The sequence below is a fragment of the Microcoleus sp. T3_A4 genome (genome assembly GCF_036700465.1).
Classification (GTDB): domain Bacteria; phylum Cyanobacteriota; class Cyanobacteriia; order Cyanobacteriales; family Microcoleaceae; genus Microcoleus.
The window spans coordinates 57672-114427 of the sequence record NZ_JAUBOY010000024.1 but is presented as its reverse complement, the minus strand read 5'-3'; the positions used below and the strand labels follow the sequence as shown (position 1 = coordinate 114427).

Genomic DNA, 56756 nt, shown 5'->3' with positions numbered 1-56756 from the left:
TTTCGGCTCCGAGTTAACAATTTTTCTTAATTTTACATCATCTTGCATTTGTCTCACATTTATTTGAAATTACTATAAGTGTGATGGTGGCGGCAGCAATAATGCTAATCATTATATCTTTAAACAAGATCTACAAAAGTTAGTAGATCAAATCGGAATTGAGCTCAAAATTGCTCATTATCATCCCTATAGCTCTAAATTATAATTCCATTAAACATCGACTCTTCCCTCATATTACCAAACCTGAGCCAGGAGTATTTTTTACAAGTCTAGATTTAGTCAAGAGTCTCATGGAAAAAACTCACACTAACTAACGATGGTCTATCTGTAGTTGTAAATGTGGCAGATAAAATCTATAAAATTGGTCGAGAGGTGACTGATGATTTCAAACTCAATATGAAAATTGCTTTTGATGAATATTTACCCAGATGGAATTCTCGAGCCGTACCTCAACTCAATCATCAATCAAGTTATTAATTTTTTATTTCTTAGCAAAACATGAACGCAACCTGAAAAAAAAGCAGCAAAAACTAGCCCGAAAGGAGAAAAGAAGCAAGTCTAGAAATAAAGCCAGGAAACTGGTTGCTAGGGTTCACGAACGAATTAGCAATGTCCGTCAAGACTACTTACATAAGCTACCCTTGAAAGCTTGTTGACGATCACCAAGTCATCGTAGTCGAAAGTCTCAACACAAAGGGCATGGTTCGTAAGCACAAACTAGAAGAGAGCAATTTCTGATCTAGGTTGGAGGATGTTTGTCAATTTCTTGCAGTACAAACTAGACCGTGAAGGTAAAGTGTTGGTAGAGATTGACCGATGCTTCCTTAGCTCGAAACTCTGTTCAAACTGCCACTATCAGGTGAGTGAAATGCCATTAGATGTTAGGGCATGGACTTGTCCTAGTTGTGGTACCCATCACGATAGAGATGGCAACGCTTCAGCAAATATTAGAGCAGAAGGACTCAGAATGCTATCAGTCTTGGGAAGCAGGACTGCTGAGTAGAGGAGGGGATGTGAGTCCGAGACGGGGACGCAAGTCTAAGTTGACGCAATCCCCGTTGAAGTCAGAAGCTCACGCTGTACCTTTATGTCAGCGCTGGGTAGTTCACGAAAACAGGACGCTCTCCGTTCTATGTGAAAATCATAAAGATCTTGTAAAGACACCGCAAATACTTAGTAATGTTTGACTGTCTGTGGCAATATTTAAGTAGAATTACGTAATCAATAAGTCGGACAGCGGCAGGCTGGCAAATTCAGTAACTCCCTGCTCTGTTGCCGGAGTGGTAAACTTTTGCCAGTCTAGTAGAAAAAGGGTTGCTATGAATCAGCAAATATCAGCTCAATCGCAAAAGCTTTTACTCCAAATTGGCAGAAATATTCGTCGAACATTGGATCTCAATACTATCTGGCAGCAAACAGTTAACAGTCTGGGAGAAACACTAGGCGTCAGCCGCTGTATCCTTTGTCCCTATGAAAGTTCTAGCCTGCAAGTCAAAGTAGCTGCTGAATACTGCCAAGAACCATTTTTACCCATGCTGGGAATGGAAATCTCGCTCACAGCAGCACCTCATTTCCTTCAAGCTCTAGCCACCCTCGAACCGGTGGTAGTAGAGTCCTTTGCAGCCAATGACTCTTTTGGGCCGCAGTCGCTGCTAGTGGTGGCTACCGCTTACCAAGAGCAACCTAACGGCATAATTAGCTTGCATCAGTGCAAAAGTCGATCGTCGGGAAAGGGTAAGACCGATCAACCTTGGACTCAATCCCAGATCGAATTCGCACAAGAACTTGCCGAGCAAGTAGGAAGTGCGATCGCCCTTGCTACCCTCTACCAAGAGCGCACCAAGCGAGTACAAGGACTATCCCAGCTCAAAAAGCAATTTTTGTTGAAGGCGTCCCACGAGCTCCGCACTCCCCTAAATCACATCATCGGCTATCTACAACTAACCATAGACGACCAAGCTGACGATCCCATAGAGGAGAGAGATTTTATCCAAGAAGCTCACCGTTCAGCTATTCATCTTTCTCAGGTAATTTCCAATATCTTAGATTACATTGAGTTAAGTGAAGCTTGCCAAACTCACGCAGAGTTAGCCACTTTCAGGAGTCAGGAAAAATCGGGGCATCAGTAAACCTTCTAGTGGCGTATTTAACAAATCTAATATTTACGTTTCCACAAGTTTTACCAGGAAAAACCGGACACTTTATCGATAGATTCCCTCACTAAATTCGATAGCTGGTTCATCAATTATTTTTAGGGAATTATAGTTTTACACAGTACAGCATAGCAACTACTACACGTAGTAAGCTGTCGAGCATTTAAATTACATATTGTCTGTTCCCCGTTTCCCATTTCCTGTTCCCTTTCACCAAATCCTCACACCCTATTTAAATGCACAACAGCTTAGCGCGGTGTATTTATCATATTATGTCCGCTCGAACGACTCACATCAAATAGGTTATTTGACCGGAAAGGATATTGCAAGCATAAGATTACACTTTTGCACTTTTAATGCTTTTAACTTGTGCTTGATAGAATTACCCGCCGCCCTTTTTTTTCGGAGTTTTTGGAGGGCTGACATAGCGCGCCCAAAAAGGTTCCTCCATATCTTTCATCGCTGCTAGTTTTTGGCGCTCTTCCTCTATGCGCTTGCGTTCTGAAAGATTAGAAAATATGTTGATACTGCCGACAGTCTGGCCGCCCGCATCTCGCACACGTGCGGCCCAAAGCCAAACATCGATCGAACTACCATCTTTTTTCAACAAAGATATTTCCAAACCGTTTTGCGGTTTGCCATTAGACGCAGACTTTAGCAGCGCGTAAAAATCTTGCTTTTGGCCTTCAGGAATATTCGGTAAAGGTTTCCCTAAAACCTCAGCCGCAGTCCAGCCAAAAAGTTGTTCGGCGGCGCGGTTCCAAACAACGGTATTCCCGTCATTGCTGGTACAGTTAATTGCCAGCGGCGCCGATGCTATCTGGGCTTGCAAAACTTGGTTAACGAGTTGCAGTTTCAATTCTACTTGCTTGCGATCGGTAATTTCCTGACAAGCACCCCACAAACGGACAACCCGTTCAGCAGTTTTGTCCCACACCACTTGCCAGTAGTCCCGCACCCAGCGCACCTCGCCTTTTTGATTAATAATGCGATACTCATTAGCTCCAGTGCGGCTGAAAGTACAGCCTTCTAACTGTTTAATTAACATTTCCCTGTCGTCGGGATGAACGAGTTCCGAGTTCCACCAACCAAACGATTCTAATTCTTCAGGAACGCAACCGGTGCAGCGCTCAAAAGCTTCTGTCGCCCACTCGCAGGCGAACTTGCCGTCGGGCTGCCCCTTAAAAGAATAGGCAAAATCCGAAGTAATTTGCGACATAACTCTGTAGTGGAGTTCCGACTCTCGGACTGCAATTTCCGCTTGCTTTCGTTCCCCTATTTCCCGCGAATTAATTATAATTCCCTGCACGCTAGAATCGTAAAGCAAACTGTTACCTATCGACTCCATGTAGATCCAAGAACCGTCAGCATGGCGTTTCCGATATTCAATTGTCCCCCCAATTCCGGGAGCTTCTAACAACTTACCAAAATACGTCTGCCAAGCCAGCAAATCGTCTGGATGGATTAACTCGCCGTGAAATTTGCCAATTCTTTCTTCGGGATTGTAACCCAAAAGCCGCTGTAGAGATCCGCTGTGGTATCGAACTCGTCCGTCGGAGCCAATAATGCTAATTAGATCCGGAGAATTACGCAGCATAGCTTGCAGTTTGGCTTCACTTTTAGTTAATGCTTGATTGTCCCTGCGATGCTGGCTGATTTGTTTTTCCAACTGCTCCCGTAACTGTCTAATTTGCCCTACTTGCTGGGCTACAGTGCGTTCCAATAGGCGATTATTTTTTTCAAGGTCAACCAGCTTTGCGGCGTTATTTGTGGCGCTTTCAAACAAGCGACTGCCTGCCATTTCTTGTAGAGAATTTGATAAATCTTCCAAAATTTTTGTAAAAATTGCCTGTTGGGGGTGTGGCAATTCCCTAGCTTGTTCCTGCAATGTTTCTAAGTGTTTGTAGACAGTTTCTAGCATTTTATTAAGGGGGGAATCTAATAGTTGCCTGCGGGTGCAACCCCTAAAAAGCGGACACAAGTTTTTTCAACATAACCCATAACTAAGACTGGTGTCTGGCGATCGACCAATCGCGCTCTCAATAACCAGGCATTTTGGGACTTTCTCTTCAAATCATAGCAACCGATAGAGAAAGTAAATTCTTGTTGCGCCCTAATTGCCAGCCCAGCCGCACCCCCAAGAAGTGCTCGCCAGGAGTGCGGGTAACTCCCCTACCCAGTGAATGTAGGGCTTCTCGCGGTTAAGCTAAACTAGATGGGTGTCAAGAGAAAGAGGGATTTATGACAGAGCAAGCCAACGCTCGCGATTTGTTTCGCGCTGCTTACGAACACCGCTATACCTGGGATGCCAATTTTCCCGGTTACAGTGCCGATATTGAACTCAAACAGGGCGACGAAGTATATACGGGTCATGTTTCCATCAAACCCGACATGAGCGTGGAAGTCAGTGGCATTGAAGATGAGGAAGTGCAGCAAAGCGTCTACACCCAAATGCGCGATATTGTCACCCACCGCAAACGCTCGACATTTGAAAAATCTCACGGCAAAAATAGCTTCACCCTGGGCGAGAAAGACAGCACCGACGCTGTGGACATCTTGGTGCAAGGCGACTCAATGGGATCGAATTATAAAATCCGAGGTCTCTCAATTTGTCAAGTCAGCCGGGTGATGGGCCGCATGGCTTTCGTAATTGACACGCACAAAAGCTTAGAGACACCCGAAGGTTCTTTGGCCAGCCACTACGATGCCGTTTTCCGCAACCCTCAAACCGACGAAATCATCAAAGAACTCGAATTTGAAGATACCTTTGACAAGATAGGCGACTATTATGTCATGACCAAGCAAGTAGTTCGAGCCAAAGAAAAAGGTCAATTGACAACAACCGAGTTCAACTACTCCAATGTCAAACTGCTAGAACCAGCAGTAGTGTAGCGCGATCAAAAACCCGATTTCTTAAATAAAACGGGTTTTTTTGATTAACGTATCAGAATCAACTTGATTTGGCGGCAAGTAACGCTACGATCGAACGAGAGAGCGAATTCAGATCGAGCATCAGCGTGACAGAAACCGGGTTTACGGCAGCCAGCTCATCTGAGTACGCAAGTCTTTTTTCAAGAAACCCGGTTTCTTAAATCTCGCGCGGTTGAGAATGCTGTCCTTGAGTCAAATCGAACTTTCATCAACTGCAATAAATCATCACAGAGGCGAAATATGACACTAGCACTAACCAGAGATAACGTCGAAACAGTTCTCGATGAAATGCGCCCCTACCTGATATCCGACGGTGGCAACGTCGAACTCGTAGAAATTGACGGCCCCGTGGTACACCTGAGACTGCAAGGAGCTTGTGGCTCTTGTCCGAGTTCTACAATGACTCTGAGAATGGGCATTGAACGTCGCCTGCGCGAGGCTATCCCAGAAATTGCTGAAGTCGAACAGGTAATGTAATTAGTCAGTTGGCAATTGGTAGTTGGCAATTGGTAGTTGGCAGTTGACGGTTGACGGTTGACGGTTGACGGTTGACAGTTGCCAATTACCCGTTGACTGTTGCCAATTACCCAATTTAATTGCCAATTACCAATTACCCAATTTAATTACCAATTACCAATTACCAATTACCAATTACCAATTACCAATTACCAATTACTAAATGCAATGTCTCACCCCCTTTATGTAGCCTTCATTTGGCACCAACACCAACCGCTCTATAAATCCAGAGTATCAGCTAGCGCAGGAGCCGCCCAGTACCGACTGCCTTGGGTGCGCTTGCACGGAGTCAAAGACTACTTGGATTTAGTGCTAATGCTGGCAAAATATCCCAAACTGCATCAAACCGTAAACTTGGTTCCATCCTTGATTTTGCAGATAGAAGACTGCATCGCAGACAAAGCATTAGACCCTTACTTGACGGTGACATTAAAGTCAGCAGAAATTTTAACCCTCCCAGAACAAGAGTTCATTTTAGAACACTTTTTTGACGCCAATTACCACACTCTGATTCAGCCGCACCCCCGCTACGCTCAACTCTACACTCAGCGGCAGGAAAAAGGCATTCAGTGGTGTTTGGAAAACTGGAAATTGCAGGATTTTAGCGACTTGCTGGCTTGGCACAATTTAGCTTGGATTGACCCGCTGTTTTGGGACGACCCCGATATTGCAGGGTGGCTAAAACAAGGACAAAATTTTAGTTTGGTAGACAGAAAAAACATCTACTCAAAACAAAAAGAAATCCTCGCTCGCATCATTCCCCAGCACCGTAAAATGCAAGCTGAGGGACAGTTGGAAGTCTCCACAACCCCCTACACGCACCCGATTTTACCGCTGCTTGCCGACACTAATGGCGGCCGCATAGCTATTCCCAACATGACGCTGCCACAACACCGGTTTCAGTGGGCAGAAGATATTCCCCGACACCTGAGAAAAGCCTGGGAAATGTATGAAGACCGGTTTGATTGCCAACCGCGCGGTTTGTGGCCGTCGGAACAAGCAGTTAGCCCGGAAATTTTGCCCTACATTGCCAAACAAGGCTTTAAATGGATAGTCTCGGACGAAGCAGTATTGGGGTGGACAATTAAACACTTTTTCCACCGCGACGCGACAGGGAATGTCTACGAACCAGAATTCTTATATCGCCCTTACCGTTTAGAAACTCCTGACGGCGATTTAGCCATAGTATTTAGAGACCACAGATTGTCCGACTTGATTGGGTTTACTTACGGTTCGATGGAACCGGAAAAAGCAGCATCAGATTTAGTGGGACACTTAGAAGCGATCGGCAGAACTCTCAAACACCGACAACCCGACGGTCAAACCGCTTTAGAAAATCCCTGGTTAGTGACGATCGCCCTAGACGGCGAAAATTGCTGGGAATTCTATCCCCAAGACGGTAAACCGTTCTTAGAATCCCTCTATCAAACTCTCAGCGACAATCCAGATATCAAATTAGTCACAGTCTCGGAATTTCTCGACAAATTCCCAGCAACCGAAACAATTCCCGCAGCCCAACTGCACACTGGTTCCTGGGTAGACGGTTCCCTCACAACTTGGATCGGCGATCCCGCGAAAAATCGCGCTTGGGACTTGTTAGGGCCTGCGAGACAAATGCTGGCAAACCATCCAGAGGCCACAGAAGAAAACAACCCAGAAGCTTGGGAAGCGCTTTACGCTGCCGAAGGTTCCGACTGGTTCTGGTGGTTTGGCGAAGGCCACACGTCGAACCAAGATGCTATGTTCGACCAGCTATTTCGGGAACACGTAGCGGGAATTTACGAAGCTCTCGGCGAGCCCGTACCCCCAGAAGTGCGACGGCAAGTAGAGGTGCACGAGGTTCAAGGCGACCACCTGCCGCTGAGCTTTATTCACCCGGTGATTGACGGTATCGGCAACGAACAGGATTGGGACAAAGCCGGCCGGATTGAAGTTGGGGGAGCAAGGGGTACGATGCACCGGAGTTCGGCAATTCAGCGCCTTTGGTACGGGGTTGACCACTTGAATTTTTACATTCGTGCCGACTTCAAGGTAGGGGTGCGGCCGGGAATTGATTGCCCGCAGCAGTTAAATTTGTTCTGGTTTTATCCCGATCGCACGATGAACAACAGTCTGATTCCGCTGTTGGGTTTGCCTGACGAAGCACCGCTAAACTATAGATACCACCATCAGTTAGAGATTAATTTGCTGACGAAATCGATTTGGTTTCAGGAAGCAGAAGATGGGGATGAGTGGCAGCCCCGCATTAGCCGCGCCCAAGTGGGAGTGGATAAATGTTTGGAGGTAGCAGTGCCCTGGGCGGATTTGCAGATTATGCCCGACTGGCAGGTGAGGCTGATTGCGGTTTTATCGGAAGGGAGTCGTTACTCTAGCTGTATGCCGTTCGATTCTTTGATTCCGATCGGAATGCCGTAAAAAGTCATTAGTCATTAGTCCTTAGTCATTAGGGTGTAGGGGCGGGTTTCACGAGCAAAGTAGAACTGCTAACCCAAATACATATAAACCCGCCCCCGCCAACAGTCATTCAACAGTCATTAGTCATTAGCCCTTGTTTGAAGGAACAAACAATTAAATAATTATCAATTATTATTGAATAGGGGCTTCTACTCTGGCTGCCTAATGCCTTCATCATTCGGATCGCGTCCGGTCGATCTAGCGCTATAAAACTTGTGGGTAGTGAGGGCTTCAATCCTCATAAAAAATAGGACTTTAGCCCTCACTACTAACGAATACTTAATTTACCGCACATCATATCATTAGGCATGGGCAAATTAACAAACTCATGAGCCGCATTTTACTATTGGTCGATCGCCACCAACAACTTAATTTGCCGATCGCCCACCTCAACACCGAGCATGAGGTGATCGTACTCGATCGCGCTTTAGATCCCAACTCCGAATTTCCCATTCCCCCAATCGCTTTTGACTTGTGCATTCTCGACGAGGCAAATTTCGATCGCATCGGGCCGCTGGTAGAAGCATTAAAAACTGCCGCCGAACCGATATTTTTACCGTTCTTGCTGGTTAGTAAATCCCAAACGCCTGCTCTTGCTGAGCAGCCATTTTCGCAGCAGATCAAACAACTCGAACGCAGAATAGACGAGGTGATAGTAAGTCCTGTCGAACCCACCCAACTGCACTTGCGGGTAGAGAATTTGTTGGCCCGCAGGCGACTGTCGGTAGAACTCCACAGACTTCAAGAAGTAATTAAAGAACGGAATTTTACAGAAAGTTTGTTAAAGGACTCGCTGCAAACGGCAAACGAAAACCTGCAACGGGAAATCGCCAAGCGGGCGGAGGTAGAAACTGCACTGCGAGAAAACTCCTATCTCAACTCGCTGATCAATGCCATGCCAGATATTGTGTGCTTCAAAGATGGCGAGGGCAGGTGGCTGGAGGCAAATCAAGCGATTTTGGAAGTGTTCGACCTAGAAAAAATAGACTACCGCGGTCTCAAAGATTCTCAACTAGGAGAACTCAGCAGTTTTTACCGCGAGGCCCTACAGGCGTGCGAGGTCAGCGATAGAGAAGCGTGGGAAAAAGGCGAGCTTTCTAGGGGAGAAGAAGTGATTCTCCGCTCAAACGGTACTGTGAAAATCTACGACGTGATTAAAGTACCCGTATTTCACCCCGACGGGAGACGCAAAAGTATAGTGATTTTGGGTCGCGACATTACCGAACACAAGCAAACTAGAGACGAACTCGTGCGCTTGGCGTCGATTGTTGAGTCTTCAGACGACGGCATCGTCGGCAAAACCCTCGCGGGGACAATTCAGAGCTGGAACTCAGGAGCAGAGAAGATTTACGGCTACTGTGCTGCGGAAATCAAGGGCCAGTCGATCGAGATTTTAGCCATACCCGAACGACCCAAGGAAATGCCTCAAATATTGGAAAATATTAGGGCGGGAGCCAGCATCGACCATTACGAAACCGTACACTTGCGGAAAGATGGTCAACAGATAGATGTCTCCCTGACGATTTCTCCGATTAAAGACGCCACTGGAGCGGTAACGGGGGTTTCGACAATCTCTCGCGACATCAGCGACAGCAAGCGAGTCGAAAAAGCCTTTGAACAACTCCGTCACCAAACAGAAATGATTTTGTTCTCCGCAGGAGAAGGAATTTGCGGGTTGAACAAAGAGGGAAAAGTAACTTTTGTCAATCCTGCGGCGGTGAGAATGGCTGGGTGTGAATCGAAGCAATTGATTGATCGACCACTCTATGAAAGCTTACACCGTGCACAGGAAGAATGCTCAAGGGCCATCAAGCAACTGTCACCTGCAACAAACATCAATTCAGGCTCTGAACTTGTCCCACACTGCGCCGCACAGCAGGCGGGCAAACTGCTGCCGAACCGGGTAAGTTCTCAAATTTTAGCCACCTTGGAAGACGGAGAGGCGCGGCGCGTCACCGATGAGATTTTTTGGCGGCGAGACGGCAGCAGTTTTCCGGTTGAGTACGTTGTCGCTCCGATGCGAGAAGAAGGCGAAATTATTGGAGCTGTGGTGAATTTTAAAGATATCACGGAGCGGCTTGCCGTCGAGCGCATGAAAGATGAATTTATCTCTGTTGTCAGCCACGAACTGCGGACGCCCATGACCTCAATTCACGGCGCCCTCGGCCTCCTCAACAGCGGTCTGCTGGACGCTTACCCCCAGAAAGCTAAGCGGATGCTGGAGATTGCTGTCACTAATACTGACCGCTTGGTGCGGTTGGTCAACGACATCCTGGATTTAGAGCGGATGGAGTCGAGTTACAGCACTGTCATCAAACAAACTTGCAATGTGGCTGAGCTGATGTTGCAGGCGGCTGACGAGATGCAGGGAATGGCTCAGCAGGCGGGAGTTACTCTGTCGGTGAAGCCTGTGGGGGCGCAATTGCAAGCTGTTCCCGATCGGCTAATTCAAGCCTTGACAAATTTACTCAGTAATGCTATAAAATTTTCTCCCTCCGGCGCTACGGTTTGGCTGAGTGGGGAGTTGACCCACAATCTGGATGTGGCAGAAAAAGCAGCGCACAAGTTGGTGTCGTCTCCGTCTTTGTTATCTCCTGAGCCTGCCGCCGCGCCTCCGCATTTGCCAGTTCCGAGCTCGTGGTACATCGTGATTGCTGTGAAAGACCAAGGGCGGGGTATTCCGCCAGACAAGCTGGAGATGGTTTTTGAACGCTTTCAACAAGTTGATGCTTCTGATTCTCGCCAGAAGGGAGGTACTGGTTTGGGGCTGGCTATTTGTCGCAGTATCGTGCAGCAGCACGGGGGGCGGATGTGGGTGGAGAGCTTTGTGGGGGAGGGCAGCACTTTTTTCTTAAGTCTGCCACTTCTGACGGAGGGGCTGGCAACTGAAAGTTAATTTCTACGCAGGTGTACCCAAAGTTACTGATTTTGTGCAGATTGTTCGATCGAGTCATCGATAAACAATCTCAGCCTTTTCTGCAGTTTGGGGACTGGGGGCAAAAAGCACAATTTGAGGTCGAAAAGCGGCTATTTTTGGGTGGGATATTGTACAGCAACTGCGCCAGACGGTTAGGACGATCTTAGTTGAAACCCTGGCTGTCGATGGCAACTTAGGCCTTCCTTGTTCCTTCTTCCTTCAACATTTGCTATACAGTTTTGAAAATTTACTGTACAGTCCGATCGGGTAAGATAATTTGCTTTACAAAATATTCACATTTCGCCTCTAATCTATGATCAGTTCTCATTCATAAAAAAATGTTAATTTTGACTGCCAAGCGCATCTTGGTTATTGACGATGCGGAAGATATTCGGGAAGTAGCTCAAGTCAGTCTTGAACTGGTGGGGGGCTGGGAAGTCCTAACAGCGAGTTCGGGTCGCGAGGGTGTTGCTAAGGCTCTTGCCGAACAGCCTGATGCTATTCTATTGGACGTGATGATGCCCGACCAAGACGGGCCTACTACTTTTTTACAGTTACAAGCTAATAATGCTACGCAGCACATTCCGGTAATTTTATTAACGGCTAAGGCTCTGGCTGGGGACAGGCGGATGTTCGCGGATTTGGGGGTGGTGAGCGTGATTGCTAAGCCTTTTGAACCGATGTTTTTGGCCGCTCAGGTCGCTGAGGCTTTGGGCTGGGAGCAAGAATAGATCGATCGCGCGCATTGAATTGTGCAGCTTTTCAAGCAGTAGTTTTGCAGGCAAAGAGAGTTAAAAAAACTTGGTTTCTTTGGTATGGTTCATTAGATCCAATCGGGGCGATCGGACAGGATATATGTAGCGACTTAGGCGCCGTACCTTTCGTCCTGTCAGCTTAAGACTAAAAACCTCAGTGGGGTATCAGTTTCAACCCTGTTGGTATTGGGGTGAAGTTGATACCAATTAGGGATGCCTAAATCCCTATGGGTAGTGAGTTCATTTAACCGAATTCGGCCTCAGCCATGAGAACAGTATTCCTACTGATGTATCGGGAAAATATAAGCTAGCAGGATTATTTTACTTTTTGTAACAACTCACTCGTCTTCATAAGTTCTTCAGGTTTTAGTTTTATGTTTAAGCAGAACGTCAGGGATCGCTCCTGACTGTTGGCAGACACATTGGGAGAAGACGACTATGCCCTCAGCTTACATTTTGCTACTAATAGTTTCTCTGGCAGCAGTCTGGGTTTACTGGCAAACCTCTCAAGATATTTTTGTTCTTGTGGCTTGGGCCGGGCTCGGTTGTTTTATTTGGGGTTTCTCTTGGGCTCCTTGGAGCGTTCAGCTTTTGATTGTGGTGTTACTGTTGGGCCTCCAAAAGTGCTACTTGCGCGACACTCAAAGCTGTGAGTGAAAAAGATTTTTTATTTTTGTGCCTGGAATTGAGAAGTGCAGGCATTCGTGAATCTCTCTAATGATTGGGTTATCGCTCCATATCTTCAAAAAAGGTTTAAAATATCATGAATAGTTGCCCTTGTTGCTCCTCTCAATTGCTCCGCCACGCTCGCCACAATCGCGTTTATTGGTTCTGCTCGCACTGCTGGCAGGAAATGCCGGATCTGTCGGAGATGATTTTACGTAGTAACAGCGCCCGCACTCACAAACGCGACGGTTTGGTGAAGGTTGCGAATTTGACTCCTAAATTGAGGATTTTGGATTCCGTAGGAATTGCTTAGTTTGCTGGAGTTAGTCTGGCGATAAATATTGAGACAGAAAAGATTTTTGTTTGTGCCCTCTGTGGGATTTTTGGATAAAAAATGCAAAAGCCCCTTCGGTGTGAAGTGAAGGGGACTTATTAGCGGGGGGGCTTTTGCACTTGTGATGGGGTCGATCGCCTGAATTTCAGCTATTGTATGCAGTTAAGCTGATTACATCAAACCGATTTGAGAGAGAATGCCTTGACCGGTGAGGAATTCGGTAGCTAAGCCGATAACGAAGCCCAACATTGCCAAACGGCCGTTCCAGGTTTCAGCAAACTCAGTGAAGCCAACTTTTGCGTTTTTGTTTTCCATGACCAGAAACCTCGTTTAATTTCAACCTTATGTAACTAAACTTAACACAGCAGTACAAAGTTTGCAACATATTTTTACATTGACTGTTCAAATGCCGGAGATCAGCGGGATGATCCCGCAGGGAGAGGGGCTCGCGGGGGGAGAGATTGACATCGAGCTTCGCTGTCTGCTAGGCTTGAGCGAAATCATTGGGTCATCAAAATTCCAGTGCCAAGCGTGGGCTGCTGTCTCACCTATCGTATATGTATATTTTTTTACATATATGCTTCAATATGGGATTAGTAAATAACATTGCTAAGTATTTATCTAAATATCTATTGCAGTTGTCTATTAATCTCATATAGATGTATACATACTAAGAATATTTACATATACGGTAGATGAGACATCAGCTCACACCTAGCGTCACCTGAAAAGTGTTTGCTTAGTGTGAGTTGTTCTCATTTATGAATTTTCCGACAGCAAATTATCCATATAAGATAAGTAAATTAGAAGTAGCATTAATCCCTACTTTTAAATCTTATTTGTTTGGGAATATTCATCTCTTGCCAATCCCTAAGCAACATTCCTTATGTGCTGGATAACTGATGTTTCAATGCTGTTGTAAACAACAAGCAAAAGGAAACCGAAATGAATCCAAAGCAGAAGCATAACAAGAAGCACAAACTGATCGATGATTATGGTCAGAACTGTTGGTGGTGCGGTAAATGTCTCCCAAAAAATCAACTGACTATCGAACATTTGCGCCCCAAAAGTCGCGGTGGATCTGACTGTATAGAAAACCTACGACTTGCTTGTCTTTCATGCAACCAGTCTCGCGGAAACAGTCTCTACCCTCCCAACTGGGTAAAGGGTAATTGTTTATAGGTAACATCTTAGTTTACAAACCCGGTTTCTTTAAAAAACCGGGTTTTCCGAAAAATTCAGAACCTTTAATGTAGCAACAAGAAAGAAAATTCTGAAAAAACAACACATGGCTATTAGCAATCGCGAACGAGTTGACAGAGCTTTAAACCTCTTATGTCAGGGATTGTATCCTTATCTTAAACAGGAAATGCAGGGAGTTTACAGCAATAGCTGGGAAAAAGAGGCTAAGTCCTGCTTACCTAAGCATAAACCATTGAAACAAAAATCAGCAGAGAGTATTCTGAGTGAAGATGTTGCGATGCTGCTGTTAGTCATGTCAAAGCAGTGGGATAAAGTTTTCAACGAAAAGCTAAATTCTACAGGAAACGGCCTGGTAACTGAACTTATCCAAGTCCGCAACGATTGGGCACACCAAGTCCCATTTTCCACCGCTAACACCTATCGCGCCCTGGATAGTATTGCCCGACTACTAAAAGCTGTCTCCGCACCACAAGCCGATATTAAAGAAGTAGAAAAGCAACAGCAAGAAGTCCTGCAACTCCTGTCTCAAGAACAAACTCGTCAAGAAAATCGCCATTTTTCTGCTGAAGAAGACCGCATTAGAGAAAGATTGAGCGATTTACTAAAACGGCTACCTTTTCAGGAAGCCGATCTGCTAAATCAGGCACTCACTCACCGCTCTTACCTTTACGAAAATCCTAAAGCAGTCAGCAAAGACAACGAGCTATTAGAATTTCTAGGCGATGCCTTGCTGACTTTTCTAAGTGGCCAATATCTCTACCGCCACTACTCAAATAAAAATGAAGGCGATCTAACTCGCCTGCGTTCCTCGTTGGTGGAAGACAAGCAATTGGCAAAGTTTGCTGTCGCCTTGGATATCGGCCAGTGGATGCTGCTAGGCAGGGGTGAAGCAACAAGTGGAGGTACTGCTAAAGAGTCGTTGCTCAGCAATACTTTTGAAGCAATTATCGGCGCATATTTTCTCGATTCTGGCATTGAGGCAGTCCGCGATTTTGTAGAACCGCTATTTACGCCAGTAGTGGAAGAACTTATTTCTTCTGGGCCAGAACCGAACTCTAACATTCTTGGAGACCCAAAAAATCGGTTTCAGGAATGGGTACAGCAGAATATCGGGCCAATTACCCCTCAATACATCACAATCAACGAGGCAGGGCCAGATCACGCTAAAGAATTTACTGTTGAAGTGCGCGTAAATAGTAAGGTGTACGGTCAAGGAAGTGGTCGCAGTAAAAAAGAAGCTGAAAAACGTGCGGCTGAAGACGCACTTAAAAAACTCAGGCTAATATAGAAACGTTTTCCATGCTATTAATTTCCCAGCAAGTCCAGACATCAAAATGTACAAACTTCCAAAATTTAAAGATGAATCGCTCTTGCAACGCGCTTTAACCCACCGTTCCTATGTTAACGAACACCCCGAAGCAGGCGAACATAACGAGCGACTAGAATTCCTCGGCGACGCCCTCCTAGGTTATCTAGTTGGCGAAATCTTGTACAAGCACTATGAAGATTTTAGCGAAGCTCAATTAACTCGCTTGCGTTCTGGATTAGTCGATCAGGATCAGCTAGCCAAGTTTGCTGAGCAACTAGGTATAGGCAAGTTAATGCGCCTGGGAAAAGGGGCAGAACAAGATAAAGGTCGCCAAAATCCCTCTTTGCTTTGCGATACTTTTGAAGCGATTATTGGTGCGTACTATCTCGACTCAACCATTACACCTGTCCGCGCCTTTGTTAAAAAGCTGTTTATTCCAGTTGCTGATAGTATGGTTTACCCTCAGTCCGATGCTGGGCAGAAAAACCTTGTAGACTCTAAAAATCGATTTCAGGAGTGGGCTCTGGCAAAATTCGGTCAAAACCCTGAATATTCAATCATTGATGAGGAAGGCCCGGATCATGCCAAAGAGTTCACTGCTGAAGTGTATGTCAGCGGTAAAATGTACGGTGTTGGCAGGGGTCGTCGCAAACAAGATGCTGAGAAAAATGCGGCAGAAGATGCGCTAGCAAAGCTGAAAAAACCCGGACTGATCTAAACTTGAAAACGCGGGTAAAAACTACTAGCTTTTTTCTGCGATTCGGGCGTTGGCTAAGCCATTGAAGACGATCGCCCGAATTGATTGCCAGAGCGCACAATCGGCTATAATCAAGACTTGTGCAAGTGTTACCGCCGTCGATTGAGGGTTGCAATGACAGAAATTCGTTAACGAGTACCCCAGTGTCGATCGTAATTTTGAGAAATATCAGAGCAATTCATGTCTACTCAAAACCCGACTACCCTAACTGTTGAAGAAGCACAGCAAATCCTCAAAGATTTCACTTGTCTGGATATGCAATCTGTAGCATCGCCGCTGGAAAAACAGGCACTCCGTCAAGCAATTTTGCTGGTAGCAAGTTTGTCGGATTATCAAATGTTGGGAGTGTGCGCTTCTTCTACGGATGAGGGTTTTTTAGCTTTAGAATCTTATTTGAAAGCTTTGGGATATCAAGCTGTTTTAGATCCCAATGCTGTCTCGACCTTTGCTGGTTCGGTTTATATTAAGTTCAATACTTTGAAGGGTTCGTATTATGTTGACGGCTATCCCGGAACTTACCGGGGCGTTTTGATTTCGTGTCAATCTGCCTCAGAAGATGGAGTTACTGGCACTTACGGTCATTTACCTCTCGATTTATTTATTGATTAATTGGGCATTGGGCATTGGGCATTGGAACCAAAAACTAACAAATAACAACTGTCAACAGTCAACTGTCACCAGTCAACTGTCAACAGTCAACTTACCCATTACCAATTAACCCTTGCCAACGATCAATTCTGGTTCTTGTTCCGGTGCGATTCCTTCAGGAGGCAATCCCAAAATATCGCTGTACAAGTTGACGTATTTCCGGGCCGAAATATCCCAGCTAAAATCTTCTCTCATGCCACGCTGTTGCAGTTCTCTCCACTTATCTTTGTAGCGGAAACCTTCCCAAGTTCTAATCATGCAGGTGAACAAATCGAGGGGTTCGTAGCGATCGAAACAGTAACCGGTACCAGTATTGTCGATCGGGTTGTTGTGGGAAACGGTATCGACTAAACCGCCGGTGCGGCGAACCATTGGCACGCACCCGTAGCGGAGGGCGAGCATTTGACTGATGCCGCAGGGCTCGAAACGGCTGGGCATCAGGAAGCTGTCGCAGCCTGCGTAAACGCGCCGGGAGAGGGCCTCGTTATAAAGTAGTTGGGTGGACATCCGACCGGGATAGCGGGCTGTCATTTGCCAGAGTTGGGTTTCGTAGTAGCGATCGCCCGTTCCGAGTACAATAAATTGAGCGTCCGTATAGGCCATGAACAGATCGAGCATTTGAATTATCAAATCCAATCCCTTCTGTTCTACCAGCCGCGTCACCATGCCAATCAAAAAGGCATTTTTATTTACTTCCAAGCCGACTTCTTCTTGCAGCGCAATTTTATTAGCGGGGCGCTTTTCAATAGTATCAACACTAAATTGTTGATGGAGGTACTTGTCAGTTGCTGGGTTGTAAGATTCTGTATCAATTCCGTTCAAAATGCCCGATACTTTACCGCCGAGGTAAGACAGCAAACCTTCCAAAGTTTCCCCATAAGCTGGGGTTTTGATTTGCTCCGCGTAAGTCGGTGAAACTGTATTTACTCGATCGGCAAACTGTACTGCGGCAGCCATTGTATTGTGACCTTGCATATACCAAGGACACCAAGTCATCTGCTCCAAACGCCAGCGCCACGGCCCTTGATAAGCTAAATTGTGAATAGTAAAAACCGTGCTGATATCGGGGTCTTGGCTCATCCAAACAGGTATCATCCCCGTATGCCAGTCGTGACAGTGAATAATTTGGGGCTTCCAGTGATTCCAGGCAAATTCAGCCGCAGCATTGGCAAAGAAAGTGAACCTCCAATCTTCATCTAAACCGCCGTAAACGCGGCGCGGCAAGAAAGATGGATGTTGCATTAAGTATAAAGGTACATCGGTTCCCGGCAAAACAGTTTCAAACACCGAGAAGCTTTGGAACATGGCAGACCCATCCCAAACAGGTTTTTTGGGAACGTCCATTTTGTCGGGGACGAAACCGTAGTAGGGCATGAAGATGCGGACATCGTGGCCCATGCGCCGCAGAAATTTCGGCAAAGCGCCGACGACATCGCCCATACCGCCGACTTTGGCGAGGGGTGATGCTTCGGCGGATACAAATAAAATACGCATTATTTTTTTGTGTTCCTTGAGATTGTTAGTCTAGAGTGAAATACCTAGCACTGACCTTCGGTCCGCGTGTAGGCTTCGTGTATCATCTGCCGTTGCTCTGTTAGGTATCTCATTACTGAGATTCGTCACTGAAGACGATCCGAGTCTGACACTGCATCTCTAGCTTTGCAGCCTTTATCCCTTCGTAGGGAACCCACGCAGAAGTCCTGTTTCCCAAGACCAAAAACTGTTTTCGTACAACAAACATGGTTTATATTTTACGGTAGGGCATTACCTTGCCAACCAGCGGTCTGTTTTTTCCCCCTTTCTCTCGCAGTTATCCTTGGTAAGCATACTACTGCTACTGTGACCTGTTGTTTGCAGTGGAGTGGGTGGGTCGCAACCACTTATATCTTACAAGTTTTTTTGCTAGAGAAACAGTAAATTGTCGCTCTTTTTCATCTACCTTGCTTGGCTTATATCCCAACGCCCAATTGAGTACAATTACAGCGTGGGACTTACGCCAATTGAGTTAAGGAAATAGCGATCGCCTTTTCCATCCCCTCTGATAAAAAGGGCGATCGCCCGAATCACATATTACGGAAACTCCCGACTAATTCTGAGAATTGTCCTCAAAAGTCTCCTCAAATCCCGCTAGAAAATCATCCAAAGCTTCCGAGGCTATCGCCAAATTAATACTGTCGGCATCTTCCAATCCCCAGGTATTCACACCAACCACTTGACCAGCCATATTAATCAACGGGCCGCCAGAATTTCCCGGATTAATCGCCGCATCAGTTTGCAACACCTTCACCTCAGCAACATCATCTTCATCGTCGCCTTCCTCATATTCCTCTGGTTCGCGAATTGCACTCACAATACCTTGAGTTACAGTTGAAGCAAACTGCCCTAAAGGATTGCCCACAGCAATTACTCTATCTCCCACTTTCACATCAAAAGACAACTCTAGGGGAGGATATTCTTGGGGAGAGTCCACTTGTTCCCCTGTGTTCGGGTCGAAGGTAAAATCGCTAATTAAGAGTAATGCTAAATCTTCTTCAGCATTACCAGTAAACACCACCTCGGCCAATCTCAATTTTCCGTCGTGAGTTTCGACTAAAACCTGTTCGATTTCATCTTCTTCATAGAAGTAATCTTGATCGGCAATATCCTCTACAACGTGATAGTTCGTGACAATTATGTCCGGCGATACAAAGAACCCGCTTCCTGAAGAAATCTCTTCTTCTGTATCCCAATCCATGACGTAAATTGAAACTAAGGACGGCAAGACTTGCTCGACTACATCCGAAAAACTTCCGGCTTGAGTTTTGAACTCTTTCAATTGCTTCTGCAAAGCTTGTTGGTCTGCTTGCATTTTGCTATATAGTTGCTGAACCTTTTTCAATTCCAGCTTTAATTGAATTTCTCTAGCGCTCATATTGGGCCTTTACCTGAAATAAATTGCTGATTAATTTTGGATGTGTGGTTGTAGATTTTGGATGGGGATGTTAAGAATTATAGGACTTACGAAAAAAAACCGGTTTTTACCATAAATCTTGGGCTATACAGCGAGACTTACATCAGAAACCGGGTTGCTTAACACCCGTGCGGAGCGTCCTAAATTAGTCAGATATTTTTGAAATCTATCGCACAAGTCCTACCTAAAATCCCATCAAAAATCTACAATCAGACTGCTACTCTACCTGTGAAAGCCAAAGCAAACCGCCTGTTATTTTTATTTTACAAAAGGCGATATATTGCGTCTCAAAGCATTTACAAAGAGATGCGGATCGGTTTTATGAACCACGTTGAACTTCGACAAATATTTCCTCCAAAATTGCACTAGCACCCTGTTGGCGCAGTCGGTGAGCGAGGTCAATTCCCAGCATCTCAGCAGTATCGGCGGCGCCGGAAACAGTATCTTTGACGAATCGCTGGCCGTCGAGACTCGATACCATTCCGGTTAAGGTTAATTGACCGTTTTCTATTTTGGTATTGACGCCGATCGGCACTTGACAGCCGCCTTCTAATTCCCGCAGAAATGCGCGTTCAGCATAACATCTTTGGGCGGTTTCCGAGTGTTCGAGAGCTTTAATCACTGCCATAATTTCGGTGTCTCCGGCGCGGCATTCGATGCCCAAAGCACCTTGTCCGACGGCGTGAAGGGAGATTTCAGCAGGGATAATTTGGTGGATGCGATCGCCCATTCCCAATCTTTCGAGGCCGGCAACTGCTAAAATAATCGCGTCGTAACCGCCCTCATCTAATTTAGCGAGTCTAGTATTGAGATTGCCGCGAATATCTTTAAATTCAAAATGAGGGAAATGATGCCGAAGTTGAGCCAGCCGCCGCAGGGAAGAAGTGCCAATTACTGAACCTTCTGGGAGGGTGTCAAGTTGCTTGTCTTTGTGCTTGGAGTGAACTACCAGGGCGTCAGCGGGATTTTCCCGTTCGGTGACGCATCCTAAAATTAAACCTTCGGGCAAATTGGTAGGCAAATCTTTGAGGGAATGAACGGCAAAGTCCGTTTCATTGTTAATCATCCCCGTTTCTAATTCTTTGGTGAAAAGTCCTTTATCGCCAATTTTAGCGAGGGCGACATCAAGAATTATGTCCCCTTGGGTGGACATGGTGTGGACTTCAAAAGTGTGTTGCGGGAAGTGTTTCTGTAGCTGTTCTTGCACCCAGTGGGTTTGCACGAGAGCGAGTTGGCTTTTGCGGGAACCGATGCGAACGGTTCGGGAAGGGGCAGATGTGGTTGGGGACATAAGATCGATCGGAGGATAGCTTGAAATCAGCCAATATATTCACCTGATCTAGCGTACCGCAGGTGGGGACTTTAATTGCTGGTTGGGATAATTCGGGCGATCAAATAGAAATACCAGATTTTGACCGCCTGTTTGAACAAAGGATGCAACGGCAGGCAAGCTCCAAACCTTTACATAATAAGCCCTTGCCAATCTAAAATCTAAAATCGTATGACTGCCAGTAGCAGTGAGTCTTGATGATGTTTCCCCTCCAGCAGTGGGCGTCGCTGGCACGGGGGCGATCGACATTCCGAAGCAAAGGCTGCCGGCGATGTACGATTTACCTAGGGTCGAGCCGGATGAACCTGGTTGACATGAGGAGTTAGCTTAGCTGCAGCGAGAAAGAATTAGCTCAAAGGTTGCGAGATTTGGGGAGAGAAATGTAGTTGTGAGGGGAAAAGGTCGATCGTATTTATTTTTACCAGCTTCCTTGACAAAAGGGCGATTCCCTAACCTTGGGGAACGCCTGCGGGAAGATAGCTTCGCTGGCGCGTACCTTTTCCATTTCTAACCAAAATTTAACGCTGTCCTGCTTGAAGTGCAGAATTTGCTATCTGGACAACTTCTTGCTGCCGTGCGTTTTTCCTTGTGACTCGGTACAGAACCCCCAGCCTTTGCCACTCAACAAAAGCAGTGCAGTAAGCACCGCAATTATTGAAATAAATCCCCCTGAATCCGCCCGCCAATTCAACGCTTCTGTAAGTATCCTGCGGCAATCGCGAAGGAGGCGAAAACGGTTCATTTCTTTTAGCTTCGATTGTGCCGAAATAACAAGCTCCCGCACGGCATCCTTTGCCTAAATACATTCCCACAATGTAACCGTTGGCACCGGCTTGCACATCAAAATCAAGTTGCTGAATGTCAGATAAAGGAAGTCTACTCGGAAGAAAAACAGGCACTCGCGTTTTGCCTTTGATTTGTCTGAAGATGTTACTCGCAGGAAAACGACTGTTAGCCTGTTTTGCACCTGAGTTATCGGGGAGTGAGGGAAACTTTTGCACAAACTCCCTCCACTGCACAACTCTATTTTTAGCAATGTTGAGAGTGGGAATCGAGTATTTTTCTAGCGCAAAAGAAGGGCGACCGTTGTTCAGGTTGAAGTTGCGGCGAATCACTGTAATTTCGGGTTTTCCTAAGCCGTAAGCGGTTGCTATGGAACGGGCGAGATTGCAGGTAATTTTGAAGCGTCCCATCTCAATACTGCCATTTTCTGCTTGATAAGACCAATTGTAACCCTCAGAAGCCCGATCGCGATCGCACAGAAAATGAGAAATCTCAAACATCTTGGCAATATGAACATCGTACAACCGCAACTTGCGCGGGCCGACAGATTTTGCAGTGTTGCGATCGGGTACAATAAATTGTATCGGTTGCCAGCTATCTTCAGGGGAAAAATTAAACCAGCGGATTTCTGTAATCGGGAGTTCAGTCCTTGCTAACGCTGAGTTTGGTGTCAAAGGTGCGATGGTAAAAGCAGTCACCACACAAGCAAAAATCGCCGCAAATAGCCATCTTCTCCTCATCCTGATTTCCCCCTAAGTAGGTCAGCGCAAAAAAACCATAGCATCTTGTAAGAGGCGAGTGCGAGTTAAGATATATCATACAATAACGGTCAGGTACGCACGGAGCACCCTACAGATAGAAGTTGTGCGTCCCCGACTACAAAACTTAACGCTTCCGAGCTAGAATAGCTGAATTTGCTATTAAAATTAAATCAGATTCTCGTCCGTTCTTAAGGGCTACGGTATACATAAAACCCTGACTTTTCCACTCAAGAGTTGCTGTGCAGTAAGCCCCGCAACCATTGTGAAAAACTCCTTTCACTCGGTCAGCCAGTTGAACATTTTTTAAAGTCTTGGTTACCCCTTCTACTTTGGTCGAAAACTCACCGCCTTTCTGACCTCGAATTTCCCCAAAAGTGCAAGCTCCCGCACCTCGGCAATCTGCTGTATACTCCATAGAAATAGTATAGCTGTCCGTTGTCGCTTGGCTTTGATAGTAAAGCTTCTGCGAGATAGGAAGCCGGCTGGGGAGGAAAATTGGTACTTGTGTTTTGCCTTTTAACTTTTGCAAGATTTGACTTACCGGAACAACAGTACCCGCTACAGCAACAGATTGGGTTTCCCGCGGTCGCTGCGACAATTCGCACGCACCAAAAACTCCCGGTACAGGTACTAAAACAGTCAATACACACGTAGAAGTCGCCAAAAGTAATAATTTATTGTTCATTATTTTTTTCCTTACTGTCGAAATAGTCCTGTTTTTTTGTGAAGCGCATTCACCTATTTACAACCATACTCCAAAATACAAACTTCACAATAGGCATTCCGAAAAAAAGCAAGTTTAATTTTTTCTTACAAATTCACTAAAATATGCAGTTACCGATAAAATATAAAAGGCGACAAATTTAGGAAGAGAACGTGGAACTGCAAGATTATTTACGCCAGCACGGATTGGAAACCTTGTCCGAAACTTATCATATCAAAGTTACCCGCCACCGCCAATATCCCGATTTAGTCTGTCTGAAATACTCGCAGATAGAATCTCCCCTAGGCGAAAAAATAGTGCAGCAGTGCCGAGGCATTATTTTAGATTCATCTCAAGATTGGCAGATAGTTTCTTATCCCTACAACAAATTTTTTAATTACGGAGAAATTCACGCCGCTGCAATTAATTGGACAAATGCCAAAGTTTACCAAAAACTAGACGGTTCTCTGACTGTACTGTATTTTTACAAAGGAGAATGGAGAGTGCAATCTAGCGGCACTCCCGACGCCGCCGGCGAAGTTAACGGTTTTGGATTCACTTTTGCCGAACTTTTTTGGAAAGTCTGGCAAGAATTGGGATATCAATTGCCACAAGAAACCGACCAGTGTTTTATCTTTGAGTTGATGACGCCTTACAATAGAATAGTTGTCCAGCAAACTAACAATCAAATCGTCTTGCACGGCGTTCGCAACACTCAAACACTGCTAGAAACTGACCCCAGTCTTTGGGCTAATAAATACGGATGGGAATTGGTCGAAGCCTATCCTTTAACTAGCTGGAAAGAAGTTATCGAAGCGGCTCAACATTTAGATCCGATGGATTCGGAAGGGTATATTATCTGCGACGCTAACTTCAACCGAGTTAAAGTTAAGTCTCCGCAATATGTCGCGATTTCCCATCTTCGTGAAGGGTTTTCGACCCGCCGGATGATAGAAATTGTTTTAACTAATGAAGGGGAAGAGTTTTTAGCTTATTTTCCTGAGTGGAGTGAGTTGTATCAACAAGTTAAGGAGAAATATCAATCTTTGGTTGAAGAAATCGAGGAAGTTTACCGACAGCACGAACATATCGAAGTTCAGAAAGATTTTGCCTTAGCTGTGAAACATTTGCCGTATTCCGGGATTTTGTTTTCTTTGCGGGCCCGAAGAGTTGCGGGAGTGAAAGAAGCTCTCCGTGATGTTACGATCCATAAAATAGAGGAGTTGTTGGGTTTAGATTACATCCATTTAGGTTTGTAGAAGCAGAAAGGCACGACACGGATTTTGACACGGATACACGGATTAATGATCGAGCGTGAGGCAGATGTTGAAGGAAGAGGGAAGTTCGGCAACGAGCAATGTACGGGATGTAACGGATGTAACGGATGGAATGAAGAGGTAAGTATTTAAACAATGCCCAATGCCCAATGCCCAATGCCCAATGTCCAATTACCAATTACCAATTACCATGAAAAGAGTTATTGTACTTGTTGGTTTACCTGCTTCGGGAAAGTCTCAATTTGCTAGGGAGTTGCTGCTGTCTGAACCTGCAAAGTGGGTGCGTAGCAATAAAGATTTGCTCAGAGAAATGGCTCACGCTTCTCATTGGTCGCCTGCGAATGAAAAGTTTATTGTACAGTTGAGAGATACGATTATTTTGATGGCTTTGGAAAGTGGCAAGCACGTCATTGTTGATGATACTAATTTCGGGCCTCACATCGAGCATATCAAGGAGTTGGTTAAAGGTAAAGCTGTTGTGGAAGTTAATGATTCTTTCCTACAAGTTCCGGTTGAGGAATGTATTAAACGGGATTTGAAAAGGCTTAATTCGGTGGGCAAAGATGTGATCATGAAGATGTACAATAAGTACGTTCGGGTTCCCGTTGTGCCGCCGGAATATAACCCGGATTTGCCGGATGCAATTATTGTGGATATGGACGGTACACTGGCACTTCTCAACGGCAGAAATCCTTTTGATGCTTCTACGTGCGATCGCGATTTGCCCAATCAGCCCGTCTTAGATACCGTTCGCAAATGGCAGTCTAGCGCCCATATTATTGTAGTGTCGGGCCGCACAGATGACTGTCAGCCTCAAACTGAAAAATGGTTGCAGCAGTATGAGGTTAATTATGCCGCTCTTTATATGCGGAAAACCGGAGATATGAGGAAGGATGCGATTATGAAGGAAGAATTTTATCGGCAGCATATTGCAGGGAAATATAATGTTAAGTTTGTGTTGGACGATCGCCAGCAAGTTGTTGATATGTGGCGGTCTTTGGGATTGACGGTATTCCAAGTAGATGAAGGGGATTTTTAAGGCCGGGTTTGTTTGCGCGGGCGATCGCAACTTTCAACCATTGTCCCACCCCTAATGCTACAATCAAAGTAACATTGCAAAAAATTTTGTTATGATATCCATTCCCCAAGCGCCCCAAAAAATGACCGTTGAGGAATATCTCGAATGGGAAGCTCAACAAGAGATTCGCTACGAATATGTCAACGGCGAAGTTTTTGCCATGACAGGCAGTACAATTCCTCATAACGATCTTGCACTCAACTTTTACAGGAACTTGTACCCACATCTGCGTTCCAGAGGCTGTCGGATGAACGTGTCAGATGTGAAATTGCAAGTCAGTTTTCAAAGCCGTTACTACTACCCTGATGTGATAGTCAGTTGCGACCCTCAAGACCTCAATTCCCGCACATTCATTCAGAATCCTAAAATAATTGTGGAAGTTCTTTCTCCCAGTACAAGTGCTAAAGATCGGGATGAAAAATTCACTTGTTACCTAAAAATACCGACTTTGCAAGAGTATATCTTGATTGACGCCGAAAAGATTTTTGTTGAGCGTTACTGTCGGGGAGAGGGGAGAATGTGGCTTTACTATTCTTACACTGCTGGGGAGATTATCACTCTATCAAGTATTGGGTTTGATTTGCCGATCGCACTTTTGTATGAAGGTGTTGGATTTGAAACAGAAACAGAAGGATAAAAACACACCTAATTTTGCAGCTTTTTTATGAACCGGCAAGATGCCTGTTCCACAGAGAGTGAATTTTATTTTGTGGTAGGCTTAGACGCCGCCCATAAAAGCCAATAATGAACAGGCAAGATGCCTGTTCCACAATTATTTATCTATCGCGTCCAACCCAGCCAGCGATTAAACAAATTCTTAACAAGCGGAGTCAAACGAGTGCGATTGTAAGCATCTCCGGCTTTCCGAATTGCATCAGCTTGTGTCGGATACGGGTGAATTGTGCTAGCAATCTTTCCCAAACCAATATTGTTAACCATTGCCAAAGTAATCTCGCTGATCATATCCCCAGCGTGTCGCGCTACAATAGTTGCACCTAATATTTTATCGCTACCTTTTTTAACGTGAATTTTCACAAATCCTTCCTCTTCGCCGTCAATAATTGCCCGATCGACTTGACTGAAAGGGATTAAAAATGTATCGATATCAATGCCTTTTTCCTTAGCTTCGTGTTCCCCAATTCCGACGCGCGCAATTTCCGGGTTTGTGTAAGTACACCAAGGTATCGTCAAAGCGCTGAGCTTTTTGCGCCCGAAAAATAGAGTGTTTTGAATTACCATTCTCGCGGCAAAATCAGCAGCGTGAGTAAATTTATGTTTCATGCAAATATCCCCAGCGGCATAAATGCGGGGATTAGTAGTTTGCAAATTGTCGTTGACAAATACACCCGTGTGTGTATCGTATTCGACACCCACAGCCTCCAGATTCAATCCTTCCACGTTGGGCGATCGCCCTGTACTCACAATAATTTCATCTACTGTTACCGATGCTTCCTTACCTTGACATTTATAATAAATTACTTTGCCTGCATTTGTTTTCTCAACGCGCTCTATTTGGGATTCTAGTATTAGTTGAATTTCTTCCCGTAGAAAAGCCTCCTGCACGATTTTAGCAGCATCCGCATCTTCTTTGTCTAAAATCTGAGCATTTTTGTGCAGCAATACGACTGCCGAACCCAGCCTGCGGAATGCTTGAGCCAATTCGCAGCCGATCGGCCCTGCGCCAATTACTCCCAAACGCTGAGGTTTTTCCGTGAGGTTAAAGACTGTTTCATTTGTCAAATATCCAGCTTCTTGTAAACCGGGAATTTGTGGTTGTAGCGCCCTTGCACCTGTGGCAATTACTGCTTTTTTAAACCGGAGAGTTTGACCTGCAACTTCTACTGTATTATTGCTAGTAAAACGACCCGAACCCAGAAAAACATCGACTCCTAATTTCTCCTGATATCGTTGAACAGAATCAACATCGCTGATTCCCGCCCTAATCCGGCGCAGCCGTTCCATCACAGCAGCAAAATCCACTTCTACACTGTCAGAAACATTAACACCAAATTTACTTGCTTCCCAGATATCGCCGACAGTGCGAGACGATCGAATTAAAGCTTTTGACGGCACACAACCGACATTCAAACAGTCGCCGCCCATTAAATGTTTTTCAATTAAAGCAACTTTCGCGCCCAAACCTGCGGCACCGGCAGCAACAATTAATCCAGCGGGGCCCGCGCCAATTACTACTAAATTATAACTGCTAGCAGGCTGCGGATTTTCCCAATCTGGCGGATGCAAATAGGAGACTAATTTCTGGTTGTGTTCGTCCATCGGGGGGACAGTTACGCGATCGACTTTTGACTGCGGCATTCACAAATCCTCCTAATTAAATACTTTCTTCCAAAACCTTGCTGGCTATGCGAGTGATAAAGACAGTAACAGCGACTGTAGCAAGAAAACTGATAATATTAATCAACCATTTTACGGCGGAATCTTGAGGACTTGCATACACACTTTCCGTGCCTATCGCAGCAACCTCTCCCACCAAAGAACCGGAGTAAACGTACATAATTGTACCCGGTATCATGCCAAAGGAACCCAGCACGTAATCTTTCAAAGAAACCTGAGTAATTCCCAGAGCGTAATTCAATAAATTGAAAGGAAATAAAGGACAAAGACGAGTCAAAAAAACTATTTTTAATCCTTGTTGGGAAACTGCGCGATCGAGAGCTTTAAACTTGGGGTGAGATTCCATATATTTTACCACGCGATCGCGACACAAATAGCGCCCGATCGCAAAAGCAAATACAGCACCTAAAATCGACGCCGCAAAGACGTAAACAGAACCCCACCACAAACCAAAAATCGCCCCCCCTCCCAGCGTCAGTACCGAACCCGGTACAAACAGCACAGTAGCCAAGTTATAAGTAGCGACAAAAGCCACTGGCCCCCACCACCCTAAATCCTCAATCCGCATTAACAGACTTCTCAAAACATCTTGAACGTAGGCAGATCTAGTTGCTACAATTAAGAGAGCGAGCAAAAGTGCGATCGAAAAAAACAACACTATGCGTTTAAATTTTACCCTAGCATAATCTTGGATTCGTTCTTTTGCCATGATTCACCCGCAAATATTGATCAGCATTATACTCCAAACTTAAATTATTACTGTAAACTACCCAACAAGCGATAGGTCATGACACCACAAGCCCAACTCCCAATCCCCGAACATTTCGACCCCAAAAAAGTAGGCGAAGTCTGGCGAGTCCCCTACCAAGAACTGGGCACCCAAGCGAAAGATTGGACAAAGCAGCACAGCATCCAGCCAGCATCCAGCGACAAAAACCGTATTTGTTTGCTGATAATCGATGCCCAAAATACCTTTTGTTTGCCCGAATTTGAACTATTTGTGGGCGGGCGTTCCGGTAGCGGTGCTGTCGATGACAACCTGCGACTGTGCGAATTTATTTATCGCAATTTAAACGCAATTACAACCATTGCGCCGACAATGGATACCCACACCGCCATGCAAATTTTTCATCCAATCTTTTGGATCAACGAAGCAGGCGAACACCCCCTACCAGCGGCAACTTCTATTACACTCGAAGACGTGCAGCAAGGCATTTGGAAAGTCAATCCCGCCATAGCCCACAGCATCAGCGGGGCTAATTTTTCAGCACTGGAAAAACAGGCTTGCCACTACGTCAAGAAACTCAGCGACGATGGGAAATATCCCCTGACAATTTGGCCCTATCACTCAATGTTAGGTGGCATCGGACACGCCCTGGTTTCTGCGGTGGAAGAAGCAGTATTTTTTCATACTCTAGCCCGCAACAGCCAAGCACTTTTTGAGATCAAAGGGGATAATCCACTGACAGAAAATTATTCGGTTTTGCGGCCGGAAGTTTTAGAGGGATTCGACGGCAATCCGATTGCTGAAAAGAATGCTAAGTTTATTGATAAATTACTCGATTTTGATGCAGTAATTATTGCCGGACAAGCCAAAAGTCACTGCGTTGCTTGGACAATTGATGATTTGTTAACGGAAATTTTGGCGCGAGATCCGAATTTGGCAAAGAAGGTTTATTTGCTGGAAGATTGCACTTCGCCTGTGGTGGTTCCGGGTGTTGTTGATTTTACGGAACAAGCAGATGCAGCTTATCAAAAATTTGCGGCGGCGGGAATGAATATTGTTCAATCTACTGAGTTAATTCTGGGCGATTAAAGACGAGTGTTTTATCTTGCGGTTTTCCGTGCAAAAAAGTATACATGATTAACCAGATGCGGTAATTTTTGTTCGCTTTGCACTCGGTTGCGATCGCATTTAACTGATTACGTATGATATCATATCCGGTAAATCACTTACGACACAAGCGTAGTTAAGGAGTTTCCCGATGGCTGAAAACAAAATTTATAGTGTTGTTCTGTTTCGGGATGCGAGTGTGCGAGCAATTTCAAAACTATCGGTGGCCATCGCCACTACTATTCTGAGCACAGTTGTAACTGCAACCCAAGCTTACGCAGTTCCCGTAACCTACGATTTCACCATCACTGTTACTAAAGGCGGGTTAGCGGGCAATTCATTCGACGGTTCTTTCAGCTACGATGATGCCAAATTGAAGGGAACGGGAGTCGAAGAATTGGGAATTACTGAGGGATTAACTACCTGCCTAAATTACCTGGGACGCACTTATCGCGAAACCGATGATACCAGTTATCCTAACTTTCCCAGACTCAGATTTGAGGATGGTAAGATTACACAACTAAACTTCTGGATTCAGCCGAATCAGCGAGTTAATTGGTGGAATTTACCTGGATGGGAAGTCAAGCTTTCTGAGCCTAAAATGAGCGATTCAACTGTTCCCAATTGTCAAAAACGGTGAGGCGTGCTCAAGGTGCGATCGACCGTAAAAATATAGGAGGAATTAGATGCAACTGCCTACGTTTACGGTAATTTAAGGCAGCCATGCTACGAAGGTGCGAGCGAATTTTTGCGATCGCTAGGAACGGATGGCTCAACTATTGTTTAAAAAAGACTGCACAATTCCTCTTGCCTCTACGGTTGACGATTTTCAATAACTATTTCCCATCCAATCTGGGGACTTCTTGCAAAAAACTGCCGCTCAACATTAATTCCGTCATCCGGTCTAAGTTGCCACTGACTTGCAATTTTTTATCTGTTTGAAAACGCTCGATATCTGCTTTTAAATTGCCGCTATTATATCCTAATTTACTCAAATAGTCAACAGCTTGTTTGTTACTTAACAAGATATCCGCCGAACGAAAAATCGGCACGTATTCTTCGCGCCAAATCTGGGTAAAAGTTGCCCTATCTAAATAGAAAATCCTGCCCCGCGCCGGGTCTCCAATGGCAGCTACACTGTCATTCATGCCCAGCAAAGCGACCGCGTGGGGTAGCTTCCGAGGGCCGTCAAATAGCCAAACTGCTAGAACTCCGGGGCGATTAATTTGCTGAATTTGCTCCCAAGTAGGCCTTAGTTCGATCGCATTTACGCCCAAAGCTCTTGCTGCTATAATTAACTGCGGCATCGAAGTTCCCAAGCGACTCGTCCGGGCAAAACGCGCTACACTCGATTCCGTCGCCTCGATTCCCCAACGCCTTAACACTGTTGCCAAAGCCGCGGGGGCGCAACTGCTGTTAGATGTTTGCCGAAATACACCGTTTGGCTGCAAATTATCTATTAAATCATCGTAAATTGGCGCCATGAAATAGTTTTCAGCGCCTGTAAATCCTCCCAATCCCAACAAGCAAATTAAAATTACTGCGATTACTTGGGGTCGCGCTGTCAACCAACTTATACTAAAGCCAATACCGCAGACTCCCATCAACATCACTCGTAGCAAAGTCCAAGTAACTTGCATCCCGTGAAAGCGCCACTCGATCGGCAAAACAGGCATTTGAGGCATATTTAGAGCCAGTAGCAGCAAGGCAATATAAAAAACCAAAAAAGCTAGGGCGATCGAATTTCTGCCCTTAAACAAATCATTAGCCGTCACTCCCGATCGAACTAACACTCGCCCGAACCGCATTCCCCAGACAAACAGCACCGCACCCAGCACCAGCGTCACTACTATTTCCATGAACTCAAAATTTTGTTGCTTAACTAAGTTGTAACATTTATGCGATCGACTTGAACCTCAATCAATAGTGGGAGAGAAGAAGAGTGGGGGAGAGAATTTGACGATGTGTGGGTTTCGTTCTTCAATTTCCCGCTACAATCGAATAAACAAGATTTATCCAACCAAAATCGCAGCAGGTAGAACAACCGTTAATCCTAAAGACTTGGCCTGCATCGCTTGCTCGACATTAAGTTTTGCCAGGTTTTTATTTATGAGTGTGAATCAATGGTGACAATCAGATAATTCAGCTACCTAACCCCAAAGGAGAGATTGCTATGTTTGTCAACTTAAAGCTGAGAAACCAGATGTTACTCGGATATGCAGTTCCCATTGCTTTATTTGTAGGATTAGTAGCGCCAGTTTTCTCTAGCGCCAGTAAAATAGCCGAGTCATATAAACAAACAAAAAGCTCGCTTATTGCCATAGAAGGGACAGATTATATGAGTTTTTACATGGCCCAGATGGTGGCAGATACTAGGGGCTATATTCTGATCAAGGATGGAGATTATTTAAATGCTTATCAGAAAAATTTACAAACATTTGAAGAAACAGCAGCATCTCTAGGCAAGACGATTGAAAATCCCAGCCAAAAAGAGCGATTGCAAAAATTAATGGGCTTACAAAAACAATATGATGATTTTTCTGGACAAATGATTAATTTAGTCAAGCAAGGAAAGCAAAAAGAAGCGCTAGAAGTTTTTGCCACAAAAAAAGGGACATTAATCATCAATGAATTTAACGAATTAAATCGCTCTTTTAATGAAAAAGAGCATGAAATTTTGGACGCTGCAACTTCCAAGGCAGAAGAAAATATCAGATTTTTAGTCGCTGCCGTTTTGGTTGGTGCCGTCTTAGGCATCACGATCGCCTTACTTGCTGCCTTTTTAATCTCTTCAGGTATTGCTAAAACAATTAGTAACGCAGTGAATGCGATCGCCAGTTCTTCCACAGAGATTGCTGCCACAGTTGAACAACAGGAACGCACAGCCAAACAGCAATCGAGCTCTGTAAATCAAACTACAATCACAATGGATGAGTTGGGCGCGGCTTCCCAACAATCAGCCCAACAAGCCCAAGCTGGTGCGGAATCTGCACGGCAAGCTTTAAAGAGCACTGAAAAGGGAACCCTAGCAGTGGAGCAAACCCTGGAATCGATGATAATATTGAAAGAAAATGTCGGGGCGATAGCGGCACAAATTCTGCAATTGAGCGAACAAACCCATCAGATTGGCAATATCTCTACTGATGTCACAGATTTAGCCAATCAAACAAATATGCTGGCACTGAATGCCTCAGTAGAAGCAGTCCGGGCGGGCGAAAACGCCAAAGGTTTTACTGTCATAGCCACAGAAATCCGCAAACTCGCAGACCAAAGTAAGAAATCAGCCGCGAAAATTAACCGCCTAGTCGATGATATCAAAAATGCGATCGATTCCACCGTAACCGTGACAAAGGAAGGTACTAAAACAGTAGAAGAAGGAACCAAAATTAGTCAAGAAACGGCAGCAGCTTTCTCGGCAGTAGCAAATGCTGTTAACAATGTGGTATTGAACAATCAACAAATTTCTTTAACTGCCCAACAACAAGCAGTAGCCATTCAACAAGTAGTGGATGCGATGAACAGCCTCAACCTATCGGCCAAAGAAACCGCTAGTGGTATTACTCAAACCAAATTAGGCACTCAACAATTGAACGATGCCGCCCAAAATCTCAATTCAATTGTCTAAAGGGCGCTTAGTCTTTTGGGCTAGCAGACTAGCAGTTGATAGCATTGAGTCATGAATTGATCGGGCCACCCTCCCAGCTTGTCAAACAGCCGGCATCCCAGTCAAAGTGTTCGCACGCGATGGCATCGCCAAAGCCAGGGCGATCGAATTTCTGCCCTTAAACAAATCATTAGCCGTCACTCCAGATCGAACTAACACTCGCCCGAACCGCATTCCGCAGACAAACAGCACCGAACCCAGCACCAGCGTCACTACTATTTCCATGACCTTAAAATTTTGTTGCTTAACTAGGTTTTAACATTGATGCGATCGACTTGATCCCAAATCAATAGTGGGAGAGAGGAACAGTGGGAAAGAGGAACAGGGGGGGAGAGAATTTGACGATGTTTGGGTTTCGTTCCTGAATTTCTCGCTACAATCGAATAAACAGGATTTATCCAAAATCGAAGCAGGTAAAACAACCCTTAATCCTAAAGGCTTTGACCTGCATAGCTGGCTCGATATTAAGTTTTTTCAGGTTTTTCTTGATGAGTCTGAGTCAATGGTTGAGAATCAGATAATTTAGCTACCTAACCCAACAGGAGATATTGCCATGTTTGCCAACTTAAAGCTGAGAAACCGGAGGCGGCTCGGATATGCAGTTCCCCTGGCTTTGAAGTGGCTTAATTTGTTTGTTTTTTAAAGATAGGAAAAAATTAAGATGATTAACTTCAAAGCCACCAAATTAAGAGAGCGTATTCTGTGGGGATATTCCCTACCGATTTTGCTTTCAGTTGGAGCAGCTAGTTTGGTTTTCTTTAATGCTAAAGAAGTCGAAGAAAAAGCCAAGGTTCTAAATAATTCTCATGCGGTTGTTCTAGCATTAAAAGCTCAACAGCTAGGATTTGCAGGTATGCAAAAAGCTGCTCGTGGGTATTTTTTGGCCAAAGATAGTGCTTTCTTAACTGAATACAATGAAGAGGAAAACAGCTTTGACAAATCCTATCAGGATTTACTTAATCGGGCACAAAACCCGCAACAGCGCCAGCGGCTAGATGAAATGAAGGTCTTAAAAAATCAGATAGACCAAGGCTATAGACAAGCCTTTTCTTTGGTTGATAAAGGTAAGCAAGACGAGGGACTTAACTTATGGAAGAGCCAAATTGTACCAAAGCTTCGTCAGGTTGATGCTATAGCTAAGGAGTTTCAAAGCACCGAGGAAGGGATTTTAATTGATCAAGAAAAAGAGCAAATTCAAGCTTTGCAGTTCCTGACTACAGTGGTGATTTTAAGCACTGCTTTAGCTGCACTTACGGCAATTGCGATCGCTTTGTGGATTGCTTCAGGCATTGCAAAGAGCATGAATCAGTCAGTCAATATGATTGTTAGTTCTTCCACAGAGATTGCGGCCACAGTGGAACAGCAGGAACGCACAGCCACACAGCAATCGAGCTCTGTAAATCAAACTACAATCACAATGGATGAATTGGGCGCTGCTTCCCAACAATCAGCCCAGCAAGCCCAAGCTGGTGCGGAATCTGCACGGCAAGCTTTAAAGAGCACTGAAAGGGGAACCCTAGCAGTGGAGCAAACCCTGAAATCGATGACAATATTGAAAGAAAATGTCGGGGCGATAGCGGCACAAATTCTGCAATTGAGCGAACAAACCCATCAGATTGGCAATATCTCTACTGATGTCACAGATTTAGCCAATCAAACAAATATGCTGGCACTGAATGCCTCAGTAGAAGCAGTCCGGGCGGGTGAAAACGCCAAAGGTTTTACTGTCATAGCCACAGAAATCCGCAAACTAGCAGATAAAAGTAAGAAATCAGCCGAGAAAATTAACCGCCTAGTCGATGATATCAAGAATGCGATAAATTCCACCGTAACGGTGACAAAGGAAGGTACTAAAACAGTAGAAGAAGGAACAAACATCAGTCAAGAAACGGCAGCAGCTTTCTCAGAAGTAGCAAATGCTGTTAACAATGTGGTATTGAACAATCAACAAATTTCTCTAACTGCTCAACAACAAGCAGTTGCTATTAAACAAGTAGTGGATACGATGAACAGCCTCAACCTATCGGCAAAAGAAACCGCTAGTGGTATTACTCAAACCAAAGTAGGCACTCAACAATTGAACGATGCAGCCCAAAATCTCAATTCAATTGTGTAAGTTAGTGGGTAGAGGCTGGTTTTCTGTGGCTGTCAAGTAATAATATTTATTATATTGCCCATTAAACCCGCCCCTAGAGTCGCTAATGAAAAACCCTACTAACATCGACGGATATCTGCGTAAAGAAATAGACTAATAACGCAAGTTGCTAGTTATTCCCCCTCATCCCCCAGCCCGCAAATCCGCACCGGGGGAGAAGGGGAGCAAGAGCAGGATTAAAGCTTCTCGCCCATCTATAAAATTTTTTCCTTTTCCCCCCCTCCTCTTGTAGGAGCGGCTGGGGGAGGTGCGAGAGGGGTTGGGGAGAGGGTGAATCAATGTATAGGACATAACTAGCAACTTAGGTTAATAGGACTTACGCAAGGAATCATTTTTCACACTATCTGTTTTGCCAAAGTAAATAACTAATCAAGGAGTAAAAAGGGAAATGTCCCCAAATATTATTCGGCTTAGGAAAGTAGTTCCGTTGGGCTTCGGCTCAATTTTTTTGTTAATGATTAGCATCGGATTGGCCACTAAATTGAGTATGGATAATTTAGCCGCAGCTATTGAGTTGCAAACGCACACTTATGTAGTTAAGACAAATTTGCAAGCCCTAGAAAAAGATTTATTGGATGCTGAAACAGGACAGCGGGGGTTTATCTTCGCTGGAAATGAGGAATTTTTAGAACCTTACCAAAAGGGGAGACTCGCCTTTTATAAAACAGTAAATAATACAAAAGAGCTAATAAAAGATAACCCTGAGCAAGTTAAAAGGTTGGAGCAAGTTGAAAATTTTGCTCAGCAAAAACTAGATGAATTAGCGGCAACTATATCTCTGAAAAGAGCTGGAAAAGAACCCGAACTAAGAGCATTGGTGATTTCAGGTAAAGGCAAGATATTTATGGATGAAATCAGGGATAAGCTGGCAGAAATGCTTAAGGTAGAAGATGCTTTACTGGTTCAACGAACAAAATTTGCAAAACAGTCGGAGCAATTAGCGACGATTGTTTCTATAGGAGGTACGGTTGTTGCTGTAGTATTGGGTTCATTTATTGTATTATTTATTTTTGATAAAATTATCCGACCAATCAATCAGGTAGCAAATACGATCGCCAGTTCTTCCACAGAAATTGCGGCCACAGTGGAGCAACAGGAACGCACAGCCGCACAGCAATCGAGCTCTGTAAATCAAACTACAACCACAATGGATGAGTTGGGCGCTGCTTCCCAACAATCAGCCCAGCAAGCCCACGCTGGTGCTGAATCTGCACGGCAAGCTTTAAAGATCACTGAAAGGGGAACCCTAGCAGTGGAGCAAACCCTGGAATCGATGACAATATTGAAAGAAAATGTCGGGGCGATAGCGGCACAAATTCTGCAATTGAGCGAACAAACCCATCAGATTGGCGATATCTCTACTGATGTCACAGATTTAGCCAATCAAACAAATATGCTGGCACTGAATGCCTCAGTAGAAGCAGTCCGGGCGGGCGAAAACGCCAAAGGTTTTACTGTCATAGCCACAGAAATCCGCAAACTCGCAGACCAAAGTAAGAAATCAGCCGCGAAAATTAACCGCCTAGTCGATGATATCAAGAATGCGATAAATTCTACCGTAACGGTGACAAAGGAAGGTACTAAAACAGTAGAAGAAGGAACCAAAATTAGTCAAGAAACGGCAGCAGCTTTCTCGGAAATAGCAAATGCTGTTAACAATGTGGTATTGAACAATCAACAAATTTCTCTAACTGCTCAACAACAAGCAGTGGCCATTCAACAAGTAGTGGAGGCGATGAACAGCCTCAACCTAGCGGCAAAAGAAACTGCTAGTGGTATTACTCAAACCAAAGTAGGCACTCAACAATTGAACGATGCAGCCCAAAATCTCAATTCAATTGTCTAAATGGCGCTCAGTTTTTTGGGATAGCAGACGAGCAATTGATAGCATTGAGTCAATCGATTTTAGATTTGAGATTTTAGATTTTAGATTCAAGTATTGACCCCACGGATAAATTCGGGGGGCAAGTTTCATCAGATACAGGTTTTTTATTTCTGGACGGATGAATCTGGGGGCTTGTATCCTGGATGCTTTCGGTCATGAATTGATCTGGCAGCCCTCCCAGCTTGTCAAACCGCCTACATCCAAGTCAAAACGATCGCACGCGATCGCATCGCGAAAGCCAGGGCGATCGAATTTCTGCCCTTAAACAAATCCTAAACAGTAACGGACGATCGAACTAAACACCCGCCCGAAGCGCATTCCCCAGACAAACAGCACCGAACCCAGCACCAGCGTCACAAGTATTTCCATAAGTTCAGAATATGGTCGCTTAACTAGGTTGTAACACGCTCTGCGATCGTCCGTGGGGCAGCGGAGGAGAAGGAGAGTGGGGGAGTGGCAGCATTTTTCTTTTGCCTCCTGCCTTCTTCCCTCTTTCTTCAACCACACCTAAAATTTGCAAAATGTCAAGGGATTTGATCGACTTTTCCCCACCTTAGCCACGAAGTCGCAAGCAAGATGTAGCGCCGGAAAAAATTCCCCACATCTCTTGCCACAAACGGCCACATCCGTTGTAATATAGATGTAAGTCACAGCCCGTTAAAGTAATCAACAAATAATTAGTCCGCTCAATATATTCACGCTCCCACGAGCGATGATTTGTATTGAGCGTGCCTATTAAGGAGCGCTCAAAGCTCCTCACACACCTCCAATATTCAGGAAGAATAATGCCATCAAGATCCGCCAACGATGTAGACGTAGCAGAGCAATATTGGCACTACCTAGAAATATCCAAGGTTGCAACAATCTTAGAAACCAACCTGGAAAGCGGTTTAGAACCGACAGAAGCCAACCATCGCCAACAGAAATTCGGGCCCAACGAACTAACGGTTAAAGCAGGGAAACCAGCCTGGTTAAAATTTATCCTGCAATTTAACCAACCCCTCCTGATCATCTTGCTGAGTGCAGGTTTAATCAAAGCAGTGATCGGAGAATGGCTAAACGCTAGCGTAATTTGGGGCGTAACCACCACCAACGCTACTATTAGTTTCATCCAAGAAGCTGGAGCCGAGAAAAAAATTGAAGCCCTAGCCCAAGCTGTCACCACCGAAGCCACAGTAATTCGGGGCGGCAAAAAATTAAGAATTCCCTCCAAAGAACTCGTTGTCGGCGACTTAGTAATCCTGACTTCCGGCGACAAAGTACCGGCAGACTTGCGCTTAGTGAAAGTGCGTGACTTGCAAATCGACGAATCGGGACTCACTGGGGAATCAGTTGCTGTCGAAAAAGAATTAGGACAATCTGGAGACTTGGTTCTGCCACAACAAACGCCACTAGCAGAACGGGATAACATGGCTTATGCTGGCAGTTTTGTCACTTTTGGCCAAGGTAGTGGCATCGTAATTGCGATCGCCAATAAAACCGAAACCGGCAAAATCTCCCAGCTATTAGATCGGCACATCGACCTCACCACCCCCTTAACCCGCAAATTCAACCAATTCAGTCAAAACTGGCTGTTATTCGTGTTGGGGATGGCAACCTTGACCTTCGCAGTCAGATTGGGGCGGCCAGTCCCTGCGGGAGTTTCAGCCTTTAAAGAAGCAGTCGAACCCGCAGTCGCCCTGATTGTCGGTGCAATTCCCGAAGGCTTACCCGCCGTCATTACCGTCACCCTAGCCGTAGGCGTTTCCCGGATGGCAAATCGCCACGCGATCGTCCGCAAATTGCCCGCAGTGGAAACCCTCGGCGGCGCTACAGTCATCTGTTCCGACAAAACCGGAACTTTGACGGAAAACCAAATGACGGTGCAAGAAATCTATTCTGGCGGCGAATCCTACTCGGTTACGGGTACGGGATACAGCCCCGAAGGTGAAATTCAACTCAACCAACTGCCAATTACTGTCAGCCAAGCTCCAACTTTGCAAGAATGTTTACAAGCTGGACTCCTTTGCAACGACTCTCACCTGGAATTTAAAGACGATAATTGGATAGTCGTCGGAGATCCGACAGAAGGAGCGTTAATTGCTGCGGGCAAAAAAGCTGATTTGAGCCAGCAAATTTTGTCCAAGTCAATGCAGCGGCTGGATTCAATTCCCTTTGAATCTCAGTTTCAATACATGGCGACGCTGCACCGAACTCCCACTGGCAAAATTTTGTACGTCAAAGGTTCCGTAGAATCAATTCTCGGCCGCTGCGGTTCCAGTCTCGATACTCAAGGAAATCCGGTAGAAGTCGATCGCGAACAAATTCACCTTTCTGTCGATGAAATGGCAAAGCAAGGCTTGCGCGTCTTGGCTTTAGCGAAAAAGCCAGTACCCGAAAGCCAAAATTCCGTCGATCACTCGGATTTGGAGTCAGGCCTGGTTTTCTTGGGGCTGCAAGGCATGATTGACCCGCCGCGGGCAGAAGCGATCGCAGCCGTCCAAGCTTGTCAAACCGCCGGCATCCAAGTCAAAATGATTACCGGCGACCACATCGCTACAGCCAAGGCGATCGCCCGCCGCATGGGATTCCGCAAAACTAAACACCACAGAGAACTTGTAGCCTACACCGGTGCTCAACTCGCCGCAATGAGCAAGCAGGAACTCGGCGAAGCTGTAGAAGCAGGCTCAGTTTTTGCCCGCGTCGCCCCAGAACAAAAACTCCGCCTCGTAGAAGCTTTGCAACTTCAAGGCGAAATCGTGGCGATGACGGGAGACGGCGTTAACGACGCGCCGGCGCTGAAACAAGCGGATATCGGTATTGCGATGGGCAGCGGTACTGAGGTTTCTAAGGAAGCCGCCGACATGATTCTTACCGATGATAACTTTGCGTCGATCGAATCTGCTGTCGAAGAAGGGCGATCTGTTTACAAAAATCTGCTCAAAGCAATTAGCTTCATTCTCCCAGTCAACGGCGGGGAGTCAATGACAATTTTGCTCAGCACGCTCCTAGGTCGAGAATTGCCGATTTTGTCGCTACAAATTCTCTGGCTGAATATGCTCAACTCGATCACCATGACTGTGCCCCTGGCTTTCGAGCCCAAGTCAGCGGGAGTCATGAAACAGCAGCCCCGACCAGTAAACGAACCTTTCCTCACCGGAAATCGGATCAAGCGGATCATCGCTATTTCTCTTTACAACTGGACTCTGATTTTCGGGATGTTTGAATGGGTACGCCAAGCTCCTTGGGGAACCTTGGAACTGGCCCGGACAATGGCGATTCAAGCTTTGGTAATGGGAAGAATTTTTTACCTGTTGAGTCTCAGCCAGTTGTTGCCTTCTTTGATTGCTAAATTTAGCGGTTCTAAGGAAGAAGTTAGCGGCGCTCCTGCCCTCGGTGTGGGAATTGTCCTGGCGATAATTTTGCAGATTATCTTTGCGAATTCTCCGTTTGTCAATCGCATATTTGAGACGGCTCCGATGAACCTGGATCAGTGGTTGATTTGCTTCGGTGTCGCTCTGCCCATGATCGGTGTTGCTCTCTCCGTCAACCGCTTTGACCCGCCCAACTAATCGAACTTGTAGGTACTGCGATCCCTTAGTAATTTCGGGTGTTTAGAAACCGGGTTTCTTGAAGAAACCCGGTTTCTCTGTTTTACGGAAATCGAACCTGAAAGCCCACGCCATATCATACAGCGTATTCCAGGTTTGTGAAGTGTAGGGACACGGCACTGCGGTCTTCCTACGAGGAGCTAACTAGAGGCGGGTGTACTTCATAAATATGGAATCTGCTGTATCCGGTAAATCACTTAGGATTAAGCGCCAATTTTAGGACACCAATGAAAACGAGTCAACCCTTTGAAAACAGCAAAATCGTATAAAAGGAATTATTTCTGTATAATTTACTACAATTAACGTAAAAAAAGTAAACATATATTAACAAAGTAAATGTACACTGGTGGCGGTATTTGCTGCTTATTGACAATAGGTTTGAATGACCCCCGATCGCCATTCGCTACAACCTTTACTCAGCAAGTCTTGGTATGAACCAGTTTTGATAAGCAAACCCGATCGCCCTTTCCAAGGGTTCGTTATCGATAGCGTGATCCTAAAAGATTTACTTATCAATCAAATTTAATAATTGTTTTAGAATTTCTGCAATAGTACGGTAGAGTTAATTATCAAGCCAAGAAAATGTGCTGCTCGCTTTTTGGGAGATCGCACCGCTCGGCCGATCGTCGAGATATTGAGTTAATCAAAAGTGTAAAATCAGCAGGGATAGTTTAAAGACTTATGCTAGCGATAAATCTTTTGCTCCCTCCTGCGAACCAGCGCTCAAAACAGTTCGCTAAATTCCATTAACGAACAGAAAAAAAGCGCATTGATAAACTTCAGTGATGTCGTTACAGAAGATTATGAATTGCAGCGAGGCTAGACTATGACAAAATTTTCAGAGCAATTTTCTCGGCGTAAATTTATCGTTACAGCAGGTGCATCTGCCGTCAGTTCAATACTGCTCAAAGGCTGTTTGGGAAATCCTCCAGAACCCGGTGCCACTGCCGGTGCTGACGGCGCGATACCCGCAGCTACCTCAGTAATGGCTGTTGCCAACGAGAAAAGAGTCGAAGGAATTGAAAGCACTAAAATCACATTGGGATACATCCCGATCGTCGAAGCAGCACCTTTAATCATTGCCCAAGAAAAAGGCTTTTTTGCCAAATACGGCATGACTGAGGTAACAGTTGCTAAGCAAGCCAACTGGGGGTCTGCCAGAGATAACCTAGAAATTGGATCTGCAGGCGGCGGCATTGACGGTGGCCAGTGGCAAATGCCCATGCCTTATCAAATTAGTAAAGGGTTGATTACCAAAAACAGCGTCCAAATCCCCATGTATGTTCTAGCCCAGTTGAACACTCAGGGAAATGGAATTGCGATCGCGAGCAAACACCAAGGCAAAGGCATCGGGCTCAAACTAGACCAAGCTGCCCAAGACTACATGAAAGGCCTCAAAAAAGCAGGCACGCCCTTCAAAGCAGCCTATACCTTCCCCAAAGCCAACCAAGACTTTTGGATTCGCTACTGGCTAGCAGCTAACGGCATCGATCCCGACACAGAAGCCGAGTTGCTAACAGTACCGTCAGCGCAAACCGTAGCCAACATGAAAACCGGCAGCATGGACGGTTTCAGTACCGGCGACCCCTGGCCCCTGCGGATCGTCACAGAGAACATCGGCTTCATGTCCGCCCTGACTGGCCAAATCTGGAAAGATCACCCCGAAGAGTATCTAGCAATTCGTGGCGACTGGGTAGACAAACACCCCAAGGCCACAGAAGCCCTGCTAGCAGGACTGATCGAAGCGCAGCAGTGGTGCGACAAACCAGAAAATCGCCCAGAATTAGTAGCCATTACTTCTGGCAGAAACTACTTTGACGTAGCTCCGGCAGTTTTGACACCTCCCTACCAGGGCAAGTACCTCATGGGTGACGGCCAACCAGCGATCGACGATTTCAAGATGAGTCCGCTGTACTGGAAAGACGACCTCGGCAACGTTTCTTATCCCTACAAGAGTCACGATTTGTGGTTCTTAACCGAAAGCGTGCGCTGGGGTTTCTTGCCAACTAACACCTTGGCAGATTCTAAGACAATCATCGATAAAGTCAACCGAGAAGATTTGTGGAAAGCCGCAGCAAAATTAGCCGGAGTTGCTGATGCTGACATTCCAAAAAGTACGTCTCGGGGCGTTGAGAAGTTCTTTGACGGCACAGAATTTAACCCGGAAAAGCCAGAAGCTTATCTCAAGAGTTTGGCAATTAAAAAAGTGTGATGGGGTCTTAGCTTCCCATAATTTAGTCTCAAAATTTAGTCTCGAAAATACACAGCACCAGACATAGGAGATTAGCAGCATGGCTGTAAGTACAAGTCGGAGAGGCGGCAATGCACAAGGAGCTTTTGGCGAGTTTTGGAAGAAGAATTCCCCAAATATCTTGCCGCCAATTTTAGGAGTTTTGGGCTTTCTGTTGGTTTGGCAATTCTTGTCAAGTACGGGACTGATCAAACTGCCGGGGCCGATCAGCATTTGGACTGACGAACGGACGCGGATTTTGTTGCTGTATCCTTTCATGAACTCCAAAACCTACGGAATTGGATTATTTTGGCAGACTTTGGCGAGTTTGGAACGGGTGGCAAAAGGCTACACTCTCGCGGCCGTTGTGGGAATTGGTACGGGTGTTTTGGTAGGTACAAATCCTTTTCTAAACCGCGCTTTAGATCCGCTTTTTCAGTTTCTGCGGATGGTGGCCCCTTTGGCTTGGGTGCCCATTGCCCTGGCTGCACTGCAACAAAACGAACCTGCTGCTTTGTTCGTGATTTTTATCACTTCAGTTTGGCCGATTTTAATCAACACGGCTGAAGGTGTTCGCCAAATTCCCGACGATTACAACAACGTGGCGAAAGTGCTGCAACTTTCTCGTCAGGAGTATTACATCAACATCTTGTTTCCGTCGGCACTTCCTTATATCTTCACAGGATTGAGAATTGCGATCGGTTTGGCTTGGCTGGCGATTATTGCTGCGGAAATCGTGATGTCGGGGATTACGGGTATCGGCTTCTTTATTTGGAATGCTTACCAGCAAAACTACATCAGCGAAATTCTGTTAGCGGTGTTCTACATTGGGGCTGTTGGTTTGTTGCTCGATCGCATGATGGCTTGGTTGCAGCAAAAGATTGCTCCTTCTCAAGGAAAGTAGCTAATTAGATATGTTGACTGTTCACGGTTGACGGTTGACGGTTGACGGTTGACAGTTCACGGTTACAGCAATTACGAACTCCCTGGCTGAGAAACCTTTTTTTTAAACTCTTGTTAATGGATTAAAAAAAGTTTTTTGGTTGATTTAAGAAACAGGTTGCTGTATCCAGTCATATATTAACTATTAGCTGTTATATATCAACAGCGAACAGCGAACAGCGAACAGTCAACAGTCAACACTCAACAGTCAAATAACAAACTTACAAAAAAGGCAAGAAAATCATGTCTGTTTTGATTGCAGTAGAACAACTAGAAAAAGTCTTTAATCTCTCAGATGGGGGGACATACATCGCCCTCAAAGGCATCGATCTAGAAATTAAAAAAGGCGAATTTATCTCCTTAATCGGACACTCCGGCTGCGGCAAATCTACGCTGCTCAATATGGTCGCAGGTTTGGATATGCCGACAGAAGGATTGGTGACAATTGAAGGGCAAAGAATCACCCAGCCAGGCCCCGATCGCATGGTAGTATTCCAAAACTATTCGCTGCTACCTTGGCGGACGGTCAGAGAAAATATTACCCTAGCCGTAGACTCGGTAATGAGCGGCTTACCCAAAGCCGAACGCCTCGAAATCATTCAAAAACACATCGATATGGTGGGCTTGACGCCCCACGCCGAGAAGCAACCCGCACTGCTATCAGGCGGACAAAAACAGCGGGTGGCGATCGCCCGTGCTCTGGCCCTGCGCCCCAAACTGTTACTCTTAGACGAACCCTTCGGCGCTTTGGATGCTTTGACTCGTGGCAACTTGCAAGAAAAGTTGATGGAAATTTGCCAAGAGTACGAAATTAGCGCCCTGATGGTAACGCACGATGTGGATGAGGCCGTGTTGCTGAGCGATCGCATTGTCATGCTCACCAACGGCCCAGAATCGAAGATTGGCGGGATTCTCGAAGTAGACATCCCCCGCCCCCGCAAACGGATGGAAGTCGTCTCACACCCTAGCTACTACGCTCTACGTAGCGAAATGATTTACTTCCTCAATCAGCAGAAGCGGGTCAAAAAACTGCGGGCGCGGAAAGTACCCGCGATCGCCCGCCACGGCCTAGAAAAAGTCAACCTCGAACTCGGCTTTATTCCGCTGGCAGCCTGTGCTCCCCTCGCTGTCGCCAAAGAAAAAGGCTTTTTTGCCAAGCACGGGCTCGATGAAGTCCACCTCGTGCGGGAAACAAGCTGGCGCGGCATCGTAGACGGCATCGCCGCAGGTTACTTAGACGCAGCCCAAATGCCCTCTGGGATGGCGATGTGGTTGAGCTTGGGGGGCCACCAAGAGCAGCCGATTCCGACGGTTACAGCCCTCACCATGAGCCGCAATGGTAACGGAATTACCCTCGCGAGGCGCTTTTACGACCAAGGGATCTATACTCTGGCAGACTTTAAAAAAATGCTCCAGAGAACGCCCGCGCAAACCCACCGTATGGGCATCGTTCACCCTTCTTCGATGCACAACCTGTTGCTGCGTTACTGGCTGGCTTCCGGTGGCATTGACCCGGATCGCGATGTGTTGCTGAAAAATATCCCACCAGCTCAAATGATCGTTGACTTGCAGGGCGGCACTATTGACGGTTTCTGCGTCGGCGAACCTTGGAACTTGCGGGCATCGATGGAAGGAGTCGGCTTTACAGTGGCTACAGATTTGGAACTGTGGCCCGGACACCCCGGCAAAATTCTCGGAGTTCGGGAAGACTGGGCAAATGCTTATCCCAACACTCACATTGCTCTAGTCAAAGCTTTGCTCGAAGCTTGTCACTACTGCGCCGATCCAAATCACGCCGCCGAGGTTTCGGAAATTGTCGCGGGAAGGGAGTACGTCGCTACTGATAAGAGTTACATCCAACTAGGCGACCCAAGCTCTGTTGCTTGCAACCTCGATACTCCGATGCGGGAATACGCCCACCACTTGTTTTCTGGAGATGGGGTGAATCGCCCAAGCCGCACCGAACAACTCTGGCACATGGTGCAGATGGCGCGCTGGGGCGATACTGTGTTCCCGCGCAACTGGGTGGAAATTCTGGAGCGGGTGGTGCGAGTCGGTGCGTTCAGCACGGCGGCGCGAGAGCTGGGGATGGCTGATATTACTTACACTCGCGGTTCTCTCAGCTTATTTGACGGCTCGGTGTTTAATGCTGACGATCCGATCGGCTATCTCAACAATCTGGCGATTAAACGCGATTTCACCATGGCGGAAGTTGTACTCGATTCCGGCCGCCGAGCTGCTTAGAGCGGTTTTTAGTTAGATAAAAACAGGGTAATTGCTAATTGTTAGTTGTTAGTTTTTAAGTGCTAATTGCTAGTGAGCAATTCCCTCTTCATGACCTCCGTTATATCCGTTACATCCGTTACATCCGTTACATAATCCGTTGCCGAACTTTCCTCGCAAATCACCCAATCACAATTTCCTAAACTCATGCTCAACACCACTAAAAACCAGACGAACACCAAAACTCAAATCCAGCCGGGAAAAGGCCGCCGCCAACCTTTTTTGGTGATGGACAATGTTTATAAAGTATACCCAAACGGTTACAGGGCTTTAGAAAACGTCAATCTGAATGTAGCTGAGGGAGAGTTTATTACTCTGATTGGACACTCGGGCTGTGGCAAATCAACACTGTTAAATATGGTGTCGGGTTTTAGCCATCCGAGCCAGGGCACCGTGTCGATTAACGGAGAGCGGATTACGAAGCCGGGCCCCGATCGCATGGTGGTGTTTCAGGGTTATGCTTTACTACCTTGGCGCACGGTGTTTGAAAATGTTTATCTGGCGGTTAATGCTGTATTTCCTGAGAAGTCGAAGGTGGAAAAAAATGCGATCGTCAAAGAGCATTTGGCGATGGTGGGATTGACAGAAGCTGCTGAGAAAAGACCGCCACAAATTTCGGGGGGGATGAAGCAGCGGGTTTCGATTGCCCGCGCTTTGGCAATTCGCCCAAAAGTGCTGATTTTAGACGAACCTTTTGGTGCTCTGGACGCAATTACTAAGGAGGAATTGCAAGAAGAGTTGCTGAAAATCTGGAACGATCACCGCTGTACGGTGTTGATGATTACTCACGATATTGATGAAGCGCTGTTTTTGGCAGATCGACTGGTGATGATGACTAACGGCCCGTCGGCGACAATTGGCGAAGTTTTGGAGATTCCTTTTCCGCGTCCGCGCGATCGGGTTCAAATGATGGAAGATCCGGAATACTACAATTTGCGGAACTACGCCCTAGATTTCCTGTTCCGTCGTTTTGCACACGATCACGATGCCTAATCAGTTGGGAAATCCAAGTTAAAGAGGAGAATTCTCGAACAAGTTTAATTCTTGTGCGGAGTAGGGATTAGGCATCCTGCCGGCCCAAGAGGAGCTTTTTTTGCAGAAGTCTATTGAAAAGTTTAAGCCCCAGTGTTCCCCGATGTCCGGGGCACATCGCTGCGGGCGCAATTTTCCCGATCCGGTTGGGTAAACTGAAGCTTAATGGTGGACGAGAAGTTTTTTCGGACGTTCGGATCTTTTTCCGATATTTTACGTCTACCAGCGAAGAGACCCGATTGCCTAGCTGTCGGTAAGCTGGCATGAACTGAGCCCACCTTCGATTCGAGGGTGGGCTTCTTCTTCATGTTATTAAAAGTTTTTGGGCGATCGGTGGTTGGTGCATTCCACCCTGGGAACTGGCACACTGCGGGAACGTTTATCGGTGTTTCATGGGTTAAGGCTGTTGTCAATATAAAGGTTTTCAGTTGAGTGAACTACAGATGCTCGGCTAGGGAAACGGCTGAGCCTAAGTCCGGCGCGGGGTTCTGTGACTTTTAACAATGGGTATAAGAGTGATGATTGTAGCAAGACTTTTTTAAATTTGTATTACTCAGGTTTGTACGGAAAACTCCTCTGGGTCAATATCCCAATTTACCCAGCGAATTGCTTCTTTAGCTGATTCTATATCAGGCGGCACTCGCAACGCATGAATAAATCCCGTACTCGGACAAGTCATTTTTAACAAATAAACTGGCTTTGGATTACCCACCTGATCAAAATCATCCTCAAACTCGATGCTTAATAAAGTGTATTCCTGCCAACTATCTAATTCTGTCACCTCTAAGTCTTGACAAATGCGATCGTAAGTAATTCCCTGAATTAACGCGCGCCGAACTTCCGCATTCTGTTCCTTCAACACCCACTTAGACTGCCACTGGTGGGGGTGCAGCCTACCGTACCATTCGGGCAAAATCACCCCGTGATAGGCGTAAATCGAAACACCGTCGGCAAATTGTACCGCTGGTGTTCCTTCGGCGTGCAAGCGGTGGTTGCTGTCTGCAAAAAGTGCGATCGGCTTGGAGCAGACAATGCAAACTTTGTCATAGGGATAAATCCAGCCGCAATCCCGGACAATCGATTGAAAAACAATCCAATTTTTGGCGTAGGAATGAGGTAAATTTAGAACGGAAATGCAGAAATCCAACAAACTCCCATAAGCAGCCCACAACTCTGGTTGAATGCAATTACTGAGGTGTTTTCCTAATGTTGGCCGGATTTCTCCACTCCGCTCATCGATCACCTGTTGCGGTGGCAATTGGCTTGATATTTCGCCAGCTAAATAATTTCGCTCCGGCTCCCACAATTGCGTTTTCAGTTGAGTATAAAGTCGTTGTTCCAGTTGAGTTGGCAGTTGGTTTTGCAGTTCGGTTTCTAGTTGGCTTCCCAAATAACCCCGCAGTTGTTTTTCTAGCGGGCTGCGAAGTTTTGTCTCGAATTGGCTCCGCAGTTGGCTCCTGGGATTGTCAAATCGACTGACGATTAGATCCGCAGCTTCGTAGGGGCGATCGACAAAAATGATTTCCGGTGCTTTGAGGCCGATCGCACTGTAAGCCGATTTAACTGTTTCCGCAGCTTGCGATCGATTTATCGGGCCAGTGGAAAGCGATATCGCTCTCCACTTTTCCCGATAAACTGGAATCAAAGCTGCTTGTTCTGGCGTCAGTTTTTTAACCTTAGTCTGTGACATACCTCCAACCTTGGGGCTCATATTCCCGCTGAATTCGCACCATCCAATTACCTTCGGGAATTGCGATCGCATGGTGTTCTTCGTGACTCAATAAAGCTGTCGGTGAAAGCACCCGCAAGTACAGAGTGCCGTCTTTTTCGTAAAGTTCAGCTTGTCCCTCAATAATCTGGTGAGAATGTCCGGTGACTTCACCTTCGGCGAGAGTGAGGTGAGGTTTTTTTTCTCCTTCGATTTTCGGTACGGGAGTGAGAATTACGTCGCCTTGTCGGATGGGTTTCATAGGTTTTTCTAAATTTTGTTTACTGGTGTCGATCGATCGAGCTTTTCTACCGTAACTCAATACTACATTGGTAATACACGGGAGTCAAGATCCACAAACCACATTCCATAACTCTTTGCTGCAGTGACAGGCGTTATCTTGGATCGTGAAAGTCGCCTGGGTGAGGGCGGGTTTATAGATATTGTCGATGTGAATGAAAGATTGTTGGTGAAACCCGCCACTACAAATATTGTGGTTAATTTATCGAATCAGTTATTACTTGACATATTTGGCATTGCAACCTATTAACCTCGTCTGTGTGGACGAGAGAAGCAAAAAGTTGTTCGTATTGGCTGGATATGACGAGGAAATTGAGATTGAAATTGCTCCAAATGGGGAGGTAGTTTAATGACCAAAGTAGATTATACTGCAATGTCAGATGGAGAATTGAAGCGTTATTTTCTTGAGAATTGCGGGAATAAAGCTGCACTACAAGCCTACTTAGACAGGCGGCAAAAGCGGTATACTTCAATCATCAAAAAAATGGAGATTCGGATTTCGATACTAAGATTGAGGCAGCCATTCGCCAGCAAATGCAAGAATATAAAGGTTAGTCTTCAGTCCGCGCACTTGGACGAAAGTTTGTGTAGGATAGGTTTCAACTACCGACTCTTATCAACTAGGTTTCTAACTTGCCCTAAATTTCAAGTGGGCACCCAAAAATCCTCATAATCGACATCCTAATTCACCCAGCGAATCGCTCCCCTTGCAGATTGCATCTCAGGTGGAACCAGCAAAGCATGAATGAATCCGGTACTCGGGCAAGTCATTTTTAACAAGTAGATTGCCTCTTTTTCAGGAACATCATCATCAGGATCGAAATTAGCAGGCTCGATGCCATCAATATCAGCATCAATTCTTAGCAGGGTGTATTCTTGCCAGCAATCTAATTCTGTGGCTTGCAATTCTTGGCAAATTCTGGCTTAACCAATTCCCTGAATTAACACTCGCCTTAATTCGGCATTTTCTTCTTCTAAAATCCAGGTAGATTCCCACTGATTGGGGTGGATTTGTCCGTATTTTTCGGGCAAGGTGACGCCGTGGTAGGAGTAGAGTTTGTAGCCGTCGCTAAATTCGATCGCGCTTTCTCCTTCTGCGTGTGGCCGATGTTCGCTGTCGAGGGAGAGTTTTAAAGGGCGATCGCACACATAGCAAACCTTGTCAAACGCAAAAATCCAGCCACATTCCACTAAAAGCTGCTTCAAGCATTCAAAAGCTTTTTGTGCATCTGGGTTGAGAACAATTCTAAGTACAGAGACACAAAAGTCAGCCACACAGATTTTATCCCACAGGGATGCCCGATTAACGATCGACGTTGAGTTGTCTCTACAATAGTCCCAAAAATCACGTTGCAATTCTTGTGTGAGCTGTCGCTCCCATGCTATTAATTGTGGCAAATACGAACTACTATATCTTATTAAGTCAAAAGGCCTATATGCCGATTCTAGCTGTTCGTAAATAAGCTGGAAAAAAGCGGTTTTTGGCTGTGGTCGCTCACTTGTTAGTGCGAAATAATACACGCACAAAAAAAATATATACCTAAACGGCAGACAGGCTGGTTCTAGCTGTTTGTAAATACGCCGAAAAAAATCATTTTTATTAGTGGGAGATTTCAATTTGTTTAACTGTATTATGGCAGAGTGGGGACTCGAACAAAAAATAATTTTTGGGCAATTCTTGCCGAGAGCTGTGTAGGCAAATTCGATCGCGGCTGCGGCACGAGTGCGATCAACTCGCTCTGTGGAATTGGCGATAGCTTTCCACAGATATTGGAGGGGTGTTAGGTCTGATAAAAGATTGTTAGGCAGAGACAGCTTTTTCAAATCGCTCAGAGAGTGCAGGGGGGTGAGGTCTGATATTTGATTGTTGTCCAGATTCAGCTCTATCAAATTGGTCAGAGATTGTAGGAGTGTGAGGTCTGATATTTGATTGTTGTCCAGATTCAGATATTTCAAACTGGTTAGAGATTGCAGGGGTTTGAGGTCTGATATTTGATTGTTTACCAGATTCAGATTATTCAAATTGGTCACAGATTGCAGGGGTTTGAGGTCTGATATTTGATTGTGGGACAGATTCAGATTAGTCAAATTTGTGACCAGAGACTTCAGCGGTGTTAAGTTTGATATTTGATTGTTGTCCAGATTCAGATATGTCAAAATCGTCAGAGATTTCAGTGGCGTTAGGTCTGATATTTGATTGTTGTCCAGATTCAGATTAATCAAACAAGTCAGAGATTTCAGGGGTGTTAGGTCTGATATTTGATTGTGGGACAGATTCAGATTAGTCAAACAGGTCAGAGATTTCAGGGGTGTTAGATTTACTATTTGATTGTGGAACAAGTTCAGATATTTCAAACTGGTTAGAGAGTGCAGGGGTGTCAGGTCTGATATTTGATTGTTGTCCAGATTCAGCTCTATCAAATTGGTCAGAGATTGCAGGGGTGTTAGGTCTGATATTTGATTGTTGCCCAGATTCAGATTAGTCAAATTGGTCAGAGATTGCAAGGGTGTTAGGTCTGATATCTGATTGTTTTCCAGATTCAGATCGGTCAAATTTGACAGTATTTCTTCTAATTTATAAAAGCCAGACTTTCGTGCTGTTAACAACAGCACCTTAACTGTATGCTTCGCTTCTTGTGAAAGGCTGCCAAAGTGCAAGCGCCAGTCAGAAGTGGTCGTAGGGTTTGGTTTTTCAGAGGACATAGGGCAATAACCTCCTAGAAAAGTTGCTAAAATCTGATGTCGGTATCTACCTTAAATAACATATCTCTGGCGTTTCGGGGATTATGCCAGCGATCGCACGCACTTATTAACCACCCGATCGCGATCGCCAGTATTGCAATTTGTAACTCGGACTGCAGGCGATGTCGCACTCACAAGACACTTTTCATCTAATCTCCCGAAATGCCTCGCCTCCATTCTTTAACCGCTTCCACCCTTGAAGCAATCAGCAGACAGCGAGACAATAAATTAATATCTAAATCAGGCAATATTTCGCTTTGGTCAATTTGTTCATATCCGTGCGATCGCAAATGATACAGGCCAAATACTCCCTCCTGCCAAAACCAAACTTCGGGGAGTCCCAAGGCTTGGTAACGATGCAACTTGCTTTCGTTGCCGCTAGTAAATACAACTTCGATCGAGAGGTCTGCCATGCCTCCCGATGCTGTGCCAATTAAGTAAGATTGGTCTGCTTCTGCCGAGGCTTTTCCTTCTTTTTCCTGGGTAGAACTTCCTGTGGGAGTAAAAGCGATTTCTTTTTCTACAAAATACGTACCCAGCAACAGGGCGATGACACCGCTGAAGACTTCATGTTCTTGCGAAACTGCCAAGATTCCTACCTCACCTTTGAAATAAAAAAGTCGGAGGCCGGGGGAGTCAGAAAACCCCTGCTCGATTAGCTTGAATTGTTGCCAATCAATCCCGGAGTTAGGGGCTGGTCTTTTGGTTTGTCTAAGGTTGCTGTCATGGCACGACCTCCTTTAACTATATTTATAGCAATTTAAATTCACCCAATTTTGCCAGCACATTGGTATGGTGCGTCTGACACAAAAAAATTGTTTAAATCGAAACGATAGATTTCTGACGCACCATACAAGTGGATTTAACTATTATATTATCCTTGAAATGTGGCAACCGAAACCCGATCGCGCCCTGCTTCTTTCGCCCGATAAAGCGACTCATCGGCCATCGCAATTAGCTCCCCCGGCTGCGACTTCGCCCCCGGAATGCAGCAAGCTACACCCAAACTCAGCGTCACATATTCGCTGACAGCAGACTTAGCGTGAGCTATGTGCAAACCCCGCACCTGTTGTGCGATCATTTCAGCTACGGAAGTGGCACCTTCAATATCCGTATTCGGCAAAACTACTACAAATTCTTCTCCACCGTAACGCGCTACTAAATCTGCCGCTCGCTTTACCGAATGCTGGATCACCCCCGCCACTTGCCGCAAACATTCATCCCCCGCTTGGTGACCATAAGTGTCGTTGTAAAGTTTGAAATAATCAATGTCGCACATAATTAAAGACAGCGGTGCTTCTTCCCTAGCCAAACGCCGCCATTCCGTATTGAGGTATTCATTAAAAGAGTGGCGGTTTCTTACCTCAGTCAAACTGTCGTAATTTGCCAAATACTGCAAGGCTCGATTCACTGTTTCTAACTGCTGTTTCTGCTGCTGCAACTGACGGTTGAGCTCCGCCAACTGCTGTTCGGCTGAGTGCGATCGCAACAAATTTCTCACCCTCGCCAGCAATTCCCTCTCGTCAAAAGGTTTTGAAATATAATCGTCAGCACCCGCATCCAAACTTTCGATCCGAGCGTCCATCCCCGATCGCGCTGTCAAAAAGATTACCGGAGTAGATTTCAATTCTGGCGTGTTCCGAATCTCCTTGAGCAAATCCAGTCCGTTTTGTCTTGGCATGATTTGGTCGCTCACAATCAAATTTGGCTGCAAACTTTTGGCTTTTTCTAAACCTTCAACGCCGTCCATCGCCACAGCGACTCGATAGTACGGAGTTAATAAAGTTTGGAGGTAAGCCAGCAGAAAATTGTTGTCTTCTACTACCAGCAACAACGGTAATTCTCTACTGTCACTTGTTAATTGTTCCAGATAATTTTTGTCGTCAAAACTGTTAGGTTCCGGCAGCGTGGTCTGGGGTGTGGCCGCCCGGATATTTCCCGAACCCCACTCTCCGGAGCCGAATCCAGTCAGTCCAGCCAATTGGGCGATCGCACTCACCAACTGATTCGCTTCCACCGGCTTCGACAAATGCCTCTGAAACCCCGCCTCCAGCGCTTCGGCCGAATCTTCTTCCTCAATGCCTCCCGTCAGCGCCACGGCCGGCAGCAGTTCCCTGTGCTCGGACATTTCCATTGCTCTGATGCGGCGGATTAAATCGCCGCCGTCGGCTCCCGATACCGTCATATCGCTGACCAACACGTCGGGGCGGGACTGTTGCAACTCCGCCATCGCTTCGGCGGCGCTACCCACCGCTGTTACCTTGGCTCCAAATGCTTCGAGGCCAGTTTTGAGAAATTGCCGGATCTCGGCGCTACTTTCCACCACCAGGACTTGCTTTCCCGCTAGGGGTTTGGAAACCGATCCGGGTCTGCTTTCCCTTTGGGCAATCGCAGCAGTGTGATCGTCGGGTGCATTTTTGTTGGCAATCGGTAGCAGCACCCCAAAGGTCGCCCCCTGACCGATACCGGAACTCGAAGCCCAAACACTTCCCCCGTGCAGTTCCACCAACTGCTGCACAATTGAGAGCCCCAGCCCCAGCCGATTTTGTTCCTTGGTCTGGAAGTTGTCTGCGGGGCGGAAGTAGTCAAAGATGTGCGGCAGAAATTTCGGATCGATGCCGCAACCGCTGTCGCTGACCTGAATCAAGACGCCTGACTCAGTAGGCTCGATTCGCACTTGAATTGGGTATGGTGTCGCTTCTGGGGTGAATTTTATGGCGTTTGCAAGGAGGTTCCAGACTACTTGCTGCAAGCGTTCTGCATCTGCCAAAACATAGGTGATGGCGGGGTCGAAATGTTTTTCTACGCGGAGGTTTTTGGCATCGGCGGCGGGACGGAGGGTGTCAATCGCAGATTCTATGATAGACGGGAGGTGAACTTGGCCGATGTTCAGGCACATTTTCCCTCGCAGCAACCGCGAGAGGTCGAGGAGATTGTCTATTTGCCTGTTTTGTAATTTGGCGTTGCGCTCGATGATTTCCAAAGCGTGGCTGGTGGTGGCTTCGTTTAAATTGCGCGATCGAGCTAGCTGTGCCCATCCCAAAATCGCACTCAGGGGCGATCGCAGTTCGTGGGAGGCGATCGCCAGAAATTCGTCTTTTGCCCGGTTGGCTTCGGCTTGGGCTGCTTCAACGGCTTTGCGATCAGTGATGTCGAATCCGATCGCCAAATACTGACAGGGTTTTCCCTTACAGTCCAACAGTGGAACTACTGCTGCGTACACCCAATAATCACTTCCATTCTTGGCTTTATTCTGAATGTCTCCTTGCCAAATTTCACCTTTGGCAACTGTTGATAGCAGATTTTTGATGATTTCCGAAGATTTATATTCCGAATGGAGGATGCCGAAGTGGCAGCCGATTAGTTCGGCTTGCGAATAGTTGGTGATTGAGCAAACTCGTTCGCTGACATAGTTGATAATTCCTCGCGCGTCCGTCCTCACCGCAAGTGTCGCTCGGTCGATCGCTCTTTTAAAATCTAAACATTCTTGTAGCGACCAATCTAGTTCTTTTGTCGTAGAAATTTGACCGAGCCGATCGGACGCGTTTTGTTGCTGGCGATCGGGCTTATCCTTACTCCGTTGTTGGATTTCCATTGCTTCTATTTTCCCCTGACGGCTGACACCTAATCTACTCGCATCCTGATTCATTATCACAATTTTCTTTCCCGCACCGGCGGGTGTAATATTTTGTATCTCTTCATCTTCCTGAAAAATTGGCAGGCACCACATCCACTCGGGAGTCACCTTAATTTTTGTTTATAGTTGGCTAAAGTTTGTCAATCTGAGGACTGATTTTTTCATGTCTAGCCGATCGTCGGCTGGTGGCTCATTCCTTTTTATCTGGTATCTTTTATATTTTACTAAGGGGAATCACTGAGAATTTTATGGTGTGGATCACACACCGACAGTTGCATTCTTGTTTGAAACGGGTATCATAACCGTCAACTTTTTGCTCACAATTACTCCTAGTATCTGGCACAAAGTCTCGTCTTCGGCAGGCTTTCGCGTCTGTGGCATTCTGCCTCATCTGCACTGAATGAGATATATGTGCATGACTAGACAGTTCCCAAATCAGGGGCGGGTTTGGGCGCACAAAGTCCCTATCTGGCGATCGTCCGTAACTTCTTTTAAATTATTTTCTTCAACATCTTGACAGGTCTGTATATTTTTTGTATTATAAAATGTAATATGCCTTCAGAGAAGAGAACCGGCTAACTGCCTTGACGCACTCAACTATTAACAATTTGAGGAAAATCGTCTGTGAATTTAGACGCTGTACGCGAGCAATTTGAACAAAGAGCCTTTGATTATGACGGCTTAATTCCCCGCATCATTCCGCGCTATGGCGAGCAACACGATGTAATATTGCAGTTAATCCCTTCTGAAACTAATGGTAACATAAAAGTTCTGGATTTAGGTGCGGGAACTGGCATACTGTCGGCTATGATTCTGCAAGCATTTCCTCAAGCAAAAGTCCTAGCCTTTGATATGGCCCAAAATATGCTGAAAA

At 45.8% G+C, this 56756-nt stretch carries 53 protein-coding genes (1 of these 53 only partly in view); 34 read left to right on the top strand and 19 right to left on the bottom strand.

Annotation, left to right across the window (positions count from 1 at the left end):
• Positions 1-115 precede the first annotated feature (115 nt).
• The 5 genes from QUA07_RS30065 (at position 116) to QUA07_RS15380 (ending at position 2129) form a co-directional block, all read left to right on the top strand.
• Positions 116-205 carry a hypothetical protein gene (locus QUA07_RS30065; RefSeq protein ID WP_333384499.1) on the top strand — a complete coding sequence of 30 codons (90 nt, stop codon included), beginning with the start codon at positions 116-118 and terminating at the stop codon, positions 203-205.
• Positions 206-339: 134 nt separating this feature from the next.
• Entirely contained in the window at positions 340-477 is a 138-nt protein-coding gene (locus tag QUA07_RS30060; protein WP_445242793.1) for a hypothetical protein, read from the top strand.
• Complete coding sequence (locus tag QUA07_RS30055) at positions 429-656, top strand: transposase (RefSeq protein WP_445242794.1); 228 nt, start codon at positions 429-431, stop codon at positions 654-656. Before QUA07_RS30060 ends, QUA07_RS30055 begins: the two co-directional genes overlap by 49 nt.
• Before the next feature lie 95 nt (positions 657-751).
• Positions 752-1003: a zinc ribbon domain-containing protein gene (locus QUA07_RS30050; RefSeq protein ID WP_445242795.1), complete on the top strand. Its 252-nt coding sequence runs from the start codon at positions 752-754 to the stop codon at positions 1001-1003.
• A 316-nt stretch (positions 1004-1319) separates the two neighbouring features.
• Complete coding sequence (locus QUA07_RS15380) at positions 1320-2129, top strand: GAF domain-containing protein (RefSeq protein ID WP_333326499.1); 810 nt, start codon at positions 1320-1322, stop codon at positions 2127-2129.
• A gap of 406 nt (positions 2130-2535) precedes the next feature.
• Here the strand turns inward: QUA07_RS15380 and QUA07_RS15375 are convergent, their stop codons facing one another.
• Positions 2536-4074 (bottom strand): PAS domain S-box protein, encoded by a 1539-nt coding sequence (locus QUA07_RS15375; RefSeq protein WP_333326496.1) that lies wholly within the window; start codon positions 4072-4074, stop codon positions 2536-2538.
• A 320-nt stretch (positions 4075-4394) separates the two neighbouring features.
• Here QUA07_RS15375 and QUA07_RS15370 point away from each other — a divergent pair, with 320 nt between their 5' ends.
• Positions 4395-5045 (top strand): DUF3386 domain-containing protein, encoded by a 651-nt coding sequence (locus QUA07_RS15370; protein ID WP_333167621.1) that lies wholly within the window; start codon positions 4395-4397, stop codon positions 5043-5045.
• 279 nt (positions 5046-5324) lie between these two features.
• Positions 5325-5561 (top strand): NifU family protein, encoded by a 237-nt coding sequence (locus QUA07_RS15365; RefSeq protein WP_006632519.1) that lies wholly within the window; start codon positions 5325-5327, stop codon positions 5559-5561.
• On the opposite strand, the gene QUA07_RS15360 is transcribed toward QUA07_RS15365, so the two are convergent.
• A complete protein-coding gene (locus tag QUA07_RS15360; protein WP_333326494.1) occupies positions 5562-5687 on the bottom strand; it encodes a hypothetical protein in 126 nt (41 codons plus the stop codon). It abuts the gene before it with no gap.
• Between the two features lie 81 nt (positions 5688-5768).
• Here QUA07_RS15360 and QUA07_RS15355 point away from each other — a divergent pair, with 81 nt between their 5' ends.
• The 5 genes from QUA07_RS15355 (at position 5769) to QUA07_RS15335 (ending at position 12705) form a co-directional block, all read left to right on the top strand.
• The gene (locus QUA07_RS15355; protein ID WP_333326492.1) at positions 5769-8015 is read left to right on the top strand and encodes a glycoside hydrolase; all 2247 of its coding nucleotides are present in this window, start codon (positions 5769-5771) and stop codon (positions 8013-8015) included.
• A 367-nt stretch (positions 8016-8382) separates the two neighbouring features.
• Positions 8383-10950 carry a PAS domain S-box protein gene (locus tag QUA07_RS15350; RefSeq protein WP_333326490.1) on the top strand — a complete coding sequence of 856 codons (2568 nt, stop codon included), beginning with the start codon at positions 8383-8385 and terminating at the stop codon, positions 10948-10950.
• Between the two features lie 359 nt (positions 10951-11309).
• A complete protein-coding gene (locus QUA07_RS15345; protein WP_242715629.1) occupies positions 11310-11702 on the top strand; it encodes a response regulator in 393 nt (130 codons plus the stop codon).
• 462 nt (positions 11703-12164) lie between these two features.
• Complete coding sequence (locus QUA07_RS15340; protein ID WP_333326488.1) at positions 12165-12383, top strand: hypothetical protein; 219 nt, start codon at positions 12165-12167, stop codon at positions 12381-12383.
• A gap of 106 nt (positions 12384-12489) precedes the next feature.
• Positions 12490-12705, top strand: coding sequence for a hypothetical protein (locus QUA07_RS15335; RefSeq protein ID WP_333082212.1), 216 nt, complete (start codon positions 12490-12492; stop codon positions 12703-12705).
• Between the two features lie 192 nt (positions 12706-12897).
• Here QUA07_RS15335 and QUA07_RS15330 read toward each other — a convergent pair whose 3' ends face one another.
• Entirely contained in the window at positions 12898-13041 is a 144-nt protein-coding gene (locus tag QUA07_RS15330) for a chlorophyll a/b-binding protein (protein WP_333082210.1), read from the bottom strand.
• Positions 13042-13671: 630 nt separating this feature from the next.
• Here QUA07_RS15330 and QUA07_RS15325 point away from each other — a divergent pair.
• The 4 genes from QUA07_RS15325 (at position 13672) to QUA07_RS15310 (ending at position 16604) form a co-directional block, all read left to right on the top strand.
• On the top strand, positions 13672-13908 hold the full coding sequence (locus QUA07_RS15325) for an HNH endonuclease (protein WP_333167612.1): 237 nt from the start codon (positions 13672-13674) through the stop codon (positions 13906-13908).
• Between the two features lie 106 nt (positions 13909-14014).
• Positions 14015-15217: a ribonuclease III gene (gene rnc / locus QUA07_RS15320; RefSeq protein ID WP_333326486.1), complete on the top strand. Its 1203-nt coding sequence runs from the start codon at positions 14015-14017 to the stop codon at positions 15215-15217.
• 46 nt (positions 15218-15263) lie between these two features.
• Positions 15264-15956 (top strand): ribonuclease III, encoded by a 693-nt coding sequence (gene rnc / locus QUA07_RS15315; RefSeq protein ID WP_333326484.1) that lies wholly within the window; start codon positions 15264-15266, stop codon positions 15954-15956.
• A 219-nt stretch (positions 15957-16175) separates the two neighbouring features.
• Entirely contained in the window at positions 16176-16604 is a 429-nt protein-coding gene (locus QUA07_RS15310) for a DUF1824 family protein (protein WP_333326482.1), read from the top strand.
• 105 nt (positions 16605-16709) lie between these two features.
• On the opposite strand, the gene glgA is transcribed toward QUA07_RS15310, so the two are convergent.
• The 3 genes from glgA to hemC form a co-directional block, all read right to left on the bottom strand.
• Positions 16710-18137, bottom strand: coding sequence for a glycogen synthase GlgA (gene glgA / locus QUA07_RS15305; RefSeq protein WP_333326480.1), 1428 nt, complete (start codon positions 18135-18137; stop codon positions 16710-16712).
• A gap of 592 nt (positions 18138-18729) precedes the next feature.
• Positions 18730-19554 carry a S1C family serine protease gene (locus tag QUA07_RS15300; protein WP_333326478.1) on the bottom strand — a complete coding sequence of 275 codons (825 nt, stop codon included), beginning with the start codon at positions 19552-19554 and terminating at the stop codon, positions 18730-18732.
• A 358-nt stretch (positions 19555-19912) separates the two neighbouring features.
• Positions 19913-20884, bottom strand: a complete 972-nt coding sequence (hemC, locus tag QUA07_RS15295; RefSeq protein WP_333326476.1) for a hydroxymethylbilane synthase — start codon at positions 20882-20884, stop codon at positions 19913-19915.
• 226 nt (positions 20885-21110) lie between these two features.
• Here hemC and QUA07_RS15290 point away from each other — a divergent pair, with 226 nt between their 5' ends.
• Positions 21111-21236 carry a hypothetical protein gene (locus QUA07_RS15290; protein ID WP_333326474.1) on the top strand — a complete coding sequence of 42 codons (126 nt, stop codon included), beginning with the start codon at positions 21111-21113 and terminating at the stop codon, positions 21234-21236.
• A 205-nt stretch (positions 21237-21441) separates the two neighbouring features.
• Here the strand turns inward: QUA07_RS15290 and QUA07_RS15285 are convergent, their stop codons facing one another.
• Both QUA07_RS15285 and QUA07_RS15280 read right to left on the bottom strand, forming a co-directional pair.
• Entirely contained in the window at positions 21442-22446 is a 1005-nt protein-coding gene (locus tag QUA07_RS15285) for a hypothetical protein (protein ID WP_333326472.1), read from the bottom strand.
• Positions 22447-22591: 145 nt separating this feature from the next.
• Positions 22592-23152 carry a hypothetical protein gene (locus QUA07_RS15280; RefSeq protein WP_333326470.1) on the bottom strand — a complete coding sequence of 187 codons (561 nt, stop codon included), beginning with the start codon at positions 23150-23152 and terminating at the stop codon, positions 22592-22594.
• 191 nt (positions 23153-23343) lie between these two features.
• Here QUA07_RS15280 and QUA07_RS15275 point away from each other — a divergent pair, with 191 nt between their 5' ends.
• From QUA07_RS15275 to QUA07_RS15265, 3 genes are all read left to right on the top strand, one after another.
• Complete coding sequence (locus QUA07_RS15275) at positions 23344-24429, top strand: T4 RnlA family RNA ligase (protein WP_333326468.1); 1086 nt, start codon at positions 23344-23346, stop codon at positions 24427-24429.
• A 208-nt stretch (positions 24430-24637) separates the two neighbouring features.
• Entirely contained in the window at positions 24638-25486 is an 849-nt protein-coding gene (locus QUA07_RS15270) for a phosphatase domain-containing protein (RefSeq protein WP_333326466.1), read from the top strand.
• Between the two features lie 91 nt (positions 25487-25577).
• Positions 25578-26162, top strand: a complete 585-nt coding sequence (locus tag QUA07_RS15265) for a Uma2 family endonuclease (protein WP_333326464.1) — start codon at positions 25578-25580, stop codon at positions 26160-26162.
• Between the two features lie 143 nt (positions 26163-26305).
• Here QUA07_RS15265 and QUA07_RS15260 read toward each other — a convergent pair whose 3' ends face one another.
• Both QUA07_RS15260 and QUA07_RS15255 read right to left on the bottom strand, forming a co-directional pair.
• Positions 26306-27841 carry a mercuric reductase gene (locus tag QUA07_RS15260; RefSeq protein ID WP_333326462.1) on the bottom strand — a complete coding sequence of 512 codons (1536 nt, stop codon included), beginning with the start codon at positions 27839-27841 and terminating at the stop codon, positions 26306-26308.
• Positions 27842-27857: 16 nt separating this feature from the next.
• Positions 27858-28589: a TVP38/TMEM64 family protein gene (locus tag QUA07_RS15255; RefSeq protein WP_333326460.1), complete on the bottom strand. Its 732-nt coding sequence runs from the start codon at positions 28587-28589 to the stop codon at positions 27858-27860.
• Between the two features lie 78 nt (positions 28590-28667).
• On the opposite strand from QUA07_RS15255, the gene QUA07_RS15250 reads away from it, so the two are divergent.
• Together QUA07_RS15250 and QUA07_RS15245 are read left to right on the top strand one after the other, a co-directional pair.
• Positions 28668-29696: an isochorismatase gene (locus QUA07_RS15250; protein WP_333326458.1), complete on the top strand. Its 1029-nt coding sequence runs from the start codon at positions 28668-28670 to the stop codon at positions 29694-29696.
• Positions 29697-29865: 169 nt separating this feature from the next.
• Positions 29866-30354 (top strand): hypothetical protein, encoded by a 489-nt coding sequence (locus QUA07_RS15245; RefSeq protein ID WP_333326456.1) that lies wholly within the window; start codon positions 29866-29868, stop codon positions 30352-30354.
• 196 nt (positions 30355-30550) lie between these two features.
• Here QUA07_RS15245 and QUA07_RS15240 read toward each other — a convergent pair whose 3' ends face one another.
• Positions 30551-31573, bottom strand: coding sequence for a cysteine peptidase family C39 domain-containing protein (locus tag QUA07_RS15240; protein ID WP_333326454.1), 1023 nt, complete (start codon positions 31571-31573; stop codon positions 30551-30553).
• A gap of 314 nt (positions 31574-31887) precedes the next feature.
• On the opposite strand from QUA07_RS15240, the gene QUA07_RS15235 reads away from it, so the two are divergent.
• Positions 31888-33339: a methyl-accepting chemotaxis protein gene (locus tag QUA07_RS15235; protein WP_333326452.1), complete on the top strand. Its 1452-nt coding sequence runs from the start codon at positions 31888-31890 to the stop codon at positions 33337-33339.
• A gap of 81 nt (positions 33340-33420) precedes the next feature.
• Here QUA07_RS15235 and QUA07_RS15230 read toward each other — a convergent pair whose 3' ends face one another.
• Positions 33421-33603 carry a hypothetical protein gene (locus QUA07_RS15230; RefSeq protein ID WP_333326450.1) on the bottom strand — a complete coding sequence of 61 codons (183 nt, stop codon included), beginning with the start codon at positions 33601-33603 and terminating at the stop codon, positions 33421-33423.
• Positions 33604-34039: 436 nt separating this feature from the next.
• Here QUA07_RS15230 and QUA07_RS15225 point away from each other — a divergent pair, with 436 nt between their 5' ends.
• From QUA07_RS15225 to QUA07_RS15200, 6 genes are all read left to right on the top strand, one after another.
• Positions 34040-35494 carry a methyl-accepting chemotaxis protein gene (locus QUA07_RS15225; protein WP_333326448.1) on the top strand — a complete coding sequence of 485 codons (1455 nt, stop codon included), beginning with the start codon at positions 34040-34042 and terminating at the stop codon, positions 35492-35494.
• 427 nt (positions 35495-35921) lie between these two features.
• Positions 35922-37379, top strand: a complete 1458-nt coding sequence (locus tag QUA07_RS15220) for a CHASE3 domain-containing protein (RefSeq protein WP_333326446.1) — start codon at positions 35922-35924, stop codon at positions 37377-37379.
• A gap of 824 nt (positions 37380-38203) precedes the next feature.
• Positions 38204-40969, top strand: a complete 2766-nt coding sequence (locus QUA07_RS15215) for an HAD-IC family P-type ATPase (protein WP_333326445.1) — start codon at positions 38204-38206, stop codon at positions 40967-40969.
• 865 nt (positions 40970-41834) lie between these two features.
• A complete protein-coding gene (locus QUA07_RS15210; RefSeq protein WP_333326443.1) occupies positions 41835-43220 on the top strand; it encodes a CmpA/NrtA family ABC transporter substrate-binding protein in 1386 nt (461 codons plus the stop codon).
• A gap of 79 nt (positions 43221-43299) precedes the next feature.
• Positions 43300-44142, top strand: a complete 843-nt coding sequence (gene ntrB, locus QUA07_RS15205; RefSeq protein WP_333082183.1) for a nitrate ABC transporter permease — start codon at positions 43300-43302, stop codon at positions 44140-44142.
• A 281-nt stretch (positions 44143-44423) separates the two neighbouring features.
• The gene (locus tag QUA07_RS15200) at positions 44424-46424 is read left to right on the top strand and encodes a nitrate ABC transporter ATP-binding protein (protein ID WP_333326441.1); all 2001 of its coding nucleotides are present in this window, start codon (positions 44424-44426) and stop codon (positions 46422-46424) included.
• Between the two features lie 62 nt (positions 46425-46486).
• Here the strand turns inward: QUA07_RS15200 and QUA07_RS15195 are convergent, their stop codons facing one another.
• A complete protein-coding gene (locus QUA07_RS15195; protein ID WP_333326439.1) occupies positions 46487-46612 on the bottom strand; it encodes a hypothetical protein in 126 nt (41 codons plus the stop codon).
• On the opposite strand from QUA07_RS15195, the gene QUA07_RS15190 reads away from it, so the two are divergent.
• Entirely contained in the window at positions 46611-47456 is an 846-nt protein-coding gene (locus QUA07_RS15190; RefSeq protein ID WP_333082180.1) for a nitrate ABC transporter ATP-binding protein, read from the top strand. The genes QUA07_RS15195 and QUA07_RS15190 overlap by 2 nt on opposite strands.
• A gap of 592 nt (positions 47457-48048) precedes the next feature.
• Here QUA07_RS15190 and QUA07_RS15185 read toward each other — a convergent pair.
• Both QUA07_RS15185 and QUA07_RS15180 read right to left on the bottom strand, forming a co-directional pair.
• A complete protein-coding gene (locus QUA07_RS15185) occupies positions 48049-49185 on the bottom strand; it encodes a DUF6745 domain-containing protein (RefSeq protein WP_333326437.1) in 1137 nt (378 codons plus the stop codon).
• Complete coding sequence (locus QUA07_RS15180; RefSeq protein ID WP_445305892.1) at positions 49172-49525, bottom strand: hypothetical protein; 354 nt, start codon at positions 49523-49525, stop codon at positions 49172-49174. The genes QUA07_RS15185 and QUA07_RS15180 overlap by 14 nt, the downstream gene beginning before the upstream one ends.
• 63 nt (positions 49526-49588) lie before the next feature.
• Here QUA07_RS15180 and QUA07_RS15175 point away from each other — a divergent pair, with 63 nt between their 5' ends.
• Genes QUA07_RS15175 through QUA07_RS30040 form a run of 3 tightly spaced genes read left to right on the top strand, consistent with a single transcriptional unit; the run spans position 49589 to position 50176 of the window.
• A complete protein-coding gene (locus QUA07_RS15175) occupies positions 49589-49753 on the top strand; it encodes a hypothetical protein (RefSeq protein ID WP_333326435.1) in 165 nt (54 codons plus the stop codon).
• A gap of 10 nt (positions 49754-49763) precedes the next feature.
• Positions 49764-49853, top strand: coding sequence for a DUF6888 family protein (locus QUA07_RS30045; protein ID WP_445305891.1), 90 nt, complete (start codon positions 49764-49766; stop codon positions 49851-49853).
• The gene (locus QUA07_RS30040) at positions 49853-50176 is read left to right on the top strand and encodes a DUF6887 family protein (RefSeq protein WP_445305890.1); all 324 of its coding nucleotides are present in this window, start codon (positions 49853-49855) and stop codon (positions 50174-50176) included. Before QUA07_RS30045 ends, QUA07_RS30040 begins: the two co-directional genes overlap by 1 nt.
• 8 nt (positions 50177-50184) lie before the next feature.
• Here the strand turns inward: QUA07_RS30040 and QUA07_RS15170 are convergent, their stop codons facing one another.
• The 4 genes from QUA07_RS15170 to QUA07_RS15155 form a co-directional block, all read right to left on the bottom strand.
• Positions 50185-50409: a hypothetical protein gene (locus QUA07_RS15170; RefSeq protein ID WP_333326433.1), complete on the bottom strand. Its 225-nt coding sequence runs from the start codon at positions 50407-50409 to the stop codon at positions 50185-50187.
• An 18-nt stretch (positions 50410-50427) separates the two neighbouring features.
• Positions 50428-52206 carry a leucine-rich repeat domain-containing protein gene (locus QUA07_RS15165; protein ID WP_333326431.1) on the bottom strand — a complete coding sequence of 593 codons (1779 nt, stop codon included), beginning with the start codon at positions 52204-52206 and terminating at the stop codon, positions 50428-50430.
• Positions 52207-52394: 188 nt separating this feature from the next.
• On the bottom strand, positions 52395-52901 hold the full coding sequence (locus QUA07_RS15160; RefSeq protein WP_333326505.1) for a Uma2 family endonuclease: 507 nt from the start codon (positions 52899-52901) through the stop codon (positions 52395-52397).
• A 218-nt stretch (positions 52902-53119) separates the two neighbouring features.
• Complete coding sequence (locus tag QUA07_RS15155; RefSeq protein WP_333326429.1) at positions 53120-55990, bottom strand: diguanylate cyclase; 2871 nt, start codon at positions 55988-55990, stop codon at positions 53120-53122.
• A 516-nt stretch (positions 55991-56506) separates the two neighbouring features.
• On the opposite strand from QUA07_RS15155, the gene QUA07_RS15150 reads away from it, so the two are divergent.
• Positions 56507-56756, top strand: partial view of a methyltransferase domain-containing protein gene (locus QUA07_RS15150; RefSeq protein WP_333326428.1) — the beginning only. It continues 434 nt past the right edge of the window; only the first 250 of its 684 coding nucleotides appear in the window; the start codon lies at positions 56507-56509; the stop codon falls past the right edge of the window.

Bases quoted from the DNA above. Each gene is read 5' to 3' on its own strand.
- QUA07_RS30055 (WP_445242794.1), top strand. From the start codon at position 429: ATGGAATTCTCGAGCCGTACCTCAACTCAATCATCAATCAAGTTATTA.
- QUA07_RS30050 (WP_445242795.1), top strand. From the start codon at position 752: ATGTTTGTCAATTTCTTGCAGTACAAACTAGACCGTGAAGGTAAAGTG.
- QUA07_RS15380 (WP_333326499.1), top strand. From the start codon at position 1,320: ATGAATCAGCAAATATCAGCTCAATCGCAAAAGCTTTTACTCCAAATT.
- QUA07_RS15375 (WP_333326496.1), bottom strand. From the start codon at position 4,074: ATGCTAGAAACTGTCTACAAACACTTAGAAACATTGCAGGAACAAGCT.
- QUA07_RS15370 (WP_333167621.1), top strand. From the start codon at position 4,395: ATGACAGAGCAAGCCAACGCTCGCGATTTGTTTCGCGCTGCTTACGAA.
- QUA07_RS15365 (WP_006632519.1), top strand. From the start codon at position 5,325: ATGACACTAGCACTAACCAGAGATAACGTCGAAACAGTTCTCGATGAA.
- QUA07_RS15355 (WP_333326492.1), top strand. From the start codon at position 5,769: ATGTCTCACCCCCTTTATGTAGCCTTCATTTGGCACCAACACCAACCG.
- QUA07_RS15350 (WP_333326490.1), top strand. From the start codon at position 8,383: ATGAGCCGCATTTTACTATTGGTCGATCGCCACCAACAACTTAATTTG.
- QUA07_RS15345 (WP_242715629.1), top strand. From the start codon at position 11,310: ATGTTAATTTTGACTGCCAAGCGCATCTTGGTTATTGACGATGCGGAA.
- QUA07_RS15340 (WP_333326488.1), top strand. From the start codon at position 12,165: ATGCCCTCAGCTTACATTTTGCTACTAATAGTTTCTCTGGCAGCAGTC.
- QUA07_RS15335 (WP_333082212.1), top strand. From the start codon at position 12,490: ATGAATAGTTGCCCTTGTTGCTCCTCTCAATTGCTCCGCCACGCTCGC.
- QUA07_RS15330 (WP_333082210.1), bottom strand. From the start codon at position 13,041: ATGGAAAACAAAAACGCAAAAGTTGGCTTCACTGAGTTTGCTGAAACC.
- QUA07_RS15325 (WP_333167612.1), top strand. From the start codon at position 13,672: ATGAATCCAAAGCAGAAGCATAACAAGAAGCACAAACTGATCGATGAT.
- rnc (WP_333326486.1), top strand. From the start codon at position 14,015: ATGGCTATTAGCAATCGCGAACGAGTTGACAGAGCTTTAAACCTCTTA.
- rnc (WP_333326484.1), top strand. From the start codon at position 15,264: ATGTACAAACTTCCAAAATTTAAAGATGAATCGCTCTTGCAACGCGCT.
- QUA07_RS15310 (WP_333326482.1), top strand. From the start codon at position 16,176: ATGTCTACTCAAAACCCGACTACCCTAACTGTTGAAGAAGCACAGCAA.
- glgA (WP_333326480.1), bottom strand. From the start codon at position 18,137: ATGCGTATTTTATTTGTATCCGCCGAAGCATCACCCCTCGCCAAAGTC.
- QUA07_RS15300 (WP_333326478.1), bottom strand. From the start codon at position 19,554: ATGAGCGCTAGAGAAATTCAATTAAAGCTGGAATTGAAAAAGGTTCAG.
- hemC (WP_333326476.1), bottom strand. From the start codon at position 20,884: ATGTCCCCAACCACATCTGCCCCTTCCCGAACCGTTCGCATCGGTTCC.
- QUA07_RS15285 (WP_333326472.1), bottom strand. From the start codon at position 22,446: ATGAGGAGAAGATGGCTATTTGCGGCGATTTTTGCTTGTGTGGTGACT.
- QUA07_RS15280 (WP_333326470.1), bottom strand. From the start codon at position 23,152: ATGAACAATAAATTATTACTTTTGGCGACTTCTACGTGTGTATTGACT.
- QUA07_RS15270 (WP_333326466.1), top strand. From the start codon at position 24,638: ATGAAAAGAGTTATTGTACTTGTTGGTTTACCTGCTTCGGGAAAGTCT.
- QUA07_RS15265 (WP_333326464.1), top strand. From the start codon at position 25,578: ATGATATCCATTCCCCAAGCGCCCCAAAAAATGACCGTTGAGGAATAT.
- QUA07_RS15260 (WP_333326462.1), bottom strand. From the start codon at position 27,841: ATGCCGCAGTCAAAAGTCGATCGCGTAACTGTCCCCCCGATGGACGAA.
- QUA07_RS15255 (WP_333326460.1), bottom strand. From the start codon at position 28,589: ATGGCAAAAGAACGAATCCAAGATTATGCTAGGGTAAAATTTAAACGC.
- QUA07_RS15250 (WP_333326458.1), top strand. From the start codon at position 28,668: ATGACACCACAAGCCCAACTCCCAATCCCCGAACATTTCGACCCCAAA.
- QUA07_RS15245 (WP_333326456.1), top strand. From the start codon at position 29,866: ATGGCTGAAAACAAAATTTATAGTGTTGTTCTGTTTCGGGATGCGAGT.
- QUA07_RS15240 (WP_333326454.1), bottom strand. From the start codon at position 31,573: ATGGAAATAGTAGTGACGCTGGTGCTGGGTGCGGTGCTGTTTGTCTGG.
- QUA07_RS15235 (WP_333326452.1), top strand. From the start codon at position 31,888: ATGTTTGTCAACTTAAAGCTGAGAAACCAGATGTTACTCGGATATGCA.
- QUA07_RS15230 (WP_333326450.1), bottom strand. From the start codon at position 33,603: ATGGAAATAGTAGTGACGCTGGTGCTGGGTTCGGTGCTGTTTGTCTGC.
- QUA07_RS15225 (WP_333326448.1), top strand. From the start codon at position 34,040: ATGATTAACTTCAAAGCCACCAAATTAAGAGAGCGTATTCTGTGGGGA.
- QUA07_RS15220 (WP_333326446.1), top strand. From the start codon at position 35,922: ATGTCCCCAAATATTATTCGGCTTAGGAAAGTAGTTCCGTTGGGCTTC.
- QUA07_RS15215 (WP_333326445.1), top strand. From the start codon at position 38,204: ATGCCATCAAGATCCGCCAACGATGTAGACGTAGCAGAGCAATATTGG.
- QUA07_RS15210 (WP_333326443.1), top strand. From the start codon at position 41,835: ATGACAAAATTTTCAGAGCAATTTTCTCGGCGTAAATTTATCGTTACA.
- ntrB (WP_333082183.1), top strand. From the start codon at position 43,300: ATGGCTGTAAGTACAAGTCGGAGAGGCGGCAATGCACAAGGAGCTTTT.
- QUA07_RS15200 (WP_333326441.1), top strand. From the start codon at position 44,424: ATGTCTGTTTTGATTGCAGTAGAACAACTAGAAAAAGTCTTTAATCTC.
- QUA07_RS15190 (WP_333082180.1), top strand. From the start codon at position 46,611: ATGCTCAACACCACTAAAAACCAGACGAACACCAAAACTCAAATCCAG.
- QUA07_RS15195 (WP_333326439.1), bottom strand. From the start codon at position 46,612: ATGAGTTTAGGAAATTGTGATTGGGTGATTTGCGAGGAAAGTTCGGCA.
- QUA07_RS15185 (WP_333326437.1), bottom strand. From the start codon at position 49,185: ATGTCACAGACTAAGGTTAAAAAACTGACGCCAGAACAAGCAGCTTTG.
- QUA07_RS30040 (WP_445305890.1), top strand. From the start codon at position 49,853: ATGACCAAAGTAGATTATACTGCAATGTCAGATGGAGAATTGAAGCGT.
- QUA07_RS15165 (WP_333326431.1), bottom strand. From the start codon at position 52,206: ATGTCCTCTGAAAAACCAAACCCTACGACCACTTCTGACTGGCGCTTG.